At 71.1% G+C, this 57,202-nt stretch carries 53 protein-coding genes and 3 pseudogenes (1 of these 56 cut by a window edge); 21 read left to right on the top strand and 35 right to left on the bottom strand.

The genetic code is table 11. The features are described from left to right. Positions 1–564: the 3' portion of an adenylyltransferase/cytidyltransferase family protein gene (locus Pme01_RS22810; protein WP_168114012.1), read on the top strand. Its footprint begins 36 nt before the window's first position; only the last 564 of its 600 coding nucleotides appear in the window; the start codon falls outside the window, past its left edge; the stop codon is at positions 562–564. A 77-nt stretch (positions 565–641) separates the two neighbouring features. Next, complete coding sequence (locus tag Pme01_RS22805) at positions 642–1,424, top strand: deoxycytidylate deaminase (RefSeq protein WP_203935810.1); 783 nt, start codon at positions 642–644, stop codon at positions 1,422–1,424. Here the strand turns inward: Pme01_RS22805 and Pme01_RS22800 are convergent. The 6 genes from Pme01_RS22800 to Pme01_RS22775 all read right to left on the bottom strand — a co-directional run bounded on the left by Pme01_RS22800 (position 1,396) and on the right by Pme01_RS22775 (position 6,898). Continuing rightward, positions 1,396–1,845 carry an HIT family protein gene (locus Pme01_RS22800; protein WP_168114011.1) on the bottom strand — a complete coding sequence of 150 codons (450 nt, stop codon included), beginning with the start codon at positions 1,843–1,845 and terminating at the stop codon, positions 1,396–1,398. The two genes, Pme01_RS22805 and Pme01_RS22800, sit on opposite strands and share 29 nt — an antisense overlap. A gap of 7 nt (positions 1,846–1,852) precedes the next feature. After that, entirely contained in the window at positions 1,853–2,368 is a 516-nt protein-coding gene (locus Pme01_RS22795; protein WP_168114010.1) for a dihydrofolate reductase, read from the bottom strand. After that, positions 2,365–3,261, bottom strand: coding sequence for a thymidylate synthase (gene thyA / locus Pme01_RS22790; protein ID WP_168114009.1), 897 nt, complete (start codon positions 3,259–3,261; stop codon positions 2,365–2,367). The genes Pme01_RS22795 and thyA overlap by 4 nt, the downstream gene beginning before the upstream one ends. A gap of 122 nt (positions 3,262–3,383) precedes the next feature. Continuing rightward, positions 3,384–4,772, bottom strand: a complete 1,389-nt coding sequence (locus Pme01_RS22785) for a BNR-4 repeat-containing protein (RefSeq protein WP_168114008.1) — start codon at positions 4,770–4,772, stop codon at positions 3,384–3,386. A 55-nt stretch (positions 4,773–4,827) separates the two neighbouring features. Further along, positions 4,828–5,253 carry an alternative ribosome rescue aminoacyl-tRNA hydrolase ArfB gene (gene arfB, locus Pme01_RS22780; RefSeq protein WP_168114007.1) on the bottom strand — a complete coding sequence of 142 codons (426 nt, stop codon included), beginning with the start codon at positions 5,251–5,253 and terminating at the stop codon, positions 4,828–4,830. Positions 5,254–5,371: 118 nt separating this feature from the next. Beyond that, the gene (locus Pme01_RS22775) at positions 5,372–6,898 is read right to left on the bottom strand and encodes an aldehyde dehydrogenase (NADP(+)) (RefSeq protein WP_168114006.1); all 1,527 of its coding nucleotides are present in this window, start codon (positions 6,896–6,898) and stop codon (positions 5,372–5,374) included. Between the two features lie 145 nt (positions 6,899–7,043). On the opposite strand from Pme01_RS22775, the gene Pme01_RS22770 reads away from it, so the two are divergent. Continuing rightward, positions 7,044–7,352, top strand: coding sequence for an NPCBM/NEW2 domain-containing protein (locus Pme01_RS22770; RefSeq protein WP_168114113.1), 309 nt, complete (start codon positions 7,044–7,046; stop codon positions 7,350–7,352). A gap of 61 nt (positions 7,353–7,413) precedes the next feature. Here Pme01_RS22770 and Pme01_RS22765 read toward each other — a convergent pair whose 3' ends face one another. Continuing rightward, positions 7,414–8,214: a serine protease gene (locus tag Pme01_RS22765; protein WP_168114005.1), complete on the bottom strand. Its 801-nt coding sequence runs from the start codon at positions 8,212–8,214 to the stop codon at positions 7,414–7,416. Positions 8,215–8,585: 371 nt separating this feature from the next. Here Pme01_RS22765 and Pme01_RS22760 point away from each other — a divergent pair, with 371 nt between their 5' ends. After that, positions 8,586–10,136 (top strand): M4 family metallopeptidase, encoded by a 1,551-nt coding sequence (locus tag Pme01_RS22760; protein ID WP_168114004.1) that lies wholly within the window; start codon positions 8,586–8,588, stop codon positions 10,134–10,136. A 160-nt stretch (positions 10,137–10,296) separates the two neighbouring features. Further along, positions 10,297–13,914 carry an SCO7613 C-terminal domain-containing membrane protein gene (locus Pme01_RS22755; RefSeq protein WP_168114003.1) on the top strand — a complete coding sequence of 1,206 codons (3,618 nt, stop codon included), beginning with the start codon at positions 10,297–10,299 and terminating at the stop codon, positions 13,912–13,914. 48 nt (positions 13,915–13,962) lie between these two features. On the opposite strand, the gene Pme01_RS22750 is transcribed toward Pme01_RS22755, so the two are convergent. From Pme01_RS22750 to pdxH, 8 genes are all read right to left on the bottom strand, one after another. Further along, positions 13,963–15,279, bottom strand: a complete 1,317-nt coding sequence (locus tag Pme01_RS22750; protein WP_168114002.1) for an ABC transporter ATP-binding protein — start codon at positions 15,277–15,279, stop codon at positions 13,963–13,965. 213 nt (positions 15,280–15,492) lie between these two features. Beyond that, complete coding sequence (locus Pme01_RS22745; RefSeq protein ID WP_168114001.1) at positions 15,493–16,308, bottom strand: DUF4230 domain-containing protein; 816 nt, start codon at positions 16,306–16,308, stop codon at positions 15,493–15,495. 101 nt (positions 16,309–16,409) lie between these two features. Beyond that, positions 16,410–17,585 (bottom strand): acyl-CoA dehydrogenase family protein, encoded by a 1,176-nt coding sequence (locus tag Pme01_RS22740; RefSeq protein ID WP_168114000.1) that lies wholly within the window; start codon positions 17,583–17,585, stop codon positions 16,410–16,412. Positions 17,586–17,617: 32 nt separating this feature from the next. Further along, complete coding sequence (locus tag Pme01_RS22735) at positions 17,618–17,908, bottom strand: type II toxin-antitoxin system VapB family antitoxin (protein ID WP_168113999.1); 291 nt, start codon at positions 17,906–17,908, stop codon at positions 17,618–17,620. A 124-nt stretch (positions 17,909–18,032) separates the two neighbouring features. Beyond that, complete coding sequence (locus tag Pme01_RS22730) at positions 18,033–18,644, bottom strand: nitroreductase family protein (RefSeq protein WP_168113998.1); 612 nt, start codon at positions 18,642–18,644, stop codon at positions 18,033–18,035. A 20-nt stretch (positions 18,645–18,664) separates the two neighbouring features. Next, entirely contained in the window at positions 18,665–19,588 is a 924-nt protein-coding gene (locus tag Pme01_RS22725; protein ID WP_168113997.1) for an aldose 1-epimerase family protein, read from the bottom strand. A 49-nt stretch (positions 19,589–19,637) separates the two neighbouring features. Next, positions 19,638–20,855, bottom strand: a complete 1,218-nt coding sequence (locus tag Pme01_RS22720) for an MFS transporter (protein WP_239088401.1) — start codon at positions 20,853–20,855, stop codon at positions 19,638–19,640. 143 nt (positions 20,856–20,998) lie between these two features. Then, positions 20,999–21,667 carry a pyridoxamine 5'-phosphate oxidase gene (pdxH, locus tag Pme01_RS22715; RefSeq protein ID WP_275408554.1) on the bottom strand — a complete coding sequence of 223 codons (669 nt, stop codon included), beginning with the start codon at positions 21,665–21,667 and terminating at the stop codon, positions 20,999–21,001. Positions 21,668–21,822: 155 nt separating this feature from the next. On the opposite strand from pdxH, the gene Pme01_RS22710 reads away from it, so the two are divergent. The 6 genes from Pme01_RS22710 (at position 21,823) to Pme01_RS22685 (ending at position 27,913) form a co-directional block, all read left to right on the top strand. Then, positions 21,823–22,929 carry a citrate synthase 2 gene (locus Pme01_RS22710; protein ID WP_168113996.1) on the top strand — a complete coding sequence of 369 codons (1,107 nt, stop codon included), beginning with the start codon at positions 21,823–21,825 and terminating at the stop codon, positions 22,927–22,929. Positions 22,930–22,950: 21 nt separating this feature from the next. After that, positions 22,951–23,556 carry a hypothetical protein gene (locus Pme01_RS22705; protein ID WP_168113995.1) on the top strand — a complete coding sequence of 202 codons (606 nt, stop codon included), beginning with the start codon at positions 22,951–22,953 and terminating at the stop codon, positions 23,554–23,556. Then, entirely contained in the window at positions 23,549–24,667 is a 1,119-nt protein-coding gene (gene serC, locus Pme01_RS22700; RefSeq protein ID WP_168113994.1) for a phosphoserine transaminase, read from the top strand. The genes Pme01_RS22705 and serC overlap by 8 nt, the downstream gene beginning before the upstream one ends. After that, positions 24,637–25,665, top strand: coding sequence for a serine hydrolase domain-containing protein (locus Pme01_RS22695; protein ID WP_275408557.1), 1,029 nt, complete (start codon positions 24,637–24,639; stop codon positions 25,663–25,665). Before serC ends, Pme01_RS22695 begins: the two co-directional genes overlap by 31 nt. A gap of 117 nt (positions 25,666–25,782) precedes the next feature. Beyond that, the gene (sepH, locus tag Pme01_RS22690; RefSeq protein ID WP_168113992.1) at positions 25,783–26,856 is read left to right on the top strand and encodes a septation protein SepH; all 1,074 of its coding nucleotides are present in this window, start codon (positions 25,783–25,785) and stop codon (positions 26,854–26,856) included. 70 nt (positions 26,857–26,926) lie between these two features. Beyond that, positions 26,927–27,913, top strand: a complete 987-nt coding sequence (locus Pme01_RS22685; RefSeq protein ID WP_168113991.1) for an aldo/keto reductase — start codon at positions 26,927–26,929, stop codon at positions 27,911–27,913. Between the two features lie 48 nt (positions 27,914–27,961). Here Pme01_RS22685 and thpR read toward each other — a convergent pair whose 3' ends face one another. The 3 genes from thpR to Pme01_RS22670 form a co-directional block, all read right to left on the bottom strand. Further along, positions 27,962–28,546, bottom strand: coding sequence for an RNA 2',3'-cyclic phosphodiesterase (thpR, locus tag Pme01_RS22680; RefSeq protein WP_168113990.1), 585 nt, complete (start codon positions 28,544–28,546; stop codon positions 27,962–27,964). Positions 28,547–28,659: 113 nt separating this feature from the next. Further along, a complete protein-coding gene (locus tag Pme01_RS22675; protein ID WP_168113989.1) occupies positions 28,660–29,991 on the bottom strand; it encodes an MFS transporter in 1,332 nt (443 codons plus the stop codon). A gap of 54 nt (positions 29,992–30,045) precedes the next feature. Beyond that, positions 30,046–30,468: a MarR family winged helix-turn-helix transcriptional regulator gene (locus tag Pme01_RS22670; RefSeq protein WP_168114110.1), complete on the bottom strand. Its 423-nt coding sequence runs from the start codon at positions 30,466–30,468 to the stop codon at positions 30,046–30,048. Between the two features lie 103 nt (positions 30,469–30,571). Here Pme01_RS22670 and Pme01_RS22665 point away from each other — a divergent pair, with 103 nt between their 5' ends. Next, entirely contained in the window at positions 30,572–30,850 is a 279-nt protein-coding gene (locus Pme01_RS22665) for a DUF2530 domain-containing protein (RefSeq protein ID WP_275408553.1), read from the top strand. 24 nt (positions 30,851–30,874) lie between these two features. On the opposite strand, the gene Pme01_RS22660 is transcribed toward Pme01_RS22665, so the two are convergent. Next, positions 30,875–31,663 (bottom strand): DUF3027 domain-containing protein, encoded by a 789-nt coding sequence (locus tag Pme01_RS22660; RefSeq protein ID WP_203935813.1) that lies wholly within the window; start codon positions 31,661–31,663, stop codon positions 30,875–30,877. A 99-nt stretch (positions 31,664–31,762) separates the two neighbouring features. Between Pme01_RS22660 and Pme01_RS22655 the strand changes: the two genes are divergently transcribed. From Pme01_RS22655 to Pme01_RS22645, 3 genes are read left to right on the top strand one after another with little or no spacing between them, the layout of a single operon-like run. Next, the gene (locus Pme01_RS22655; protein ID WP_168113987.1) at positions 31,763–33,430 is read left to right on the top strand and encodes an MFS transporter; all 1,668 of its coding nucleotides are present in this window, start codon (positions 31,763–31,765) and stop codon (positions 33,428–33,430) included. Beyond that, on the top strand, positions 33,427–34,095 hold the full coding sequence (locus Pme01_RS22650) for a futalosine hydrolase (protein WP_239088399.1): 669 nt from the start codon (positions 33,427–33,429) through the stop codon (positions 34,093–34,095). Before Pme01_RS22655 ends, Pme01_RS22650 begins: the two co-directional genes overlap by 4 nt. Then, on the top strand, positions 34,092–34,913 hold the full coding sequence (locus tag Pme01_RS22645) for a 1,4-dihydroxy-6-naphtoate synthase (RefSeq protein WP_168113986.1): 822 nt from the start codon (positions 34,092–34,094) through the stop codon (positions 34,911–34,913). The genes Pme01_RS22650 and Pme01_RS22645 overlap by 4 nt, the downstream gene beginning before the upstream one ends. Before the next feature lie 68 nt (positions 34,914–34,981). Here the strand turns inward: Pme01_RS22645 and Pme01_RS22640 are convergent, their stop codons facing one another. From Pme01_RS22640 to Pme01_RS22630, 3 genes are all read right to left on the bottom strand, one after another. Beyond that, on the bottom strand, positions 34,982–35,368 hold the full coding sequence (locus Pme01_RS22640; RefSeq protein ID WP_168113985.1) for a cold-shock protein: 387 nt from the start codon (positions 35,366–35,368) through the stop codon (positions 34,982–34,984). Positions 35,369–35,478: 110 nt separating this feature from the next. Continuing rightward, entirely contained in the window at positions 35,479–36,108 is a 630-nt protein-coding gene (locus tag Pme01_RS22635; protein WP_275408556.1) for an HAD family hydrolase, read from the bottom strand. Next, a complete protein-coding gene (locus Pme01_RS22630) occupies positions 36,105–36,296 on the bottom strand; it encodes a hypothetical protein (RefSeq protein ID WP_168113983.1) in 192 nt (63 codons plus the stop codon). The genes Pme01_RS22635 and Pme01_RS22630 overlap by 4 nt, the downstream gene beginning before the upstream one ends. 145 nt (positions 36,297–36,441) lie before the next feature. Between Pme01_RS22630 and Pme01_RS22625 the strand changes: the two genes are divergently transcribed. Continuing rightward, positions 36,442–38,832 (top strand): helicase-associated domain-containing protein, encoded by a 2,391-nt coding sequence (locus tag Pme01_RS22625; RefSeq protein ID WP_168113982.1) that lies wholly within the window; start codon positions 36,442–36,444, stop codon positions 38,830–38,832. A gap of 18 nt (positions 38,833–38,850) precedes the next feature. Here the strand turns inward: Pme01_RS22625 and Pme01_RS22620 are convergent, their stop codons facing one another. After that, positions 38,851–39,735, bottom strand: coding sequence for a L,D-transpeptidase (locus Pme01_RS22620; protein ID WP_168113981.1), 885 nt, complete (start codon positions 39,733–39,735; stop codon positions 38,851–38,853). A gap of 205 nt (positions 39,736–39,940) precedes the next feature. Between Pme01_RS22620 and Pme01_RS22615 the strand changes: the two genes are divergently transcribed. Next, positions 39,941–41,584 carry a DNA repair helicase XPB gene (locus Pme01_RS22615; RefSeq protein WP_168113980.1) on the top strand — a complete coding sequence of 548 codons (1,644 nt, stop codon included), beginning with the start codon at positions 39,941–39,943 and terminating at the stop codon, positions 41,582–41,584. A gap of 64 nt (positions 41,585–41,648) precedes the next feature. On the opposite strand, the gene Pme01_RS22610 is transcribed toward Pme01_RS22615, so the two are convergent. Continuing rightward, entirely contained in the window at positions 41,649–42,707 is a 1,059-nt protein-coding gene (locus Pme01_RS22610; RefSeq protein WP_168113979.1) for an aspartate-semialdehyde dehydrogenase, read from the bottom strand. 5 nt (positions 42,708–42,712) lie between these two features. Then, positions 42,713–43,978 (bottom strand): aspartate kinase, encoded by a 1,266-nt coding sequence (locus tag Pme01_RS22605; RefSeq protein WP_168113978.1) that lies wholly within the window; start codon positions 43,976–43,978, stop codon positions 42,713–42,715. 162 nt (positions 43,979–44,140) lie between these two features. On the opposite strand from Pme01_RS22605, the gene Pme01_RS22600 reads away from it, so the two are divergent. The 4 genes and pseudogenes from Pme01_RS22600 to Pme01_RS22585 all read left to right on the top strand — a co-directional run. Further along, a complete protein-coding gene (locus tag Pme01_RS22600; protein ID WP_168113977.1) occupies positions 44,141–44,881 on the top strand; it encodes a hypothetical protein in 741 nt (246 codons plus the stop codon). A 287-nt stretch (positions 44,882–45,168) separates the two neighbouring features. After that, complete coding sequence (gene leuA / locus Pme01_RS22595; protein WP_203935809.1) at positions 45,169–46,899, top strand: 2-isopropylmalate synthase; 1,731 nt, start codon at positions 45,169–45,171, stop codon at positions 46,897–46,899. Positions 46,900–47,067: 168 nt separating this feature from the next. After that, positions 47,068–47,745, top strand: coding sequence for an HNH endonuclease family protein (locus Pme01_RS22590; RefSeq protein ID WP_168113975.1), 678 nt, complete (start codon positions 47,068–47,070; stop codon positions 47,743–47,745). Beyond that, a pseudogene (locus tag Pme01_RS22585) lies at positions 47,694–47,951 on the top strand (hypothetical protein); the annotation flags it as partial. The gene Pme01_RS22590 and the pseudogene Pme01_RS22585, both read left to right, overlap by 52 nt. A gap of 53 nt (positions 47,952–48,004) precedes the next feature. On the opposite strand, the pseudogene Pme01_RS22580 reads toward Pme01_RS22585, so the two are convergent. The 10 genes and pseudogenes from Pme01_RS22580 to Pme01_RS22535 form a co-directional block, all read right to left on the bottom strand. Then, positions 48,005–49,121, bottom strand: a pseudogene (locus Pme01_RS22580) (ABC transporter ATP-binding protein). Positions 49,122–49,147: 26 nt separating this feature from the next. Further along, positions 49,148–50,224 (bottom strand): ABC transporter ATP-binding protein, encoded by a 1,077-nt coding sequence (locus Pme01_RS22575; RefSeq protein ID WP_168113974.1) that lies wholly within the window; start codon positions 50,222–50,224, stop codon positions 49,148–49,150. 11 nt (positions 50,225–50,235) lie between these two features. Beyond that, on the bottom strand, positions 50,236–51,237 hold the full coding sequence (locus Pme01_RS22570) for an ABC transporter permease (RefSeq protein WP_168113973.1): 1,002 nt from the start codon (positions 51,235–51,237) through the stop codon (positions 50,236–50,238). 106 nt (positions 51,238–51,343) lie between these two features. Next, positions 51,344–53,101: an ABC transporter substrate-binding protein gene (locus tag Pme01_RS22565; RefSeq protein WP_239088397.1), complete on the bottom strand. Its 1,758-nt coding sequence runs from the start codon at positions 53,099–53,101 to the stop codon at positions 51,344–51,346. 98 nt (positions 53,102–53,199) lie between these two features. Next, positions 53,200–54,174 carry an ABC transporter permease gene (locus Pme01_RS22560; RefSeq protein WP_308441104.1) on the bottom strand — a complete coding sequence of 325 codons (975 nt, stop codon included), beginning with the start codon at positions 54,172–54,174 and terminating at the stop codon, positions 53,200–53,202. Positions 54,175–54,581: 407 nt separating this feature from the next. Further along, on the bottom strand, positions 54,582–55,175 hold the full coding sequence (gene recR, locus Pme01_RS22555) for a recombination mediator RecR (RefSeq protein WP_168113970.1): 594 nt from the start codon (positions 55,173–55,175) through the stop codon (positions 54,582–54,584). Positions 55,176–55,182: 7 nt separating this feature from the next. Beyond that, positions 55,183–55,506, bottom strand: a complete 324-nt coding sequence (locus Pme01_RS22550) for a YbaB/EbfC family nucleoid-associated protein (RefSeq protein ID WP_168113969.1) — start codon at positions 55,504–55,506, stop codon at positions 55,183–55,185. A 34-nt stretch (positions 55,507–55,540) separates the two neighbouring features. Next, complete coding sequence (locus Pme01_RS22545) at positions 55,541–55,957, bottom strand: GNAT family N-acetyltransferase (RefSeq protein ID WP_168113968.1); 417 nt, start codon at positions 55,955–55,957, stop codon at positions 55,541–55,543. 19 nt (positions 55,958–55,976) lie between these two features. Next, positions 55,977–57,077: a hypothetical protein gene (locus tag Pme01_RS22540; RefSeq protein WP_203935808.1), complete on the bottom strand. Its 1,101-nt coding sequence runs from the start codon at positions 57,075–57,077 to the stop codon at positions 55,977–55,979. Then, positions 56,992–57,202 (bottom strand): annotated as a pseudogene (locus Pme01_RS22535) (hypothetical protein); the annotation flags it as partial. The gene Pme01_RS22540 and the pseudogene Pme01_RS22535, both read right to left, overlap by 86 nt.

Genomic DNA, 57,202 nt, shown 5'->3' with positions numbered 1-57,202 from the left:
AACTTCGAGATGCGCTACGTCAAGAGCTACGACCAGATCACCGAGATCGTCCAGGCGCTCCGCGTCCTCGGGCTCAAAGTGGTCCTGACCAGCGGTTCCTTCGACATCCTGCACGAGGGCCACTCGATGTACCTGGAGGCCGCCCGAGGCTTCGGGGACTTCCTCATCGTGGGGCTGGACAGCGACGAGAAGCTCCGCCTGCGCAAGGGACCCGGCCGCCCGGCCGTGCCGGAGTTGGAGCGGCTGCGCATGGTGACCCACCAGCGCGGCGTGGGCCTGGTCACCCTCAAGCACGTCGACGAGCCGAAATGGGCGCTGATCAAAGCGGTACGCCCGGACGTGCTGGTCGCGACCGCCGAGACCTACACCGCCGAGCAGATCGCCGAACTGGAGGCCAAGTACTGCGGGCGGGTCGAGGTCCTGGAGCGGATGGCGACCGTCAGCACGTCGGCCCGGCTGCGCCGGCTGCAGATGGGGCTGGCCGAGGTGATGTCCAAGCGGCTGTCCGAGCGCCTGCCCGAGCTGATCCAGGACGTGATCGACGAGACCGGGAGCACGTCCTGAAACAGGTCCTGCTGTACCTGCCGGTCATCCACGCCGGGTACGAGGCGTTCCTGGACCGCCACCGGGACGCGGCCGGGGTGCTGCTGCTGGGTCGCGGCTTCGCCGAGGAGTTCCGCGCGCTGCGCAAGGACATCCGGGCGCTCGAACCCTCGCGCGCCGCCTTGTTCCTGGCTGCGGCCGGGATCACCGCGACCGTCGTCGAGCCTTCCGACCTGCCGGCTTCGATCACCGCCGACACCCTGGTCGTCCCCGACGAAGAGATCATGCGGGAACTGGTCGCCGGGCATTCGCTGGACCACGGTCGCGAGGTGATCTTCGAGCGGACGTTCCTGCGCTGGGACCGGGCCTGGAGCCAGGCCGCGAAGCCCGCCGACTACGACGGCTCGAGCGCGAACGACGAGGTGTCCCGGGAGCTGGCCCGGCTGGCGGTCGTCGAGGCGCAGCACAGTTCCGACTGGTGGCGTCAGGTGGGCGCGGTCGCCGTCCGCGACGGCAAGGTCATCGACACCGCGTACAACCGGCACCACCCGACCGAGTACGCGCCCTATCTCGACGGCGACCCGCGCAACGAGTTCCACCGGGGGCTGCGCCCCGATCTGTCCACCGCACAGCACGCCGAGGCGGCGATCGTGGCCCGGGCGGCCCGCGACGGGGTGAGCCTCGCCGGCGCCGACCTGTACGTGTCGACCTTCCCCTGCCCGGCCTGCGCCCGACTGGTCGCCGAGGCCGGCTTCGCCCGCTGCTACTTCGCCGGCCCGTACGCCATGCTCGACGGCGACGCGATCCTGCGCGCCGCCGGGGTGGAGCTGATCTGGGTCGATGTCAGCGACGTCAGTTCCGGGGCCGACCGCTCATCTTGAACCGCACCGGCTGGTGCTCGGGGTCGTCCACGTCACCGACGACGACGTGCACGTGGACGTGCGCGATCGAGCTGCCGGTGTAGCGGCCGTCGCCGTTGCGCGAGCCGATGCAGTAGAAGCTCAGCCCGTACGCGTCCTTGACCCATCTCAGGACGGTCCAGTACTCGTCGCGGGCCGCCGGGTCGAGGTCGAGCAGGTCCTCGACGTGTTTTCTCGGCACGAGCAGCAGGTGCAGCCGGGTGTTCGCGTACGGGTACTTGTTCGTGGTGACGACCCAGTGCTCGGTCTCGTGCAGCACCGGGTGCACGGGGTCCATGGTCAGGTGCTCCGGGCAGAAGATGCAGATCCCGTCCCGCTCCAGCGCCTGCATGTCGGCGAGCTGCTCCGGGTGGCGGAAGTTGTCGAGCTGGTAGAGCCCCATCGCGTGCCTATCCGCGCTCGTAGCGCTCGAAGGTGTACGGCAGTTCCTCACCGGCCGGTCCGTCCTCGCTGGCCACGAGCTTGAACCCGTCCAGCCAGCCGGCCGGCATCCGTACGTCGCCCTCGACCTGGGCGTTTACCCGGGTCAGGTAGATCGTGTCGGCCTCGGCCAACGCCTCGGTGTAGATCTGCGCGCCGCCGATGACGAAGACCTCGTCGCGACCGGCGAACTCCTCGATCGCCCGCGCCACCGACAGCGCGGCGCCGACCGACGGCTGGTAGATCACCGGCCCCCCGCCCGGGCGCCCGGCGTCCCGGCGGGTGGCGACGACGGTGATCCGGCCGGGCAGCGGCCGGCCCAGCCGGTTCACGATCGACTCGTGGTTCAGCCGGCCGGCGACGAGGACGTGCCCGGCGGTGAGCGACTTGAACCGGCGCAGGTCCGCGGGCAGGTACCAGGGCAGGTCGTTGTCGCGACCGATCACGTCGTTCTCGCTCGCGGCGAGGAGAAGGGAGGTTCTCATGGCGCGACCGGGATGCGGCCGACCGACGGGTGCGGGTCGTAGTCGGACAGTTCGAAGTGCTCGGCCCGGAAGTCGTGGATGTCGATGACCTTCCGGCCCTCCTCGGTGAGGTGGACGGTCGGCAGCCGGCGCGGCTCCCGGTCCAGCAGCGGGAGCACCTTGTCGACCTGGTCGGAGTACACGTGCGCGTCCGAGATCGTGTGGTAGTACACCCCGGCGGCGAACCCGGTGAGCTGTTCGAGCATCAGCGCCAGGGCCGCGTACTGGACCATGTTGGAGGGCACGCCGACCGGTACGTCGCCGGAGCGCTGGAACATGTGCAGGTGGATCCGGTCGTTGATCACCCGTACGTGCACCCAGCCGTGGCACGGCGAGATCGTGGTCTTGGGCTGCTTGCCCTCGCCCCGGACCTGGTACTGCGGGATCCACGGCGACACGAAGTGCGTACGGTCGCTCGGGAACTCGGTCATCTGCTCGACCAGGTGCTTGAACTGGTCGAACGGCTGCCCCTCGACGGTGGGGAAGTCGTGGAAGGCGCCGCCGTACGATCCCGGCCCGATGTCACCGGGCGGCAGGCCGCGCTTGGCGGTCTTCTCCGGCGTCGCCCAGGGCTCCCACCAGTCACAGCCGAACTCGGCGAACTCCTCCAGCGTCGTCGCGCCGTTGATGAAGGCGCACAGCTCACCGATGGGCTTGCGCCAGAACGATCTGATGCTGCGATCGGTGATCACCGGGAAGCCGTTGGCCAGGTCGAACCGCATGGTCTGCTGCATGAGGGTACGGGCGGCCGGCCCCTGCCGGGTCGGTGACGTCTCGCCCTGCTCGACGATCCGTGCCAGCAGATCTCGGTACTGACTGTCCGGCTTGCGCTGGTCGAACGGAACATATTGCACCCCGGCACTTTACAGCGCGGCCGGAGTCAGCCCGGCCCAGCCAGCATGATCGTCACACCTTCCGCGCCGGAGGTCGTGGTGTCAGGGGCCCCGAGATCACGACCTCGGCGACGTTGTCGCGATCATGGGCGGCCGGCGACGTAGATGTCGCCGTCGGCGACCGACACGTCGCGGGCGCTGCTGGCGCCGGTGGCGAGGATCCGGGCCGGGTCGCGGTACCCGCCGACGACCTCGATGCGCTGGACGGCCTTCGGCGTCGGGATCACCGACTCCGGCCGCCACCCGACGCCCGGGCTCAGCAGGTACGTCGAGATCCCGCTGGTGGCGGCCTCGTCGGTGGCGTACACCCGCCAGGTCAGCGGGTCGACGCGCTCCATGTCCTTTACCCGCACGCCGGTTGCCAGCTCCGCCGACCGCCAGCCCCACGGGGTGTACACCGCGGTGTGGTCGTGCACGGCCCCGGCCGCGTCGAGCTGCGTCCACACCACGAACGGCGCCCGACCGGCGACGGAGCCGACCAGCGAGATGTAGTCGGGCGAGCGCGGGTTGACCGTCTGGAGCGCGGTGTCGGCGATCTTCAGGTACCGCTCCTGCTCCGGGTCGTCGATCCGGGTACCCAGATCCTGGCCGTCCGCGGCGTGGAACCGCAGGTCGGCCGGGGTGAAGTAGGTGTAGTAGACGTTCTTGTGGTACCGGTCGTGCAGATGCCCCTCGGGGCCTCCCCCGGCCAGCGTGTACACGATTCCGACCCGCTCCGGGCGCCCCGGCGCGGCCGGTTCGTACCGGAGTTGCCCGACGTAGATCTCGTTCATGTTGTCGGGGCGCTCCTGCGGTGCGATGTTCCACCTGTCGCCGGTGAGCTGCTCCGAGCTCTGCCAGGTGAGCCCGTTGTCGGCGGAGCGGACGTACTTCATCGGGCGGAAGTCGGTGGGGTACCGCTCGTCGAAGTCGCGGGCGGTCTCCCGGATGAACACGAAGATCGCGCCGTCGGCCGCCTTGAACGGCATCGGGTACGTGGCGCCCAACCCTTGCGGGATGACGGTGTCGGTCCATCCGCCGTCGATGGAGTGCGCCCGGTTCGAGCGGGCGACCCGCAGCTCGGTGTTGTGCAGGCCGCGGAAGACCAGCAGGTGCCCATCGTCGGCCTGCACGATCGTCGGGTAGTTGTGGGAGTCGTTGCCGCCGTCGCCCACCCGTACCGGCGCGGACCAGGTCGCGCCGCGGTGGTCGTACGCCTGGATGTAGTTGTCCTCGAACTGGCCGCCCCACGTGATGAACGTCGTGCCCACCTTCGGGTCGTAAACTCCGCCGGCCACCGGTCGCCGGTCGGTACGCGCCGCGATCCCGGCGGCCGGCGTCATCACACTCATCGACGACGGTGCACGCTCGGCCAGCGCCGGTGCCGCGGGAAGCGTCACCGTGGCGACCGCAGCGACGGCCGCGGCCGCGGCCGCGAGCTTGAACCACGTGGCGACCGGGCGGGGCTGGCGACCGGTGGGACGCTGAGACATCGGACCTCCTACGCATACGTAGTGCCGATGTTAGATCTATCGATGTCTCACGTCGCTAGTCGTCGGACCTTCGGCGTAGCTGCTTCGTCTGCGACCGCCGCCGCTTGGCGTCCAGCCGGGCCTGTACCGCCCCTCGCGACGGACGGGTCGCGCGGCGCGCCCGCGCGGGCGGCGCCACCCCCTCTGCCAGCAACACGACCAGCCGCTCCTCCGCCGCCCGGCGGTTGGCAAGCTGCGACCGGTGCTCGGAGGCGGTGACGACGAGAACCCCGTCCAGCAGCCTGGATCCGAGCCGGTCGAGCGCCCGCTCCTTCAGGTTCGCCGGAAGCGCCTGCGTGGCGGCCAGGTCGAAGCGCAGTTCGGCGCGCGAGTCGGCGGTGTTGACCGACTGACCGCCGGGGCCGCTCGATCGGCTGAACCGCCACGCAAGCTCCGATCGCGGTACCGCGACCGAGCCGGTCACCTGCAGATATCCGTCCATCACCGCTCCCCCCACCTCCATGATCCGCGATGGGCGCTCGGGATGACCAGCGAATATCGCCGCTCTTGGACACTTGGCGGCCCGTAGCACCGCCAAGTGTCCAAGATTGGAAACGGCGTCAGCGCACCAGCGCGCCGTTCACCCGGCGCGGGATGCCCAGCGGGTTGCCGTCGCGCAGCACCTCGGGCAGGAACTCGTCGGGCACGCTCTGGTAGCTGACCGGGCGCAGCCAGCGTCGGATGCCGGTCGCGCCGACGGAGGTGTGCAGCGCGTTCGTGGTGGCCGGCCAGGGGCCGCCGTGCTGCATCGCCCAGGTGACCGCCACCCCGGTGGGCCAGCCACCGAAGATCACCCGCCCGGCCCGGGCGGCGAACCGGTCCAGCAGGCCCCGGATCAGGTCGCCCTCGGTCGCCGGGTCGGCGTGCAGGGTACCGGTCAGCGAGCCGGGCAGCACCTCGAGCGCCCTGGTCAGCTCCTCGTCGGACCCGTACTCGATGATCAACGCCGCCGGGCCGAAGCACTCCTCCAGCAGCTCGTCCGCGCGGGCCACCAGATCGGTCGCGGAGACCGCGAGCAGGACGGGCGCCACCCGGAACCCGGCGTCGTCCACCTCGGCGGGCGGCACGATCGCCCGTACCCCGTCGACCGCGGCCAGCGACGCGGCGACGTCGGCGTACCCGGCGCGGATCCGGGCGTTCAGCAGCGGCCCGACCGGCGCCTCGGCGACGGCGGCGGCCAGCGCGTCGTCCAGGCCGTGGCCCTTGGGCAGGAACAGCAGGCCCGGCTTGGTACACAGCTGGCCGGAGCCCATCGTGAACGAGCCGACGAAGCCCTTCAACACCTCGGTACCGCGCGCGGCGATGGCGCCGGGCGTGATGACGGACGGGTTGAGCGAGCCGAGTTCGCCGTAGAACGGGATCGGGTCGGGGCGGGAGTTGGCCAGGTCGTACAGGGCCCGACCGCCGCCGAGCGACCCGGTGAAGCCGGCCGCCTGGATGGCCGGGTGCGACACGAGCGCCTTGCCTGCCTCGGTACCGAAGACGACGGCGAACGTCCCCTCCGGGGCGCCACCCTCGCGCAGCGCGGCCGCCACGACCTCGCCGGTGCGTACCGACAGTCCGGGGTGGCCGGAGTGCGCCTTGACCACGACCGGGCAGCCGGCCGCCAGGGCGCTCGCCGTGTCGCCGCCCGCGACCGAGAACGCGAACGGGAAGTTGCTTGCCGAGAAGACCGCGACCGCCCCGAGCGGGACCAGCATGCGGCGCAGGTCGGGGCGGGGCGCGGGCAGCGCGTCCGGATCGGGCAGGTCGATGGTCGCCTCGTGGAAGGAGCCCTCGCGGATCACCTCGGCGAACATCTCCAACTGCACCCTGGTACGGGTCAGTTCGCCGTTCAGGCGCGCCGCGCCGATCCCCGTCTCGGAGTCGGCCAGCGCCACCAACTCCTCGCGGGCCGCCTCCAGCGCGGCGGCCACGGCGCGGAGCAGATCGGCGCGCTGGTCCAGCGGCAGCGCGGCGAACGCCGGCGCGGCAGTGGCGGCGGCGAGGGCGATCCGATCCACGTCGGCGTCGGCCGTGTGCGGTACGGGCGGCCCGACCGGCTCACCGGTGTGCGGATTCATGCCCTGGTCAGCACCGGTACTCATGCGCGTCGGCTCCCTTCGATGACTGCTGCTGCGACCCAGCCTAGTTTCGCCGGGGCCTCGCGCCGACCGGCTTCACCCGGTCCATTCCGCCCAGCGGAGTTCGGCGGTGCGATCCGGTGTCCGCCGATGGGAGCATCGATTGACAATGGTAGATATCTTCGAAGGGGTTGATCACCCGTGCGACGGCTGCCTGTGGCGCACGACCGGCGACATCAGCGACAACTACGCCAGCATGCTGAGCATCGCCAAGGCGAACATGGCGCTAAACCGGTACGCCGGGCCGGGGCACTGGAACGACCCGGACAGCGGCCTGCTCACCACCGCCGACCCGGCCGCTGCGTTGAGCGCCGACGTGGCCGGCGCCGGCGTGGTGCGGTTGATCGTCACCGACGGCGGCGACGGGAACAACAGCGACCACGCCGACTGGGCCGACGCGAAGCTCACCTGCGCCTGACCGGAACCGGCCGGCACGTTGTGCCGATCGAGGGCCGGCACGTTGTGCCGGCCCTTGCGGACTACGGCAACTGGGAGGCGGCGCTGGAGATCGCCGAGGCGAACGTGGAGACCTCGGTGTACACGCCCGGATACCCCGGCCGGGCACAGCCGTTGCCCCAGCTCACGATGCCTACCTGGATCCAGTTGCCGGCACCGTCGCGCTGCACCATCGGACCACCGGAGTCGCCCTGGCAGGTGTCGACGCCGCCGGTGCTCATGTACCCGGCGCACAGCATCTTCGGACCCTCGAAGTCGGCGCCGTACGCCGATCCGCAGGTCGCGTCGGTGACGAACGGCGCCTGGGCCTTCTGCAGGTACCGCTGCTGTGGGCCGCCTTCGTAGGTCGCGCCCCAGCCCATGATGGTGAAGGTGCCCTTGTTGTACGCGGACGTGGTCGCCGCCGGCAGCGTGGGCAGGTTGACCGGGGACGCGAGCTTGATGAGCGCCCAGTCGTCGTTGTTGTTCGGGTAACCGGGGGCGCGGTAGACGTACGTCGAGCGCACCTTGGTGGCGGAGCTGCTCTGGAGGTCGACGACTCCGGCGGTGACCGTGATGCTGGAGTTGGAGCCGGTGCCGTTGACGCAGTGCGCGGCGGTGAGCACCACCTGCTTGGTGTAGAGCGCGCCGTCGCAGCCCATGGACAGCCGTACGATCCACGGGAACTCGCCCTGTGCCGCCCTGGTACCCCCGACGACCGTCGGGTTGACGTCCCCGGCGTGCGCCGCGGCGGGCGCCGTGAGTGCCCCGATCGCCGCGACGGTGACGGCGGCCAGCGGTAGGGCGAGCCTGCGGTGGAGCGGACGCCCCTTGATTGACGCCATTGCGTCCCCTTTCGACACCGGCCGGACGCCATACCGACCCGGGGTCACCGGGACGACCGTGCCCGACCGGACAGCGGTAGCGATGGCGTGAATGTAGGGGGACAGAAAGTCACATACAAGAAAATCAATACCCGTGCACCGACCCTCACACCATGCGGCGCAACCCGCGCCGGAGGACATGGGACAGCGCCGCCAGCAGCGCCACCGCGCACGGACGGGCCAGGGAACGACGCCGCACGAGCCGGGATAACCCGCTGCCTTCCCATCGGACATGTAGGGGAAACCCTATCGACATATGTCTTTTTCAAGAGATCCTTTCGATGCATGCTGACATCCATTCCGGCCGATGAGCCGGGCCGAAGGGATGAAGCATGAAGCGGATCGTCACAGCGGGCACAGTCGCGCTCGCCGCAGGATTTGCGGCCGTAGCCGTGGCCACCCCGTCGCAAGCGGCCACCAGCCGCGCCGGCACCGAGGCGTTCGCGGTCTCACACGCCACCGCGGCGCTCGGCGCGCACCCGGCGGAGTTCGCGACCAGCGACGCCGACCAGTTCCAGGTCCGGAACACCATTCTCGAGCCGGATGGCACCTCGCACGTCAGGTACGACCGCACGTTCCGGGGACTTCCCGTCCTCGGTGGTGACGTGATCGTGCACCTGGACAAGGCCGGCGCCATGCGGGCCATGTCGCAGGCGCTGGCGGCGCCGTTGTCGCTGTCGACCAACCCCACCGTGACGGCCCAACGGGCGGCCCAGGCCGCGATGGCGCGGTTCCACGGTACGGGCCCCGCGTCCACCCCGACCCTCGCCATCGACGCCGCGGGCACCCCGCGGCTGGTCTGGACGACCGCGGTACCCGGCGTGACCGACGACGAGGGTACGACCACCACGATGACGGTCCTCGTCGACGCCGTCACCGGTACCCTCACCGACGCCTGGCCGGACGCGAAGACCGGCAGCGGGAACGGCTTCAACGTCGGCACCGTGGTCCTGGACACCACCCAGTCGGGCAGCACGTACCAGCTCAAGGACCCCGGACGCGGCGGCAACTACACCGTCGACTCGGGCAACGGCAACGCCATCTTCACCGACACCGACAACGTGTGGGGCAACGGTTCGCTGAGCAACCGGCAGACCATCGCCGTCGACGCGCAGTACGGCGTGGCGAAGACCTGGGACTACTACAAGAACGTGCACGGCCGCAACGGCATCGCCAACGACGGCCGGGGCAGCTACAACGCGGTGCACTACGGCAGCGGGTACAACAACGCGTTCTGGTCCGACTCCTGCTTCTGCATGACCTACGGCGACGGCGATGGTGTCACCTACAACCCGTTCGTCGCCATCGACGTCGCCGGGCACGAGATGAGCCACGGCGTCACCTCGCGTACCGCCAACCTGCGCTACTCCGGCGAGTCCGGCGGCCTCAACGAGGCCACCAGCGACATCTTCGGTACGGCGGTCGAGTTCTACGCCAACAACCCCAAGGACGTCCCGGACTACCTGATCGGCGAGAAGATCCGCAAGAACGGCCAGCCGCTGCGGTACATGGACGACCCGGCCAAGGACGGCCGCGGCTCGGCCACCTGCTACACCTCGACGGTGGGCAACCTGGACGTGCACCTGTCGTCCGGGGTGGCGAACCACTACTTCTACCTGCTGGCCGTGGGCAGCGGTGCCCGCACCATCAACGGCGTCGCGTACAACAGCCCGACCTGCAACGGCGCTCCCGCCGTCACCGGCATCGGCAACGCCGCCGCGGAGAAGATCTGGTACCGGGCGCTCACCCGGTACATGACGTCGACGACCAACTACAAGGGCGCGCGTACCGCGACCCTCAACGCGGCGAGCGACCTGTACGGCGCGAGCAGCACCCAGTACAAGGCCGTCGCCGCGGCGTGGACCGCCGCCGGCGTGAACTGACCGTCCCTTCCACCCCGGTTCAAGATCGGCACAACCTCCGGAAACCACAACTCTCCGGAAGTTGTGCCGATCTTGGTGGTATGGCCTGTGCTGTTACTCATGCCGATCTGAGTAGCCGAACGGATGTCGACGAGCCGCTCGCTCCACGAGAGTGTGCGGTATGAACGACCCCCACCCGGCGACGTACCCGTGCCCGGCCTGCCAGACGCCGGCCGACCTGGCCACCGGCTGCCCCGGCTGCGGGCGGCGACCCGATCCCGAGGCCGCCGAGGTGATCCGGCTGGGCGAGGAGATCCAGCGGCTCACCCTCGAGGTCGAGCAGGCCCGCCGGGGGTACGCCGACGCGGTCGAGCGACTGCGGACGACCCAACAGCAGCGCGACGAACTCGCCGCCCGGGTGCGTACCCGCACCACGGCCGAGCAGGCCGCCCCGGTACCCGTCGGCGCGCCCGCGCCGGTACCCGCGCCCGGGATTCCGCCCGCCCCCGCGGCCCCGGCGCGTCCGGAGGCCTCCTCGCGCACGGTCCAGAGTGTCCTGTTCATTCTCGGCAGCCTCCTGCTCGGCAGCGCCGCGATCGTCTTCACCGCCGTGGCCTGGGCGACGTTCGGCGTGGTCGGCCGGGCCGCCGTCCTGGCCGCGGTGACCGTGCTGTTCCTTGCGGTCCCACCGGTCGCGCTGCTGCGGCGGCTGACCGGTACCGCCGAGACGTTCGCCGCGCTCGGCCTGCTGCTGGTGCTGCTCGACGGGTACGCGGCCTGGTACGTGGACCTCGCCGGGGTGCAGTCGCTCGCCCCCGCGTCGTACGCCGGGATCGCCTGCGCCGTGACCGCGGCGGTGGCCCTCGGCTACGGCGCCGCGACTCAGCTTGCAGGCCCCCGCTTCGCCGCCCTCGTCGTGGCCCAACCGGTCCTGCCGCTGCTCGTCGTCGACGCCGGCCTGGGCATGGCCGGGTGGGCCGGCGTGCTCACCGCGCTCGCCGCGGCCAACCTCGCCGTGGCGTGGTGGACCGGCCGACGCGGGCACGCCAAGGCGGCGCCGTCCCTGCCACGCGTCGACGCGCTGTCGATCCTGGCCTGGGTGGTCACCGGCGGGGCCCTGCTGGCCGCCGCGGGACCGATGATCGGCGCGCTGGTGACCGCGGACGCGTACGGGTCCGCGATCCGGACCGGACTCGTGCTCATCCTCGCCGCGGCCGTGGTCGTGGCCGCGGCGATGGTCGGGCCGGTCGCCGAACTGCGGCACGTCGCGGCCGGCGGCGCGACGCTCGCGGTCCTCACGGCCGTTGCGCGGGTCACCGTGGTCGGCCGGCCATCCTGGGCTCTGGCGGCGGTCGCCGCCGAGATCGCCGCACTCGCCGCCGTGGTCCGGGCCCTTCCAGGTCGGGTACGGCCCGGGCCCCGCGTCGCTGCCCTGCTGACGGCCGGTGTACCCGGGCTCGGCGCGGCGATCTGGGCGCTGCTCGTCGGGCTGATGACCGCCGCCGTGGCGGTACCCGCCTGGCGGACGGGGATCCAGCCGGTGAGCGGGTCGAACTGGTGGCCGCCGGTCGCGATCGCCCTGCTGGGCTTCGCGCTCGCGGTACTGCTGCCCCGCCGGGCCGCCGTGGAGGCGGCGGTCGGCACGGCGGCGGTACTGGCGCTGGCCGTTCCCCGGACGGTCAGCCTGCCCTGGTGGACTCCGTCCATCCTGGACGGTCTGGTGGTGGTGCCGCTCGCGCTGGCGTCGGTGACCGCCCGGTCGGTACGTGGGAGCGCGGTTTACGGGGGCGTGGCGGGCCTGCTCGCCGCGCACGCGATCCTGGCCGGCCTGGCCCGTCCGGCCGGCGTGACGGTGGTACTGGCGGCTCTGGTCGTCGTCGCCACGACGGTCGCCGTGCTCGGCCGGGCCACGGCTGCGCCGGCCGAGCCTGGTCAGCCCGCCGAGCCTGGCAAGCCCGCCGAGCCTGGTCAGCCCGCCGAGCCGGCCCGGCGAGTCGTCGGCGCCGCCGCCGCCGGGGTCGCGCTGCTCGCGCTGCCCGGCCTGGTCGCCGCGGTAGGGACGACCGCGGGGGCGGAGCCGGCGACGGTACGCGGCCTCGCGCTCGCCGGCCTGGTCGTGGCGGTCACCGCCGTGCTGGTGTTGCGCCGCGTGCAGCCGGCGTACGCGGTGGCCGGCGCGGGCGCGGTCCTGCTGGGCGGTGCGGGCGTCGCGATCGCCGCCGTCGCCGCGACGCCCGAGCCGTACGGTGTCCACTGTGCACTCGCGGTGCTCTGCGACGCGGTGGCGGTCCTCGCGGTGCTGCCGGCAGTCCGCAGGCGGCCCTGGGCCGGACCGTTCGCCGCCGTACTCGCGACGGTGCCGGCCGGCCCGGTCCTGGCCGCGGTCGCGCCGGCCGCCTGGGCGGTACTGGTCGGCCCGTACAACCACCTCGACGCGATCTGGTCCGGCGCGCCGGCCGGGGTCGGTCTCGGCGCACCCGTGCCGACCGGCCCGTACGCTCTCGGCCCGGCGGCCGCGGCCCTCACGCTGCTCACACTCGCACTGCTGGTCGCGTTCCGCGCCGTCCTGTCCCCGGCCGCGCCCTGGGCCGCACTGCCCGCGACGCCTGCGATCCTGGCCGCCGCCGCGGCCTGGAACGCGCCGTGGCCGATCGTCCCGGCGCTCAGCCTGGCGATCGGCCTGGCCGCCGCCCTGGCCGGTGCGCTGCGCCGGCCGTCACCTGCCACCGGGGAATCAGGTCGACCATCGCCGACCGACGTTGAGCCGGGGCTGCCGTCGCTTGCCCTGGCGGCCGTCGCGGCGGTCGCCACCGGTGCCGGCCTGGCCGGCGCGTTCGCCACCCGGGCCGCCACCCTGACGGCGCTGGCGGTGATCCTGGTCGTGGCGACGCTGTGCGGCCTGGCCGGCCGCGTACTGGTCGCCCGCGCCGCCGGTTGGCTGGTCGCCGCGGCGAGCGCCGCCGGGCTCGCGCTGGCGTCCGCGCTCGCCGCCGACGCGTCGGCGCAGCGGGCCGCGTTCTGGGTGCTCGGCGCCGCCGCCTTGACACTGGCGGCGAGCGCCGCCGCCAGCGCCCGGCAGACCGACGCCCTGCGCGTAGAAGCGTGGCAGGCCGACGCCCGGCCACTGAACGACCGGCGCGTAGAAGCGTGGCTGCTGGAGGGTGCGGCCCACGCGACCGCGCTCGTCGCGCTGCTGCTGACGGTCGGCTCGGTCCGGTACACGGCGGGGGTCTGCACGCTGTGGGGGCTCGCGCTGGGGCTGCGCGCGCTGCGACCCGGCGAGCCGGCGGGCGCCCGGCGACTCCGGGTCGCCGCCGCGGCAGGCTGCGAGCTGGTGGCGTACTGGCTGCTGCTGGTCGCCGGCCACGTGGCGGTACTGGAGGCGTACACGCTGCCGGCCGCCGCCGTGGCGCTGCTCGCGGGCTGGCTCGCCGCGCGTACCCGGCCGGTCCTGCGCAGCTGGTCGGCGTACGGGCCGGCGCTGCTGGCCGTGTTCGGGCCGAGCCTGGCGGTGCTGTTGACCGGGGTCGGCGAGCCGGCCCGCCGCCTCGCCGTCGGCGGCGCCGCCGTCATCGTGGTGGTCGCCGGCTCGGTGCGCCGCCGGCAGGCGCCCGTCGTGGTCGGCGGCGCGACCCTGGCCCTGGTCGCGGTGCACGAGGCGGTGCTGGTGTGGGACCTCGTACCGCGCTGGATCCCGCTCGCGATCGGCGGCCTGCTCCTGGTCGGGCTCGCCGTGACGTACGAGCGCCGCCGCCGCGACGTGGCCCGCCTGCGCGAAGCGGTCGGCCGGATGCGGTGAGGGCCGCCCGCCCTCGGCACCCGGCTCGTCGGGAGCCTGGAGCAGGAGTCAGCGCCAGCCGACGTCGATCCGGCGCCCCCGGTCGTCGAAGAAGTGCAGCGCCTCCATGCGCACCCGTACCGTGAGCGGCGCGCCGTTGTTGAGCGCCGGGTAGGGCGCCAGCCGCACGGCCAGTTCGGCGGGGCGCCGGTGGTGGCGACCGGAGTCGCCGAACACCCGGAACTCCGGGCCCTCGACGCCGCGCGGATCGGTCATCGTCGTCGTGCCGCCGCCGCTGTGCGCGCCGCCCCGGCCGGTGAGGCGGCTGACCAGGCGGCGCAGTCCGTTCGGTACGGCCGAGCCGGACGGGACCTGACCGGCCATCTCGTCGACGACCACGGCCGTGGCCCCGATGTCGAGGAACGCGAGCGACTCGTGCCCGTGGTGCTCCAGGTAGCGCACCCGGCCCCGGATCACGTCGCCGGCCGTTCCTCCGGGGACCGGGACCAGGGCCTCGGCCCGGATGCCGACGACGATGCGCTCGCCGTGGAAGTGCGCCACATGGCGAGCTCGGACGTCGTTCCACGGCAGGTAGAGCACCTGGTCTCCGAGGTGGAGCGCGACGTGGCGGTCGAGGTTGACGTAGACCTCGGCCTCGAGCAGGTTCATCCGGGGGCTGCCGAGGAACGCCGCGACGTACAGGGTGGCCGGCCGCCCGTACACCTGGGTGGGGGTACCCACGTCCTGGAGCACGCCCTGCCGCATGATCGCCACCCGGTCGGCCATGGTCAGCGCCTCGGCCTGGTCGTGCGTGACGTAGACGCACGTGACACCCAGCTCGCGGACCAGACCGGAGATCTCGGCCCGTAGCTCGGCACGCAGCCCGCTGTCGAGGTTGGACAGCGGTTCGTCCATAAGGAACAGTCCGGGGCGCCGCACGATGGCGCGCCCCATCGCGACGCGCTGCCGCTGTCCGCCGGACAGCTGCGACGGCTTGCGATCGAGCACGTCGCCGATGCCGAGCGCGGCCGCCACCTGCCTGACCTGCTCCGAGCGGCTGGTGGGTTCCACGTGGGACAGACGCAGCGGAAAACCGATGTTGTCGCTGACGTTCATGTGCGGGTACAGCGCGAAGTCCTGGAAGACCATGGCCACGCCGCGCTCGCGCGGCGGCAGGTCGTTGGCGGACTCGCCGTTGAGCAGGATGGCGCCGCTGGTGACGTCCTCCAGCCCGGCGATCATCCGCAGCACGGTCGACTTGCCACAGCCCGAGGGCCCGAGCAGCACCATGAACTCACCGGAGGCGACGTCGAGGCTGACGTTGTCAACCGCGACGGTGCCGTCCGGGAAGACCTTCGTTACATCCTTGAGCGCGACGGTAGTCACCGCCACCTCCGCCCTACCGGCTACTTGAGCGGGATTTCTCCCACACCCCGGGTGACCACTGTGACCAATATCATCGTCCGCGCCAATCGGGTGAACGTCCCATGTGCGACTTGTGATCGGAAAGCTACGGCCGGGTAGACATTTGGTTACCCAGAACCCGCTGATCGAACGATATGCATGGCTATCGATGACCTCAGCGGGGTGGTGGTGCGGTCAGGGTGCCGCGTACTTGATGGTCACCGAGGTGTACCCGAGCGACCGCAGCATCCCCTCGAGCATCTTGCGGGTGTTGTCCTCGGCCCGCTGCTGGAGTTCGCTGCTCTTCGCGGCGTCGGCGATCTTCTGCTCGCCGAGCTGGTACAGCCGCTGCAGCTTGTTGGGGTCACCGGCGAACACGTCGCCGAGCTGGTTGAGGATCCCCTTCTGCTGCGCGAAGACATAGCTCTTGTCGTGGTTCATGCTCGGCTTGTTGAGCTGGGGCGCCGGCAACCTGATCTCGACGGTCTTGTGGTCGGCCGACTCGGTGATGGCGCCCTGGCTGATCGCGCTGAAGTCGACGTACGCCTCGACGGTGCCGGTGGCCACGAACAGCGTGCGGTCGTTGACCAGGAAATCGGGCACGTACTTGGTGTCGTTCTGCACGTCGACGATCACCTGGAAGTTGCCCTCCGCGGCGACGAACCGGCTCATGTCCTGAATCGACTTGAGCAGGGGCGGCTGGCTGCGGTCGGTGGTGCGCGCGCCGAACGGGTTCTTGATCTGCGGCAGGACACCCGTGGCGACCAGACCGAGGACGGTCGCGACGACCACGGCCACGGTGGCGGTCAGGAAGAACAGGCCGCGCAGGAGGCCGCCGCCGGTGCGTACGACCACGGGGCCCCGGCTGTCGGAATCGGGAGCGTCCGGCCAGCCCGTACCCGTGTCGTGGTCGCGGGTAGGCAGCTCGGCGGTCGGGTGGAGGTCACCCGCCGAGCCGCTCGGGGCCGCCTGGCCCCGCTCGAAGCGCGTGGTCTCGTTGTCCTGGGCCATGGGTGCGCTCCCTCATCCGTGACACTGCCCATTCCGGGTACCCAGAGTGCATGATCGATACAACAAGGGATCCGGCGGGGGCGCCGGCAACAAGGACGGCGTCAGGACGCGAACGCGGCCAGCCCGGTGAGCTGCTGACCGACGACCAACTGGTGGATCTCCGAGGTGCCCTCGTAGGTCAGCACGGTCTCCAGGTTCGCGGCGTGGCGCATCACCGGGTACTCGGCGCTGATGCCGTTGGCGCCCAGGATCGTGCGGCACTGCCGGGCGATCGCCAGCGCCTCCCGGACGTTGTTGAGCTTGCCGACGCTGACCTGCTCCGGCCGGAGCAGACCCAGCTCGGCACGGCGGCCGAGGTGCAGCGCCAGCAGGTACCCCTTCTGGAGCTCCAGCGCGGCGTCGGCGAGCTTGGCCTGGGTGAGCTGGAACCCGGCGATCGGGCGGCCGAACTGGACCCGGCTGGTGGCATAGTCGATCGCCGTGTGCAGGCAGTCGCGGGCCGCGCCGAGCGCGCCCCAGACGATGCCGTACCGCGCCTCGGTCAGGCAGGACAGCGGCGCCTTGAGGCCGCGGGCCGCCGGCAGCAGCGCGTCGGCGGGCAGCCGCACCCCGTCGAGGACCAGCTCACCGGTCATCGAGGCGCGCAGCGAGAGCTTGTGCTTGATCGTGTTCGCGGTCACGCCGGGCGTGTCCATCGGTACGACGAACCCGTTGATCCCGTCGTCGGTCCGCGCCCAGACGACGGCGACGTCGGCCACCGGCGCGTTCGTGATCCACATCTTCACGCCGGTGAGGATCCAGTCGTCGCCGTCGCGGCGGGCCCGGGTCGTCATCGAGGCCGGGTCGGAGCCGTGGTCGGGCTCGGTCAGCCCGAAGCAGCCGATCGCGTCGCCGGCCGCCATGGCCGGCAGCCACTGCTGCTTCTGCTCCTCCGAGCCGTACCGCCAGATCGCGTACATCGCCAGCGAACCCTGCACGCTGACCAGGCTGCGCAGCCCGGAGTCGGCCGCCTCCAACTCCAGGCAGGCCAGCCCGTACGCGACCGCACTCGCCCCGGCACAGCCGTACCCGGTCAGGTGCATGCCGAGCAGGCCGGTCTTCCCGAGATCCTTGGCCAGTTCCCGGACCGGGACCTCGCCGCGCTCGTACCAGTCGGCCACGTACGGCCGGACCTTGTCCGCTACCAGGCGGCGCACCACATCGCGGACCTGCAACTCCTCCTCGGAGTGCAGCGCGTCGACGTCGATCAGGTCCAGGGGGGCTACGCGATCGGCCATGGCATCACGCTAGCCGACTACAGACCGTGTCATTACAGGACGAGCACCCGCACATGGATGGAGGTGCGCTGCTGGAGCGCCGCGCGCAGCGCCCGGTGCAGGCCGTCCTCCAGGTAGAGCCCACCCTGCCACTCCACCACGTGCGGGAACAGGTCGCCGTAGAAGGTCGAGTCATCGGCGAGCAGGAGATCGAGCGCCAGTTCCCGCTTGGTCGTGATGAGTTGGTCGAGTCGGACCGGCCGTGGTGGGATCTCGGACCACTCTTTCATGGTCTTACCGTGGTCCGGGTACGGTCGCCCGTCCCGCACCGCTTTGAAGATCACGGCCGCCTACACCCCTTCCCCGCCCCGTTCCCGTCCCGAGGACGATGTAAGCCTACCGACCAACTGCGACAGTTGAGTTCCGCGCATATACGCAGGAAAATGTCGGCTTCGTCTTTTGGCCGATTCAGTATCCCGCGCCCCACCTGCCCCGATGCGTCACCTCGGGGGTCTCGCGCCGGCCCCGGCGCAGTGACGGTGAAAGCCGATCTTCGGCCCGGTACCCGATGGTCATGGCCCCGATCGGCGTGAAGTCCTCCGGTACGTCGAACGCCTCTCGATAGGCCGGGATCCGCTCCGGCGGAATACCGAAGAAACACGCGCCCAGCCCTTCGTCGACCGCGCCCAGCAACATCAACAGGCTCGCGAATCCGGCGTCGATGTGCCAGTACGGGACCGGCCAGCGCGATTCCCGACGGTCGCTCCAGCCCTTGTCCGGTTCGGCGTACCGGTCCAGGTACACCTCGCGGTTGGAGTGCGGCACCACGATCAGCGGCGCCCGGCGCATGCCGCGCGACCAGTTGCTCTCCCCCATGCCGTCGGGCGTCGTGGCGGCCCAGAACGCCTCCCGGTCTCCGGGCGCGTCCAGCACCAGGAAGCCCCAGCCCTGCGAGAAGCCGGCCGAGGGCGCGTGCACCGCGTACCCGAGCAGGCGCCGCACCACCTCGGCCGGCACCGGCCGGTCGGGGTCGTAGTTGCGCACCATCCGCCGCCGGCGGACCACCTCGCCGTACTCCACGGTCGAAAGCCCTTCTCGATCTACTGAACCGCGCGGATTCCCCAGCTCCCCCGCCAGGTCTCACCCGGCTGGATCACGATGACGTCCCGGCCGGACCGGAACGCGTCGGGTGGGCAGGTCATCGGCTCGACCGCGACAGAGGCGCGGTGCCGGGGCGCGGACAGGGTGTCACCGGTGAAGACCTGCCACCAGTTGAAACCCTCGTCCGCCCAGATCTCCACGCTGCGACCGCCGGCCGCGGTCAGCGTCACGGCCGAGCAGCCGTCGGAGTCCCGCTCCAGATCACCGAACGCGGTGTCCAGCTCGAGCTGGCCGATGGCCTTGGCCTCGGTGAAGTCGTACTCGCTGCCGACGACCTTGGCCGCACCGATCGGCAGCATCCGGCCGTCCACCAGCAGCCGGGAGCGCGCGGGTACCCGCAGCAGCAGGTCATCGATCTTGACGCCGGGTATCCGCACGTACGGGTGGGTGGCCATCCCGAACGGGCACGGCTCGGCGCCGGTATTGGTCGCGGCGTGCTCGGCGACCAGCCCGTCCGGCCCCAGCGACCAGGTGGTACGCAGGGTCAGCGGCCACTGGTACCCCGGCTGCGGCACGACGTCGTGCTCCAGGGTGACCGAGGACTCATCACCCGACACCCGTCGCCACCGAACCCAGTTGACCAGGCCGTGGATGGCGTTGTGCCGGCTCGGCTCGGTCAGCGCGAGCTGATGGACGTCGCCACCGAAGGAGTACCGCCCGTCCCGGATCCGGTTGGGCCAGGGTGCCAGCACCTTCCCGGCGCTCGCCGGGCAGATCTCGTCCGCGCCGTACCCGAACAGCACGTCAGCGCCGCTCACCTGATACTCCCGTAAGCCGCCGCCCACCTCGACCACCACCGCGCGCTGGCCCTCCGCCTGGAGAGTCCACTGTGTACCGGAGGGCGCCTGCGTCAGCGTGTCCATGACGAGACGATATCGCCCGCCTTATGGAGTGTGTAGCGCCTCATCGCGATCACTTCATGGCGTAACGGCGCAGGGCGGGGAAGGCCACGGCCAGGGCGACCGCGACCACGGCCGCGGCCAGGCCGCCACCGGCCCAGGTGACGGTGAGACCGAACCCCTGCGCCATCAGCCCGGAGCGGAGGTCACCCAGCCGGGGGCCACCGACCACCACGGCGGTGAACACCCCCTGCATCCGGCCGCGCAGCTCGTCGGGGGCGTACACCTGCAGGATGGACTGCCGGTACACCGAGCTGACCAGGTCTGCCGCGCCGCCCACGGCGAGCAGCAGCACCGCGAGCCACAGCGAGTGCGCGAGGCCGGCGGCCGCCACGGACAGCCCCCACACCACCACGGCGGCGATGAGGGCGGTCCCCTGGCGGCGTACCCGCCCGATCCAGCCGGAGGTCAGCCCCGCGATCACGGCCCCGATGGCGATCGCGCTGAACAGCCAGCCGACCGCGCTCATCCCGCCGAACCGCTCGACCGCGGCCTGCGGGAACAGCGCCCGGGGCATCGCGAACACCATGGCCGCGATGTCGATGGCGAACGACAGCAGCAGCACCGGCGTCGTGGCCAGGTAGCGCAGCCCGAACAGCACGTCGGCGAGCGCGCCGGTGGTCCGCTCGGTCCGCTCGGGCGGTACCGGGGGCAGCCGCAGCGCGGCCCACAGCGTGACCGTGAACAGCGCCGCGTCGACGGCGTACGCGGTGACCAGCGGGAAGTGGGCGATCAAGAGGCCGGCGCCGAGCGGGCCGCCGACCATGGCGAGGCCGGACAACGTGGTGTTCAGGGTGTTGGCGGCGGCGATCTCGGCGGTCGGGATGATCCGCGGCACGATCGACCAGCGCGCCGGCGAGCTCACGGCGAACGCCACCGACTGCACCGCGACCAGCACCAGCAGCAGCACCGGACTGCCCACGTCGAGCAGGCCCTGCGCGAGCAGCCCCAGCGTGCTGACCCACATCAGCAGCGAGCTGCACAGCAGCACGAGCCGGCGGTCGAAGGCGTCGGCTACCGCGCCGCCCCACAGGGCGAAGATCAACAACGGTACGAGGCCCGCGATGCCCAGGTACCCCACCCACGCCGACGACTTGGTGAGGGCGAACATCTGGACGGGTACGGCCACGGCGGTGAACTGGACACCGAAGAAGGAGACGGCCTGGCCGATGAACATCCGGCGGAACGCGGCGTGCCGCAGCGGCCGGACGTCGATCGTGTGCCGGCTCAGCCAGCTCCGCCGGTCGGGCTCGGGCGCGGGCGCGGGCTCCGGCGCCGTGATCGTCGCGGCCTCCGGGAAGTTGTGGTCATTGAGGGCCTCGGAGACCACGACTTCCGGCAACGTGTGTGAATCTCGACTTTGTGGATCTCCGGTCACGGGGCGAGCCTCTCGACCACCCAGTTCCCGTTCGTGCACCGGTACCGCAGCCGGTCGTGCAGCCGGCTCTCCCTGCCCTGCCAGAACTCGACGGTCTCGGGCACCACCCGCAGGCCGCCCCAGTTCTCCGGCGCGGGGATGTCCGTACCGTCCGGCCAGCGCCGGTCCAGTTCGGCCCAGCCCTCGTCCAGCGCCTCGCGCGACGGGATGACCGACGACTGCGGGCTCGCCCAGGCGCCGAGCCGCGCGCCCCGGGGCCGCAGCGCGAAGTACGCCTCGGTGTCGGCGCGCTCGACCGGCTCGACGCTGCCGCAAACCACCACCTGCCGGTGGATCGGGAACCAGGGGAAGACCAGGCTCGCGTACGGGTTGGCCAGCGCCTCCCGGCCCTTGCGTGAGTCGTAGTTGGTGTACAGCGTGAAGCCCCGCGCGTCGTACGCCTTGAGCAGCACCGTCCGCGCGCTCGGCCGGCCTCGAGGATCGGCCGTGGCCAGCACCATGGCGTTGGGCTCGGGTAGCCGGGCCGTGATCGCGTCGGCCATCCAGCGACCGAACTGGGTCAGCCAGTCCGGCGCGAGCCCCGACTCGTCCAGTCCGGTGCCCGCGAGGTACTCGCGCCGCATCCGGGCCAGGTCGGCGTCGTCGGTAGGTGTGCTAGGGGTCACGCAAACAACCTTCCGCCATTGCGTCGAGATGCGTGAAGATATGTCACGCGAAACACAATTACGCACGCGTTTCACCGGACTCACACCCGGCCCCGACCCGACGAAGGGCTACCCACCCGGTAGTAGCAGCGTCAGCGACGACGTAGGAGAGAAATATGTCCGATTTTAAGCCCGGTCTCGAAGGGGTCATCGCCTTCGAGTCCGAGATCGCCGAGCCGGACAAGGCGGGCGGCGCGCTGCGTTACCGCGGGGTCGACATCGAGGACCTCATCGGCCAGGTCTCCTTCGGCAACGTCTGGGCGCTGCTGGTGGACGGCAAGTTCGGCCCCGGACTTCCGCCGGCCGAGCCGTTCCCGCTGCCGGTGCACTCCGGCGACATCCGCGTCGACGTCCAGTCGGCCGTCGCGATGCTGGCGCCGTACTGGGGCCTCGGTCAGCTGCTCGACATCAGCGACGAGCGGGCCCGTGAGGACCTGGCCCGGGTCAGCGTGACGGCGCTGTCGTTCGTGGCGCAGGCCGCCCGCGGCCTCGGCCTGCCGGCCGTACCCCAGAAGGAGATCGACAAGGCGCAGACCATCGTCGAGCGCTTCATGAAGCGCTGGCGCGGTGAGCCCGACCCCCGGCACGTCAAGGCGGTCGACGCGTACTTCATCTCCGCGGCCGAGCACGGCATGAACGCCTCCACGTTCACCACCCGCGTGGTGGCCTCGACCGGTGCCGACGTCGCCGCCTGCATCTCGTCGGGCATCGGCGCGCTCTCCGGTCCGCTGCACGGCGGCGCACCGTCGCGCGTCCTCGGCATGATCGAGGAGGTCGAGCGCACCGGTGACGCCGCCGGCTACGTCAAGGGAGCGCTCGACCGCGGCGAGCGGCTGATGGGCTTCGGCCACCGGGTCTACCGGGCCGAGGACCCCCGCGCCCGGGTCCTGCGCCGGACCGCCCGGGAGCTGGGCGCCCCCCGCTTCGAGATCGCCGAGGCGCTGGAGAAGGCCGCGCTGGAGGAGCTGCACAACCGCCGGCCCGACCGGGTACTGGCCACCAACGTGGAGTTCTGGTCGGCCGTCGTCCTCGACTTCGCCGAGGTACCGGCGCACATGTTCACCTCGATGTTCACCTGTGCCCGGGTCGCCGGGTGGAGTGCGCACACGCTGGAGCAGAAGAAGCTGGGCCGCCTGGTCCGCCCGTCGGCGGACTACGTCGGCCCGGGCCCCCGCAAGCCCAGCGACGTCGAGGGGTGGGACGCGATCCCGCACGGCGCCTGACCGGCCCCGTACCCTCCACTCGTGGCGGACGACGATCACGGCAGCTGGCACCTGCGCGGTACGGGCGCCTGGATCTTCGCGGCCGCACTCTGGTTGGCCGGTCTCGGCGGCACCGTCCTGTACTCGCAGGATGCCGCCGAGATCGGCTGGGCCCGGCTACGCGGCGTGCCGGGTGTCGTGACGATCGAGAACTGCGCCCATAGCGGCAGCTACGCGCTCTGCTATGGGCCGTTCGACGCCACCGACGGCTCGGTGCGCGTCAAGCGGGTCGAGCTGCGTACGCTGCGCAACGACGGGCCCGGCCGGCACGAACGGACCTGGCTGCCCTCCCGTACCGCCCGGCATGCCTGGGCCGGCGACATCGGCCCGTGGCGCGAGCTTCTCCCGGCCGTGCCGTTCGCGCTGCTGGCCTCCGTACAGACGGTGTGGCTCGCGACGAGCTGGCGAGCCTGGCGGCGATCGGCTGTCACTCTCGGTAGCCAAGATCCTCCACAGGACGCGGTGGTCGGCGGGGATAGACAGCCGCCCGGATGGCAGGATCTGCGGGGTACGGCAGCGCCGCCGAGTCCGTCCACCCCGCCCTCGTGGGCTGGCAGCCAACCATGGGAGACATCAGGACATGGCTGACATTCGCATCCCCGACGAGCTCAGACCGACCGACGGCCGGTTCGGGTGCGGCCCGAGCAAGGTCCGTCCGGAGGCCATCGAGGCGCTCGGCGCCGTCGCCGGCTCGTTCCTGGGCACCTCCCACCGGCAGAAGACGGTCCGGGACCAGGTCGCCCGGCTCCGCCGCGGGTTCGCCGAACTGTTCAGCCTGCCCGAGGGGTACGAGGTGGTACTGGGCAACGGCGGTACCACCGCGTTCTGGGAGGTAGCGACGTTCTCCCTGATCCGGGAGAAGGCCCAGTTCGCCACCTTCGGGGAATTCGGTGCAAAGTTCGCCAAAGCGGTCAAGGATGCCCCGTTCCTGGCCGAGCCCACGGTGATCGCGTCGGACCCGGGTTCGGCGCCGGCGCTGCGGGCTCAAGCCGGGGTCGACGCGTACGGCACCCCGCAGAACGAGACCTCGACCGGCGTGGCGGTACCGGTCCGGCGGCTCAGCGGTGCCGACGAGGGCGCGCTGATGCTGCACGACGCGACGTCGGCCGCCGGCGGCCTCGAGGTCGACCCGAGCGAGACCGACGTGTACTACTTCGCGCCGCAGAAGAACTTCGGCTCCGACGGCGGGCTGTGGATCGCGCTGATGTCGCCGGCCGCCATCGCGCGGGCGACCGAGATCAAGGAGTCGGGGCGCTACATCCCGGCCTTCCTCGACCTCGTCACCGCGATCGAGAACTCCCGGCTGGAGCAGACGCTCAACACCCCGGCGCTCGCCACCGTCTTCCTCGCCGCCGAGCAGGTCGACTGGATGCTGTCCAACGGCGGGCTGGCCTGGGCGACCAAGCGCACCGCCGAGAGCGCGTCGATCCTGTACGGGTGGGCCGACCGTTCCGAGGTCGCGCACCCCTTCGTGCTCGATCCGGGCCTGCGCTCCAACGTGGTCGCGACGATCGACTTCGACGACTCCGTCGACGCCGCCGCGATCGCGAAGGTGCTGCGCGCCAACGGCATCGTCGACACCGAGCCGTACCGCAAGCTGGGCCGCAACCAGTTGCGGGTGGCAATGTTCCCGACCATCGACCCGACCGACGTGGAGGCGCTGACCCACTGCGTCGACTACGTGGTCGAGCGGCTCTGACCGGGTTCCAGCGCGCGCTGGAGCACATGCTGGAGGCCGGGCACGGGCCCGGCCTCTTCGCGCGCGTCACGCACCACGGCGAGGAGGAGTTCGCCGGCGCGGCCGGGGTCGCCGACCTCGTCGAGCGGCGACCGATCACGGCCGCCGACCGATTACGGATCGGCGGCATCACCAAGACCTTCGTCGCGACCGTCGTGCTCCAACTGGTCGACGAGCGGCGCATCGCGGTCGAGGACCCGGTCGGCGGCTGGCTGCCGGAGTACCCGCTGCACCCCGACCTGACCCTGGCCCACCTGCTCGGGATGCGCTCCGGAATCCCCTGCTACACCCGCGCCCTGGTGGGCGACCCGCCCGACGTGCGGACCTTCCTGCGTTACCACGCGCCTGAAGATCTGGTACGCCTCGCGCTGGCCCTCGACGGCCACACCGCGCCGGGCAGCGACCACCGCCGCTCCAACACCGACTACCTGCTGCTCGGCCTCGTGATCGAGTGGATCACCGGCCAGCGCCTCGACGCCCAGGTCTGGCAGCGCGTCATCGCCCCGCTGGGACTGCGCGACACGTACTTCCCCACCGTCGACCCGGCCCTGCGCGGCCGGCACGCCACCGGGTACTTCCGGTGCGGGGACGACTACCTGCCATGCCCCGAGGTCACCCCGTCGCAGTCGTGGGCCGGCGGCGCGATGGTCTCCACCCCGGCCGACCTCGCCCGGTTCTTCGACTCGCTCCTCGGCGGCGAGCTGCTGTCCCCCGCGTCCGTGGCGGCGATGTGCGACGCCACCCGGCTGGACCCCGAGCGCGGCTACGGCTACGGCCTGTACCGGATCCGGTTCGACACGGGCGCGACGGGCTACGGTCACCACGGCGCCGTACCGGGATACACCTCGCTGGTCGTGCGTATCGACAATGGAAGAACTGTTGTGTTGTACCGCAACAGTTTCGACAAGACCCGGCCAATGTGGTGGAACAACCCGGTCTTCGCCGCGGCCCTGTCCTGACCATTGCATCTTTTTCTTTTACTCGGCGCGGCTGACTCCCTACGGTTAGGGTGACGCGTACTGTTTTTCTGAACGAGCACCGCTGATGTGCTGCTCATGGGTGGACGGAGGCAGGGGATGCGGCCGGTTCGGTTCGTCGCCCTCTCCGAGGACGGCCACGCGCTTGTGCTCACCGACGAGGTCGGGCGCCTGCTCGCCCTGCCCGTCGACGAGCGCATCACCTCGGCGCTGCGAGTGGAACGCCCATCGGCGTCGCAGCTTTCCATGGGCGTGACGCACGACCTCGGCGCCGCCTCGTCACTGTCCCCGCGCGACATTCAAGCCCGCATCCGCGCCGGCGAGACCGCCGACGACGTCGCCCGGGTGGCCGGCGTGCCGGTCGACCGGGTGCTGCGCTACGCCGGCCCGGTGCTGCAGGAGCGGGCCATGCTCGCCCAGCACGCGCGCCGTACGAAGCTCAAGACCTCCGAGAAGGGCTCGTCGCTCGCCCAGGTCGTCGACGCCCGGCTGGCACAGCACGGAATCGACAGCGAGAAGATCTCCTGGGACGCGTACCGCCGCGACGACGGCACCTGGCGGGTCCTCGCCACCTGGCCCAGCGGCAAAGCCACCGCGCAGGCGATGTGGGAGCTGGACAAGTCGCGGCAGGTCGTCACGCCGCACGACGACATGGCGCAGTACCTGTGCGCCGAGCGCCCCACCCAGATCCTCGGCCAGGATCCGCCGGCTCCGCAGCACACCCCCGGCGGGACGGCCCGGAGCGGGCACGAGCCGATGCGCCCGGTCGCCGACACCGCGCGGCGGGAGTCGCGCCCCGGCCCCGGCCGCGGCCTCGGCGACCCGATCCGCTCCGGCCGGGACGCCCTGCTCTCCTCGCTCGAGCGGCCGCTGGAGGGCCAGAGCGGCGGCACCCGGCTCAACCCGGGGACGCCCACGCCGGCCGCGGACGCCGGCCGCCAGCCCGCCCGTGGCGGCGCCGCGGCCCTGCTCGGCTCTCCGGGTTCGGCGTTCGAGGACGAGACCGAGAGCGCCCAGGCGATCCCCGAGGTGCCGTCGCTGGCGGTCCTGCGCCCCCGGCGTACCGCCACACCGGCCGCCGGCACCGAGCCGACCGGCGACAAGCCGCGCAAGCGCCTGCCGAGCTGGGACGACGTGCTCTTCGGCGGGAGCCCCGCGCGCGAGTCGTCCTGACGCCCGTCGGCTGATCCGCCGGGGCAGTGCGACCGACCCGGCGACCGGCCCATCAATCTAGGGTGGGCTCATGGAGTACACGAATCTGGGACGCACCGGGCTGCTGGTGAGCCGGCTCTGCCTGGGCACCATGAACTTCGGCCCGAAGACCTCCGAGGAAGACAGCTACGCGATCATGGATCGCGCGCTCGAGCACGGGATCAACTTCTTCGACACCGCCAACGTGTACGGCTGGAAGACCGGTGAGGGCGTCACCGAGCAGATCATCGGCCGCTGGCTGGCCCAGGGCGGCGGGCGGCGCGACAAGGTCGTCCTCGCCACGAAGGTGTACGGCAAGATGGGCGAGTGGCCCAACGAGCAGGGCCTGTCGGCGCGCCACATCATCCGGGCCTGCGACGACTCGCTCCGGCGGCTGCAGACCGACTGGATCGACCTGTACCAGATGCACCACGTCTCGCGGTCCACGCCGTGGGAGGAGATCTGGCAGGCGATGGAGATCCTCGTGGCGCAGGGCAAGGTGCGCTACGTCGGCTCCTCCAACTTCGCCGGCTGGCACCTCGTCGCCGCGCAGGAGTCGGCGGCCCGCCGGCACTTCCTCGGCCTGGTGAGCGAGCAGTGCATCTACAACCTGCTCACCCGGCACGTCGAGCTCGAGGTGGTACCCGCCGCGATCGAGTACGGCATCGGGATCATCCCCTGGTCGCCGCTGCACGGGGGGCTGCTGTCCGGCGCGCTGCGCAAGCAGCGTGAGGGTACCGGCGCGCGGTCGGCCGAGGGTCGGTCGAACGACGCGCTCGAGGCCAACCGCGAGGCCATCGAGGCGTACGAGAAGCTCGCCGCCGAACTGGGCCACGACCCGGCCGACGTGGCGCTGGCGTGGCTGCTGTCCCGGCCCGGCGTGACGGCGCCGATCATCGGGCCGCGTACGGTCGAGCAGTTGGACAACTCGCTGCGGGCGCTGGAGATCAAGCTGGACGACAGCGTCCTGGCCCGCTTGGACGAGCTGTTCCCGCCGGTCGGCAACGGCGGCCCCGGCCCCGAGGCCTGGGCCTGGTAACGCCCTTGCTCGCCCTTGATCGTCACAACGTCCTGGACGTTGTGACGATCAAGGGGCGAGCGGGACCGAGTGCATCACCTCGTAGGTGGGGCGCGGGCCGAGGTGGCTGCGTATCAGCCGGATGTCGCCGACCGGCCAGCCCGGCCCCTCGTACCCGTCCAGCGTGGACAGGTCGGCGGCCAACTCCTCGGGGCTGACCCGGTCACCGGGCCGGGCGATCGTCACGTGGGGACGGAACGGCTTGGTGTCGTACGGCAGCCGGGCCGACCTCAGCTCGCCGCGCACCGCGTCGGCCACCGCGCCGAGCGCGTCGACGTCACCGCGCAGGCCGGCCCAGAGCGTGGTGAAGCGGCGCCGTCCGAACGTACCGCCGCCGGCGATCCGCAGTTCCGGAACGCCCGGGGTACCGGCGCGCCAGTACTCGACCGCCCGGTCCAGCGCGGACCGGACCTCGTCCAGCTGCGGTTCGGCCACCTCACCCAGGAACGCGAGCGTGATGTGCCAGTTCTCGGCCGCCGCGAGCCGCACCGACCGTCCCGGCCCGCGCGGCTGGCCCACGCCGAGGTTGCCCACGAGCCCGGCGAGGTCGTCGCGTACGTCCGGCGGAGGGTACGCCGCCACGAACAGTCTCACGACGGGTCCACGACGGGTCCGGGGAAGCACAGCAGCGCCACAACCCCGAGGCTATGCGTGGGCGGGGGCGGCTGCCACCACTGTGGACGCCGCACCCCCTCAGGAACGCTCGGTCAGCGGGCCGCGGGCCGGATCGCGGGCAGCCGGAAGTCGAGCACCCGCCCGTCCGGTGCCGGCTCGCGGACGTGTACGTGCGGGCGCGGGTGCAGGTGCAGGCCGATCTCGGCGTCGGCCCGGCGAAGGTGCACGACGCTCATCACGAGGCCGGCCGCCAGCGACGCGAGCCCACCGATCCACATGCCCGAGCGCGGGCCGTACTGCTCGGCCGCCCAGCCGATGATCATCGCCCCGAACGGCGTCGTGCCGAGGAAGACGAGCATGTACAGCGCCACCACGCGGCCCCGGTACTCCGGGTCGGTACCGAGCTGGATGCGCTGGTTGGCGGCCTGGGCAAAGTAGATCATGAAGAACCCGGTGGGGATCAGCAGCACGACCGCCGACAGGTAGGTGGGCGCGAACCCGACCAGGGTCTCCAGCGAGCCGAACATCAGGGCCGCGACCAGCACGATGTAGATCGACGGCCGGGCCCGGCGGCCGCTGCCGGCCAGGGCTCCGCCGAGCGCCCCGACGGCGAGGGCCGTGGAGAGCAGCCCGAACGACTGCGGCCCGGCGTGGAAGACCGTGGTGGCGGTCACCGCGAGGGTCACCGGGAAGTTGAAGCCGAACAGCCCGACGATCATGACGAGCAGCAACGGGATGACGAGGTCCGGGCGCTGCCGGGTGTAACGCAGCCCGTCGACGATGCGGGCGTCGCGCGACGCCACCTGACCGGGCTCGCGGCGGTACAGCTCGGCGGGGCGCATCCGGATCGAGGAGATCAGCGGCCCGACGCACATCACCGCATTGGCCAGGAAGACCGGTCCCATGCCGATCCAGCCGATCGCCACGCCGGCCACGGCGGGACCGATGATCCGGGCCGAGTTGAACGTGGCCGCGGAGAGGGCGAGCGCGTTGGGCAGCAGTTCCCGGTTGACCAGCTCGGAGACGAACGACTGGCGTACCGGTCCCTCGATCGCGTTGATCACGCCGCTGACGGCCGCCACCACGAAGACGTGCCACAGCTCGACCGCACCGGTCGCGACGAGAATGCCGAGTACGCCCGCGACCACGGCGAACAGGGCGTTCACCGCGATGAGCAACTTGCGCTTGTCGAACCGGTCGGCCAGCTTCCCGCCGTACAGCGTCAGCAGCAGTACGGGCAGGAACTGCAGCGCGGTGACCGTACCCAGCGCCGTCGCGCGCTGGTGGGACAGCTGCAGGACCAGCCAGTCCTGTGCGGTGAACTGCATCCAGACCCCGGTCAGCTTTACCAGCTGGCCGGTGGCGAAGAGCCGGTAGTTCCGGACCCGTAATGACCCAAAGGTGTTGCTCAGCCGTGAACGCACTCTGGTGTGCGCCTCCTCCGCGTTGTCTCGCGGCCCAGCCGGCTGGCTCTCCGGTCAGGCCCTACTTATCCGGTCGACGATGTGCGCCGCCCGCCGGAGCGTCTCCCGCTCCTCGTCGCTGAGCGCCGCGATCTGACTGCCCAGCCAGGCGTCGCGGGCCCGCCTGTTGGCGGCGAGCACCGAACGGCCCGACTCGGTCGCGGACAGGATCACCTGCCGCCCGTCGGTGGGATGCGGGATGCGCTGAAGCAGCCCCCGCTCCTCCAACCGGCTGACGATCCTCGTCATGGTCGGCGGCCGTACCCGTTCGGCGTCTGCCAGCTCACGGGGCGTGAGCGCGCCCGCAAGATCCAGGCTGGTGAGCGCGGAGAGCTGACTCTGTGTCAGGTCCCCGAGCGGCCTGGTCTGGCGCAGCCGACGGTTGAGCCGCGCGATCGCGTCGCGCAGCAAGGCGGCGACCTTCTCGCTCGACGCCATGCGTACCGTCACAATCGTTAGCTTAACTAATGAGCTTAGCTAAAGATATGTTTTTGTGAGGGCACTCACGGATCATGCGGTGCTCACGGCGTACCCTGACGCCGTGCCGACCAGCGAAGAGCCGCAGCCGCCCGACGGCGCCCAGGCCCCGCCCGCGCCGCGGCTCGCCGCGCTCGATCCGCCGATGGTGCCGTTCGCCATCGGCGGCATAGTGCTCTGGGCCGTGGTCGGCCTCGCGTTGCTGCCGTTCCGCGACACGCTGGAGGCCAACGGCCACGGCGACTGGCTTGCGATCTGCCTGGCCGGGTTCCTCTGGGGCTTCCCCGGTCTGGCAGTGATGATCAAGCATGACGCCAACCGGCGCCACCGGCTCGGCCGGTAGACGCGGTAGGCCCCGACCGACAGGTCAGTCGACTTCCTCGACCTCGCTGTCGTCGTACACGGTGGGCAACTCGTCCACCGAGCTGTTGCCGGACCCGCCGAGCACCTCGGAGTGCGCGCCGCAGCCGTGGTCGACGGTGACGACCCGGCCGTCGTCGGCCGCGTACATGTTGGCGCAGACGCCGAACGTCTGCCGCATCGAACCGGCGAGGGGCAGGAAGAAGCCGCAGCCGCCGCAGCGGGCGGTGCGCGGCGCGGCCACCGAGATCGGCGCGTCCGGCCCGCGGTCGCCTTCGTACCACCGCTGGGCGGTGTCGGCGCGACCCTCACGGGACATCACCCGCGAACGGCCGAGCCCGAGTTCCCAGGACGTCTCCTCGACCGCCGGGTCGTCGGACTGCTGGTAGCCAGGGACCAGGCGATCGTCGTCGGCGCCGGTCACCAGCAGGTCACCCACGCCCAGGTCACCGGGGCGCAGCCGCTCCTGCCACGGCACCCACCTGGGGGCCAGCAGCGCGTCGGGGCCCGGGAGCAGCGCCGCTTCGGAGATGGTCACGTGCCGGCTGCGGGGGACCCGGGTGACGGTCACGGCCCAGCGCCAGCCGCGGTAACCGGGCAGGCGGCAGTCGAAGAGGTGCGTCACCACGCGTTCGCCCTCGGCGAACGCCTCCAGATGCTCGCCGACGTGGTCCGGATCCACTTCCGACAACGCGGAGCGCGCCTCGCCGATTGCGTCCGCACATGTGGCGTCCAACTTCGCCGCGCGCGCGGTCGCCTTGCTAACTGCCCTTGTCACCCGACTATTCTGCCTCAACATCCTCGACTTCACGCCATCGACAGGGCATCGGATCACCCCACCGCATCACCCTTTCGACGGCGCGCCGGGTCGTCCCGATGGTTCAGGATGGTGGGCATGTCGGTAGTGCGTACCCTCGGCCGGTCCGCGATCCTGGCCCTGTTCGCCACCAGGCGGCTGGCCGGCACGGGCGTACGGACGGGGCGGTTCGTCGTTCGGAACGTCCTGGTGGCCCGGCAGCGCGGCGCCGCCGGCGAGGCCGGGATGATGCGCCTGCTCGACCTGCACGCCGCCTCCTGCGCCGGCGACACCCTGATCGCGATCGGGCTGGCCGGCACCATCTTCTTCAACGTCCCGGTGGGCGAGGCACGCGGTCGGGTGGCGCTCTACCTGCTGGTCACGATGCTGCCTTTCGCGCTGCTGGCGCCGGTCGTGGGTCCGGTGCTCGACCGGTTCCGCCACGGCCGACGGTACGCGTTGGCCCTGACCATGCTGGGCCGCTTCTTCCTGGCGTACATGATCTCGGAGCACATCGGCGGCTACACGCTCTACCCGGCCGCCTTCGGCATGCTCGTGCTGTCGCGGGCGTACGGGGTGGCCCGCAGCGCGGCGGTCCCCCGCGTCCTGCCGGCAGGGCTCGGCCTGTCCGAGGCGGGCGCCCGGGCGTCGGTCTTCGGTACGGTCGCGGGCGCCGTCATCGCGCCGATCGGACTCGCCGCCGCCTGGTTCGGTCCGGCCTGGCCGCTGCGCGTGTCGATGATCGTGTTCGGGTACGGCATGGTCGTCGCGCTCCGCCTGCCGCCCCGGGCGGACTCCCAGCCGCCCGAGATGGTCCCGCGCCTGCTGCAGCCGGCCGGACACAAGGGCGCCAAGGTGCTCTCCGGCCGCCTGGTCCTGGCGAGCCTCGCCGGGAGCGCCACCCTCCGCGCCACGTACGGCTTCCTGACCCTGTACCTCGCCTTCGCGATCCGCGCCGGCGACCTGCCGACCGGGCTGCTCGGGTGGACTCCGACCGCCACCACGGCGATCGCGGTGGTCGCCGGAGCGCTGGGGCTGGGCTCCTTCGTCGCCACCGCGGTCGGTACCACGCTGCGCCTGCGACGCCCGGCGCTGCTCCAGGCCGGCGCGATCCTCGCCGTAGCGCTCGCCGGAGCGGTCGCGGTCGTCGGGTACAACCTGCTCGTCGTCGCCGCGCTCTGTCTGGTCACCGCGGTCGGCAGCGGCCTGGCCAAGCTCGCCGTCGACGCGGTGATCTCCGAGCGGATCCCGGAACGGGTACGCGGGAGCGCCTTCGCCCACTCGGAAACGCTGCTCATGATGGCCTGGGTCGCCGGCGGTGCGCTGGGGCTGATCCCGGTCGGCGGCAGGGTCGGCCTCGGCGCGCTCGCCGCGTTCCTCGCGCTCGGCCTGGTACGGGCCGTGCTGGCGGCCGGACGGCTGCGCCGGGAGCTGCTGCGCGGCCAGCCCGCGTCCGAGGAACCGGCCACCGCCGATCCCGACCGCGCCGCCGACCCCGGCCGCACCGCCGATCTCAGCCGCACCGCCGACCCCGGCCGCACCGCCGATCTCAGCCGCACCGCCGATCCCGACCGCGCCGCCGACCCCGGCCGCACCGCCGACGAGTCCATCACGCTCGCCACCCCGCCCGAGCCGGCACCGGGGGCGGTACCCGACCCGGCCACGACGCGGACCCTCGTACAGTCGGAGCCGGACCCGCCGGCCGGTTACCACCTGTACCGGCCGTCCGGCACCGACCCGACCCTCGATCTCAAGGACGATTCGTGAGCTTTCTCGGCCACCGCCGGATCCTCGTCGTGACCGCCGTGGAGCCGGAGCGACAGGCGGTCCTGCGCGGGCTCGACCTAGCGGGCGTCACCGCCGAGAACGGCGCCGACAGCACCATCGTGGTCGAGGTCGGCGGCGTCGGTACCGCCGCCGCGGCGGCGACCACAGCGCGGGTACTGGCCCTGGGGCGCTTCGACGCGGTGCTGTCGGCCGGCGTGGGCGGCGGCATCGGCGTACCGGTCGGCGGCGCGGCGATCGCCACCGCCAGCGTCGCCGCCGACCTGGGCGCCGACTCGCCGGAGGGCTTCCTCGGCCTCGACGAGCTCGGCTTCGGCAGCGCGACCGTGGCCGCCGACCCGGGCCTGCTCGCCGCCCTGACCGCCGCCCTGCCGGACGCGGCCGTCGGGCCGGTGCTCACCGTCTCGACGGTGACCGGCACCCTCGCCGGTACCCGCGACTTGTTGGCCCGCCACCCCGACGCGGTGGCCGAGGCGATGGAGGGATTCGGGGTCGCCACGGCGGCGGCGCAGGTCGGCGTCGCGTTCGGGGAGCTACGGACGATATCGAACGCCGTCGGTCCCCGGGACCGTGCCGCGTGGCGGATCGGGGACGCGTTGGAGGGGTTGAGCAAAGCGATTGCGTGCCTGGCAGAGTTGACGCCGTGACGCTTTCTCTCGCGATCTCGCCCTGCCCTAACGACACGTTCGTCTTCCACGCGCTCGTCCACGGCCTGGTGCCGGGCGCGCCCCCGGTGGACGTGACGTACGCGGACGTCGACGTCACCAACATGGCGGCGGCGAAGGGCACGTACGACCTGGTGAAGGTGAGCTACGCGGCGCTGCCCTGGCTGCTGGACAAGTACGCCCTGCTGCCCTGTGGCGGGGCGCTGGGGCGCGGCTGCGGGCCACTGGTCCTGGTACGCGACCCCGAGGCCACCCCCGACCTCGCCGGCCGCACCGTGGCCGTGCCGGGCGACCGCACCACGGCGTACCTGCTGATGCGGCTCTGGTCCGCCGGCGCCGAGCCGGCGAACGTCAAGGTCGTGCCGTTCCACGAGATCATGCCGGGAGTGGCGGCCGGGAAGTACGACGCCGGGCTGGTGATCCACGAGGCGCGGTTCACGTACCACCGGCACGGGCTGCACGCCCTCGTCGATCTCGGTGACTGGTGGGAGCGCGACACCGGGCTGCCGATCCCGCTCGGTGCGATCCTGGCCCGCCGTGGCGTCGTGGACCCGGCCGAGGCCGCGACGTGGGTACGCGAGTCGGTGCACGCGGCCTGGGCGGACCCCGAGGCGACCCAGGAGTACGTGCTGGCGCACGCCCAGGAGCTGGAGCCGGCCGTGGCGAGCCAGCACATCGCGCTCTACGTCAACGACTTCACCGCGAACCTGGGTGAGGACGGGTACGCCGCGGTCGAGGCGCTGCTCGGCCGCGCCGCCGAGGCCGGTCTCACGCCAGCCCTCGCCAACTCACTGCGCTGAACCACGCCGGTTTTGCCGTGATCACGGAAGTCTGGGGCGGCCATGACGACACCAGACTTCCGTGATCATTAGATCTCCAGCTCGCGGGCGACCGCGTGGACGGCCTCCGCGATCACGCGGGAGTTCTTCTTGTCGGGGAAGCGGCCGCGCCGCAGCTCGGGCTGCACCTTCACCTCGAGGACCTTGATCATGTCCTCGATGAGGCCGTGCAGCTCCTCGGCCGGCCGACGCCGCAGCTCCGTCACGGACGGCGGGGCGTCCAGCACCTTCACCTGGAGCGCCTGGTTGCCCTTGCGGCTCTCCACGACGCCGAATTCGACCCGCTGCCCGGCCTTGAGGTCGGTCACACCGGTCGGCAGGGCGGCCTTGTGCACGAACACGTCGCCGCCGTCGTCACGGGTAAGGAAACCGAAGCCCTTATCCGTGTCGTACCACTTCACACGCCCCGTCGGCACCGCTCGCCCTCAGCTTCTGTTCGAAGAGACAGTCTTCTGTTTCGAAGAGACAACCGCCCCGCCCGTCACCAGACCGGGCACACGAGACAAGGCTAACCAGTCGGGGCCAGTCAACCAACCGAGATCCGAGCGGTCTCCAACCACTGCGGAAAGGCACGCAGGTCGGGCAGTACCGCGGCTGCTCCGGCCGCCGTGAGCGCGGCGGCGTCGCACGGGCCGGTGGTCACGCCGACGCCGACCACGCCCGCGGTCCGGGCGGCGCCCATGTCCGCGACGTGATCGCCCACGTAGATCGACGCGCCGTGCTCGCGGAGCGCGACCGCCTTGCCGTCGGCCCAGGCATCCCCGACGAGCACGTCCACCGGCAGTCCGAGATGGTCGACGTGCAGCCGGGCCAGGCCGGCCCGCTTGGCGGTGACGACGACGACCCGGCCGCCGGCCGCCCGTACCGCCGCGAGCGCCTCGGCGGCACCCGGCAGCGGCAGGGTCGGCGTGATCGCGTCACCCGGGTAGAACTCCCGGTAGAGCGCGATCGCATCGTCGAGCCGGTCCGGCGGGAACCAGTTGGCCAGCTCGTGCGCGAGCGGCGGCCCGAGGCGGCTCACCACGGCGTCGACGTCGATGTACACGCCGGTACGCGCCGACACCGACCGGTACGTCGCCGCGATCCCCGGCCGGCTGTCGATCAGCGTCATGTCAAGATCGAAGCCGACCGTCAAGGGCGTCGGTGTGGCCGTCAGTGCTCCCTGGCCCACGGGTTCTCCGTGGGGTGCAGGTAGACCAGGGAGCTGACCGGCAGCGGGAACGTCTGATCGTCGCCGAACGGGGAGTTGGAGGCGGCCCGGTCGGACAGGAGCTCGGTCACCGGGAGGTGCCCGTCCGGTACGGACTGGCCACCGAGGGAGGAGTCGGATGCCGCAGAAGCCATCGGGAGATCCTTTCATCGCAGGCCGGAGTAGTGTGACCGACCCCGCGAACGATCCTGAAGACTTTGCGTGGCCGGGAGCCAAGAAAGTCTTCAGGATCACAGGGGTTCGTCGCGGGCCGGCCCCGGCCGGATAGCGTAAATCACGATGCCCGTCTCACTCGCCGATCATCTGCGCGCCCTGCCCGACCCGGAGCTGGCCGCGCTCATCGCGCTGCGCCCGGATCTCGTCATGCCCGTACCCGGGGACATCTCCGCGCTGGCGCTGCGCGCCCAGTCGCGGCTGTCCGTCGCGCGTACCCTCGACTCGCTCGACCGGTTCACCCTCGAAGTGCTCGACGTCGTGCGGCTGACCCGCACTCCGGAGACGGCCACCACGTCGGTCGAGGCCGTACTGATGCTCACCGCCGAGAGCCGGGTGGCGGCCGGCCCGGTACGCGAGGCGCTCGACCGGCTGCGCGCGCTCGCCCTCGTGTACGGCTCCGACCCGGCACTGCACCTGGTGGCCGGGGTGGACGAGGTCTGCTCGCCGTACCCGGCCGGGCTCGGCCGCCCCGCCGCCGATCTCAACACCGACGCGGCGGTCCTGGTCTCGGACCCCACCCGGCTGCGCCGGACGGTGCTCGCCGCGCCCCCGGCGGCCCGCGCGGTTCTCGACCGGCTCGCCGACGGGCCGCCGGTCGGCACGGTCGCCGCGTCGGCGCTGACCGACCCCGAGTCCGACTCACCGGTGCGCTGGCTGGTCGATCACCACCTGCTCGTACCGATCGGGGTCGACACCGTCGAACTGCCCCGCGAGGTCTCGCTGCTGCTGCGCCGGGAGACCGGGCCGCTCGGTCCGCTGCACCCGGCGCCACCGGAGATCGAGGCGCCGGAGCGCCAGGTCTCGATGGTCGACCGGGCCGGCGCCGGGCAGGCGATGGAGGTGGCCCGGCACGCCGAGGCCCTCGCCGACGTGCTCGCCGCCGAGCCGGCGCCGGTCCTGCGCTCCGGCGGGGTGGGCGTCCGCGAACTGCGACGGCTGGCCCGCGCCACCGGCCTGGACGAGCCGGTCGCGGCGCTGCTGCTGGAGGTGGCGTACGCCGCCGGCCTGCTCGGCGAGTCGGGCGGCGAGACCGGTGACGCGGTGGTCCTGCCGGCCGCCGGTTTCGACGCGTGGCGGGTCACCTCGCTGGCCCAGCGGTGGGCCCGGCTGGCGAGCGGCTGGCTGCTGATGCGCCGGATGCCGAGCCTGGTGGGCCAGCGCGACGACCGGGACCGGCTGCTGCCCGTACTATCGGCCGACATCGAGCGGGTCGGCGCGCCCGCGCAGCGCCGGGAGGCCCTGGGCGTACTGGCAAGCCTGCCGCCGGGTGCCGCGCCCTCCGCCGACGACGTCAGGGCGGTGCTCTCCTGGCAGGCGCCGCGCCGGGTCGTGCGGGCCGCGGCGTCCGCCGGCCACGAGGCGGCGCTGGCCGAGGCGGCCACGCTCGGGCTGACCGGGCTCGGCGCGCTCACCTCGTACGGACGGTCGCTGCTGGCCGAGGTCGAGGCCGCCGAACGGCTCGACCCGGACGCCGACCCCCTGGGCATCTCGGCGGGAGCCCCGCCGTCCAAGGCGGTCGAGGCGCTCGACGCGCTGCTGCCGGCGCCCGTCGACCACGTACTGGTCCAGGCCGACCTGACGGTCGTGGTACCCGGGCCGCCGGAGCCCGGGCTCGCCGCCGAGCTGGCGCTGGTCGCCGACGCCGAGTCGGCCAGCGTCTACCGGGTCACGGCCGACTCGGTACGCCGGGCGCTGGACACCGGGTATGCCGCGGCCGATCTGCACTCGCTGTTCGGACGGCGGTCACGTACCCCCGTGCCGCAGGCGCTGACCTACCTCGTGGACGACGTGTCCCGCCGCCACGGTGGCCTGCGCGCCGGGTCCGCCGGCGGGTACCTGCGCGGCGACGACGAGGCGCTGCTGGCGGAGGTGCTCGCCGACCGGCGGCTGGCCGCGCTCGGCCTGCGCCGGCTGGCGCCGACGGTACTGATCAGCCCGTACGCGCCGAACCGGCTGCTGGCCGCGCTACGGGAGGCCGGGTACTCGCCGGTACCCGAGGACGCGACGGGCGCGGCCGTGCTCACCCGGCCTCGACCGCCCCGCGCGGCCGCCCGACCCTCGGTACCGTCCCGCCGGGTCGACGACCCGCTGGCCGGGGCCCGGCTCACGCCGGCCCGGCTGGCCGGCATCGTGGAGCAGCTACGCCGTTCCGACGCGGCGGTACGGGCCGCCAGTCGGGCTCCGGCGGGCGTACGGTCACCCGGCGGTACGGCGGGGCTGACCGGTGCGCAGGCGCACACCCAGGCGATGGCCGTACTCCAGCAGGCGCTGCGGGAGAAGTCGCGGGTCTGGGTCGGCTACGTCGACGCGCACGGCGCCACCAACTCGCGGCTGGTGCGGCCGGTCTCGATGGGCGCCGGGTACCTGCGGGCCGAGGACGAGCGCACCGAAATGCTGCACACGTTCGCGTTGCACCGCATCACGGCCGCGGTCCCGGAGGAAGCGTCCCCGTGATCACGGGGAACAGGGGACTCAGGTGCCGGGGCGGCGGCCGAAGACCTTCACGGTCGTGCCGACCGTCGACAGGTTCCACAGCGACACCGCGTCGGAGTGCAGCAGGTTGACGCAGCCGTGCGAGCCGAACGAGTCGTGCAGGTACGTGGTCGTCTCGTGGAACCCGATGCCACCGTTGAACGCCTGCCAGTACGGCAGCCAGACCTTGTAGGGCACCGACCATTCCCGCTTGTTCCGCCCGAAGATCCGGTACGTGCCGTTCGGGGTCTGGTAGCCGCCGGCCATGCCGGTACGGACCACCGTCGGGCCCCACACCACGGCCCCGTCCCGCACGGCCCACGCCGTCTGCTGCGTGAGGTCGACGCAGATCGTCAGCGCCGGCCCGCTGACCGAACACTTCGCCTGCTCCTCGGCGCTCATGCTGGTGGCGATGCGCCGGGCCACGTTGGCGGTGGTGGGGCCGGCCATCCCCTTGGCCGGGCTGATCCCGTACCTGCTCTGGAACTTCTTGATGAGGGCGCAGTCGGCGGCCGTCTGGACGCCGTCGACCGTCACCGCCTCGTACTCGTCGATCTTGGCCAGCGCGCTCTCCACCTCACGCTGGCGTTCGCCGCCCTGGCAGTCGGCGGGGGCCGGCGGCGCGGTGGTCGGATCCGGCACCGTGCTCTGCTGTGGGGTGGTGGTCCGCCGCGACGGTGGAGACACGGCCGTCGACCGGGTGGGACTGGCCGCGGGGCCGGGCGCGGCGCTCTCCCCCGTTGTGCCGGCCCCGGTAACCGCCCGATCCCGCTGTGCGGCGGCGGTCCCGACCGACCCGAACGCGTACGCCCCGGCCCCCACGACGATGGCCACAGCGGACGCGCTGAACACGATCGCGAGCGAACGTACCCGCTTGTTCCTCATCCAGTTCCTCCCCGCGGCCATTCATCATTGAAGACGCCGAATACCCCATCCGAGGTTGCAGTGAAGACGCAACCTTTTCTCGCTTCTTCGGCGGCCACGGAGGTGGTCTGTACGTTTTTGCGCAAAGATCTCGGTCACTGTGACGCAAATGTGACACTCGCTGACCCGTGCCACACTGGAACGTCTGTCTTCCACGGAGGTCCCCTTGACCGACGGCCCACTGATCGTCCAGTCCGACAAGACGCTGCTGCTCGAGATCGACCACCCGGACGCGACCGCGTGCCGGATGGCGATCGCGCCCTTCGCCGAGCTGGAGCGCTCTCCGGAGCACGTGCACACCTACCGGCTGACCCCGCTCGGGCTGTGGAACGCCCGCGCCGCCGGCCACGACGCCGAGAGCGTGGTGGACTCGCTGCTGCGGTTCTCCCGGTACCCGGTGCCGCACTCGCTGCTGGTCGACGTCGCCGAGACCATGGACCGGTACGGGCGGCTCCAACTGCTCAACCACCCGACCCACGGCCTCGTCCTGCAGGGGTCCGACCGGGCGGTGCTGGTCGAGGTCGCCAAGTCCAAGAAGCTCGCCGGCATGCTGGGCGGCAAGCTCGGCGACGACACCATCGCGGTGCACCCCTCCGAGCGCGGCCGCCTCAAGCAGGCCCTGCTCAAGCTGGGCTGGCCGGCCGAGGACCTGGCCGGGTACGTCGACGGCGAGGCCCACCCGATCGATCTGGCCGAGAACGGCTGGAAGCTGCGGTCGTACCAGCGTGAGGCGGTGGACTCGTTCTGGGCCGGCGGCTCGGGCGTGGTCGTCCTGCCCTGCGGCGCCGGCAAGACCATGGTCGGCGCGGGCGCGATGGCCGAGGCCAAGGCGACCACGCTGATCCTGGTCACCAACACGGTCGCCGGCCACCAGTGGCGGCGCGAACTGCTCGCGCGGACGTCCTTGACCGAGGAAGAGATCGGCGAGTACTCCGGGGAGCGCAAGGAGATCCGGCCGGTCACGATCGCGACGTACCAGGTGCTCACCTCCCGCCGTGGCGGCGCCTTCACCCACCTGGACCTGTTCAGCGCCCGCGACTGGGGCCTGGTCATCTACGACGAGGTGCACCTGCTGCCGGCGCCGATCTTCCGCTTCACCGCCGACCTGCAGGCCCGCCGCCGCCTCGGCCTCACCGCGACGCTGGTACGCGAGGACGGCCGGGAGGGCGACGTGTTCAGCCTGATCGGGCCGAAGCGGTACGACGCGCCGTGGAAGGACATCGAGGCGCAGGGCTGGATCGCGCCCGCCTCGTGCACGGAGGTCCGGGTGACGCTGACCGACGAGGAGCGGATGGCGTACGCGACCGCCGAGTCCGAGGAGCGGTACCGGATGGCGGCGACCGCCCGTACCAAGCTGCCGGTGGTCAAGGCTCTCGTGGACAAGCACGCCGGCGAGCAGGTGCTCGTCATCGGCGCCTACATCGACCAGCTACGCCAGATCAGCGAGTACCTCGACGCCCCGGTCGTACAGGGTTCGACGACGACCAAGGAGCGCGAGCGGCTGTTCGACGAGTTCCGGTCGGGCGTGCTGAAGACGCTGGTGATCTCCCGGGTCGGCAACTTCTCCATCGACCTGCCGGAGGCGGCGGTGGCGATTCAGGTGTCGGGCACGTTCGGCTCACGCCAGGAGGAGGCGCAGCGACTGGGCCGGGTCCTGCGGCCGAAGGCCGACGGGCGGCAGGCGCACTTCTACACGGTGGTCTCGCGCGACACGATCGACACCGAGTACGCGGCGCACCGGCAGCGGTTCCTGGCCGAGCAGGGGTACGCGTACAGCATCGTCGACGCCGACGACGTCCCGTCGGCCTGACGGGCCCGCTTACCCAAGATCCGCGCCCACGTCCCCCGATGGCGGCGCGGATCTTGGGTAGCGCCTAGCGGGTGAGCTCGGCCGCCAGTAGTTCGGCGATCTGCGCGGTGTTCAGCGCCGCACCCTTGCGCAGGTTGTCGCCGGTCACGAACAGGTCCAGCGCACGGGGGTCGTCCAGCGAGCGCCGGATCCGCCCGACCCAGGACGGGTCGGTGCCGACCGCGTCGATCGGCATCGGGAACTCGCCGGCCGCCGGGTCGTCCACGAGGATCACCCCGGGCGCGTTCTGCAGCACCTCGCGTGCGCCCTCCGCGTCCACCTCCGAGCCGAACACGGCGTGCACCGCGACCGAGTGCCCGGTCACCACGGGTACGCGTACGCACGTCGCCGAGACCTTCAGGTCCGGCAGACCCAGGATCTTGCGCGACTCGTTGCGCATCTTCAGCTCTTCGCTGGACCAGCCGGCGTCCCGCAGCGACCCGGCCCACGGCACCACGTTGAGCGCGAGCGGTGCCGGGAACGGGCCCAGGTCGTCACCGACGGCCTGGCGCACGTTGCCGGAGCGGGAGCCGAGCGTACGGTCGCCGCTGATCTTGTCGATCTGGCCCAGCAGCGTGTCGACGCCGACCTTGCCCGCGCCCGAGACCGCCTGGTAGCTGGCGAGCACCAGCTCCTTGAGCCCGTACTCGCGGTGCAGGGGTGCGATCGCGATGATCATGGCGAGCGTCGTGCAGTTGGCGTTGGCGATGATGCCCTTCGGCCGGTTGCGCACCTGCTGCGGGTTGATCTCCGGCACCACCAGCGGCACGTCCGGGTCCATCCGGAACGCGCCGGAGTTGTCGACGGCGACCGCGCCGTACTTGGCCGCCATCGGCGCCCACTCCGCTGACACCTCGTCGGGCACGTCGAACATGGCGACGTCGACGCCCTCGAAGGCCTCCGGCCCCAGCCCCCGGACGGTCAGCTCCTCACCCCGGACCACCATGGTCCGGCCGGCCGAGCGCTCGGAGGCGACGAGCCGGATCTCACCCCACACGTTCTTGCGCGAGGACAGCAGGTCGCACATGACGGTGCCGACCGCGCCGGTCGCGCCGACCACGGCCAGGGTGGGCAGTGGGCGCACGAAGGTCACCTCCCGGTCCCGGCGTAAACGACCGCCTCCTCGTCACCACCGAGTTCGAACGCGTCGTGGACGGCGCGGACGGCGACATCGAGGTCGGTGTCGCGGCACACCACCGAGACCCGGATCTCCGACGTCGAGATCATTTCGATGTTCACCCCGGCGTCGGCCAGGCAGGCGAAGAAGGTGGCCGCCACGCCCGGGTGGGAGCGCATCCCTGCGCCGATGAGCGAGACCTTGCCGATGTGGTCGTCGTACAGCAGGCCCTTGAAGCCGATCTTCTCCTGCACCTTGCCCAGCGCCGCCATCGCGGTCGGGCCGTCGGTCTTGGGCAGCGTGAACGAGATGTCGGTACGTCCGGTGGCCTCGGTCGAGACGTTCTGCACGATCATGTCGATGTTGCTCTCGGCGCTCGCGACGGTCTCGAAGACCCGCGCGGCGACGCCCGGCTCGTCAGGCACCCCGACGATCGTGATCTTCGCCTCGCTCCGGTCGTGGGCAACACCGGTGATCATTGCCTGTTCCACGGGAAGGTCCTCCATTGAGCCGGTCACCATCGTGCCAGGGTTGTTCGAGTACGAGGAGCGCACGTGGATCGGGATCCCGAACCGCCGCGCGTACTCCACACAGCGAAGCATGAGCACCTTGGCGCCGCACGCCGCCAGCTCGAGCATCTCCTCGTAAGTGATCTCTTTGATGTGCCGGGCGTTGGGCACGATCCGCGGGTCGGCGGTGAAGACGCCGTCGACGTCGGTGTAGATCTCGCAGACGTCGGCGTGCAGCGCCGCGGCGAGCGCGACGGCGGTCGTGTCGCTGCCGCCCCGGCCGAGCGTCGTGATGTCCTTGGTGTCCTGCGAGACGCCCTGGAAGCCGGCGACGATGGCGATCGCGCCCTCGTCCAGCGCGACGCGCAGCCGGCCGGGGGTGACGTCGATGATCCGGGCTCGGCCGTGGGTCGACGTGGTGAGCACGCCGGCCTGCGAACCCGTGTACGAACGGGCCTCGTACCCGAGGTTGTGGATCGCCATCGCCAGCAGCGCCATGGAGATCCGCTCCCCGGAGGTGAGCAGCATGTCCAGCTCGCGGCCCGGAGGCAGCGGGCTGACCTGGTGGGCGAGGTCGAGCAGTTCGTCGGTCGTGTCTCCCATCGCGGAGACGACGACCACGACCTCGTTGCCGGCCTTGCGGGTGGCGACGATCCGCTCGGCGACCCGCTTGATCCGCTCCGCGGTCGCCACTGACGAGCCACCGTACTTCTGGACGACCAGCGCCACGTCGGTCAGCTCCCTTCAAACGTGCCGACGCCGCCGGTGATCTCCCTCGGCGATGAGGACAGGCCGGCGGCGCACATGGGACTGTCCGAGCGTACCGGCGCCCGTGACCTGCCGGGAGTGGCGTTCCCACCATCCGACCCAGGATCACGCGAGAATGGCCCGATGCGCCGCCTCAAGGCTTCGATCCCCGTACTCGCGCTGGCGGCATTCGTCATCTCCGGATGCTCCGGCTCCTCGCCCCAGCCCGCGTCCGCCGCGGGCGACCCGGCTTCGTCATCCATCCCACCTCTCGACGCGCGTACCCAGCTGGCCGGCCTCGTGGCCACCGCCAAGGATCGCCATTTCACCGCCGGATACACCTTCACGCAGACCGGCCACCCGGCCCGGACCGTCACGGTCACGCTGGCGGCGGACGGCTCCTGGCGGGTCGACGTACCGGGCGGCGCCCTGGGCGGCCAGGCCAATCTCGCCGTCGCCGGCAACCGCGACGGTCTCTACCAGTGCCGACTGTCCGGCGCGAGCCCGACCTGTGTCAAGGCCACCGCCGGTACGCTGCCCGCCTGGGCCGATCCCCAGGTGCACCACCCGTTCGTCGACTGGCTGGACCCGCTCACCGACGGGCAGGCCGCGATCTCGGTGGCGGCCGCGCCGCTGCTGAACGGGGCCCGCGGCTCCTGTTTCTCGGTCGAGGCCAACACGGCGTCGCTCGCGGCGCCGGTCGAACCCGGTGTCTACTGCTACGACGTCGACGGCACCCTCACCGGGTTGAAGGTCGGCTTCGGCACGCTCGTCCTGGCCACCCCGGCGGCGCCGGCGCCCCCGACCGCCGCCCTACCGGGGCCGGTCACCGGCGGTTCCCCGCTCCCGGTCGGCGCCGCCGCCACGACCACCCCGACCCCCTGATTTCCCACGAGCTGAGATCCACTCCCACTTTTGCCCACGCTGAACACCCTGACCAGCGCTGATGTGACCAACGGGTCACCCCGAAAGCTCTGACAGCGGTGCCGGACGTCAGGTACGGTGTCAGCGTCATGTGGCAGGCGCTCCTTCTTCCGTGCCGCGGCGAGGCCCCATCCGGCCGGCACCTCGTCGCGGAGTGCACGCGCGCCACCGCCTGAGAGCCGGGCGCAGCCGGTCGATCCCCTCTCGTTCGGATCGTCCCCCGACCCATGACACCCGGGAGCACTTTCATGCCTGATGACGTATCGACCACCGCTGACCCCTTTGCGCACCAGCGGCCGAGCCGCATGCCCGCCCATCGCTACCAGCCGTACCACCAGCAGTTCTCCGTCGACCTGTCGGACCGGCAGTGGCCGGCCCGCCACATCGAGTCCGCGCCCCGCTGGTGCGCGGTCGACCTGCGCGACGGCAACCAGGCGCTGATCGACCCGATGTCCGTCGAACGCAAGCGGCGGATGTTCAACCTGCTGGTCTCGATGGGGTACAAGGAGATCGAGGTCGGCTTCCCGTCGGCCAGCCAGACCGACTACGACTTCGTCCGCCTGCTCATCGAGCAGGACATGATCCCGGACGACGTCACGATCCAGGTGCTGGTCCAGTGCCGGGACCACCTGATCGAACGGACCTTCGAGTCGCTGCGGGGCGCGAAGCGCGCGATCGTGCACTTCTACAACTCGACCTCGACGCTGCAGCGCCGCGTGGTGTTCGGCCTGGACAAGGCCGGTATCACCGACATCGCGACCAGCGGCGCCCGGCTGTGCCAGAAGTACGCCGAGGCGATCACGCCGGACACCGAGATCTTCTACGAGTACTCGCCGGAGTCCTACACCGGCACCGAACTGGACTACGCCCTCGAGGTGTGCAGCGCGGTCATCGACGTGCTGCAGCCCACTCCGGACCGGCCGCTGATCATCAACCTGCCGGCCACCGTCGAGATGGCCACCCCCAACGTGTACGCCGACTCCATCGAGTGGATGTCGCGCAACCTCCCGCACCGCGAGTCCGTGATCCTGTCGCTGCACCCGCACAACGACCGGGGTACCGCGGTGGCCGCCACCGAGCTGGGACTGCTGGCCGGCGCCGACCGGGTCGAGGGTTGCCTTTTCGGCAACGGCGAGCGCACCGGCAACGTGGACCTGGTCACGCTGGGCCTGAACCTGTTCAGCCAGGGCGTCGACCCGCAGATCGACTTCTCCGACATCGACGAGATCAAGCGCACCGTCGAGTACTGCAACCAGCTGCCCGTACACGAGCGGCACCCGTACGCCGGTGACCTGGTCTACACCGCGTTCTCCGGCTCCCACCAGGACGCCATCAAGAAGGGCCTCGAAGCGCTGCAGCGTTCCGCGGACGACGCGGGGATTTCGATCGGTGACTGCGAATGGGGGGTTCCGTACTTGCCCATCGACCCCAAGGACGTCGGCCGCTCGTACGAGGCCGTCATCCGGGTCAACTCGCAGTCGGGCAAGGGCGGCGTGGCGTACATCATGAAGGCCGAGCACCAGCTCGACCTGCCGCGCCGGCTGCAGGTCGAATTCTCCGGCGTGGTGCAGCGCCACGCCGACGGCGAGGGCGGCGAGGTCGACCCGCAGCAGATGTGGGACATCTTCGCCGGTGAGTTCCTGAAGCCGGGCCGGCTCGCGCTGTGCGACTACAGCAGCGCGACGGTCGACGACAAGGTCGAGGTCTCCGTCGTCATCGAGCTCAACGGCGCACGGCACTCACTGGACGGCCGCGGCAACGGCCCGATCGACGCGTTCGTCAACGCGCTGTCCGGCGTGGACCTCGACGTCCGGGTGCTCGACTACGCCGAGCACGCGCTCACGGCCGGCGAGAACGCCCAGGCCGCCGCGTACGTGGAGTGCTCGGTCGGCGGCCAGGCGTACTGGGGCGTCGGGGTGGACGCGAACATCCTCACCGCCTCGCTGCGGGCCGTGATCAGCGCGGTCAACCGCGCCTGACGGTCACAACTCCAGGAAGTCGTGGTCTCGGGGCACCCCTGAGGCCACGACTTTCGCGGACGTTGTCAAGATCATCAATAACAGGCAATCAATAGTGTCGAAGTTGTGACGAATACGGCGCCGTGTCGTGCTGGTCGTAACGAGTACCCCTCGTCCACATTGGCGGTTATGCACGCCCCTCGTCTCCTCCCCGCCGTCCTGACCCTCGCCGCCGCCCTGGCAACCGCCGGCTGCGTCCAGACCGGCTCCACGACAGCCCCGACCACCGACCCCTCCCGGGCCCAGCGCGAACTCGCCGGGCTGACCGTGGCCGCCCCGCACTCGATGGCCGGCTACAGCCGGGACCGTTTCCCCCACTGGAGCCAGCAGGGCAACGGTTGCGACACCCGCGAGTACGTCCTCAAGCGCGACGGCAGGTCGGTACAGACCAGCCAGGCGTGCAAGGCCACCAGCGGACAGTGGCTCAGCCGGTACGACAACAAGACCGTCAGCGACGCGAACGCGCTCGACATCGACCACATGGTCCCGCTCGCGAACGCCTGGCGTTCGGGCGCCGACACCTGGGACGACGACAAACGGTCCCAGTTCGCCAACGACATCACCCGCCCGCAACTCTTCGCCGTTTCGGCGAGCGTCAACCGGGCAAAAGGTGACCAGGACCCGTCGCAGTGGAAGCCGCCGTACCGCGGGTACTGGTGCGAGTACGCCCAGAACTGGGTAACCGTGAAGCGGTCCTGGCAATTGACCGTGACCGAAGCGGAGAAGTCGGCACTCATCGATATGTTGGGAACGTGTCAGTGGCAGAGCAGCGGACAACCGACATCAAGCCCGGCCCCGGCGGCGTGATGACCGACGAGGTCGGCGTCGTCACCGGCGACCTGACCCTGCGCACGGAGCTGGACGACTCCGGCAACGCGGTGCTGCGGGTGCAGTACAAGGACTCGGCGGAGTGGTACACGGTCACCGGCGGCAAGGCCAAGCTGGCCGACCCGACGGACCTCGACGCGGTACACAGCGTGGCGGTCGGCCTGCTCAACCGCCCCGAGGGCTGAAGGGAGCCGGCCCGGGCACCCGCACGCGGCGCCCGGGCCGGCTCCCTTCAGGGCTACAGCGCCGGCTCTGCCGTGGTGTCCGGCGGGATCTCGGCCGCCGCCTGCTGGGCCTGCATCCGGCCCTGCGGCGTGCGCTCCACCTCGGTCACCGGGAAGTGGCACGCCACCTGGTGCCCGGACGCCAGTTCCCGCAGCGGCGGCACCTCCTGGGCGCACTTGTCCTGCGCCTTCCAGCACCGGGTACGGAACCGGCAACCCGACGGCGGGTCGATCGGGCTGGGCACGTCCCCGGTGAGCAGGACCCGTTCGCGCTGGGCGCGGTCCCGGCGGGCCGGGTCGGGTACCGGCACCGCGGACATCAACGCCAGCGTGTACGGGTGGAACGGGCTGAGGTACAGCGAGTCCCGGTCGGCCACCTCGACGATCTTGCCCAGGTACATCACCGCCACCCGGTCGGAGATGTGCCGGACCACCGACAGGTCGTGGGCGATGAACATGTACGTCAGGTTCAGTTCGCGCTGGAGGTCGTCGAGCAGGTTGACCACCTGGGCCTGGATCGACACGTCCAGCGCGGAGACCGGCTCGTCGGCCACGATCAGCTTCGGCTTGAGCGCGAGCGCGCGGGCGATGCCGATGCGCTGGCGCTGGCCGCCGGAGAACTCGTGCGGGTACCGGTTGTAGTGCTCCGGGTTGAGCCCGACGAGCTCCAGCAGCTCCTGTACCGCACGCTTGAGCCCCTGCGGGGTCGGCATGTTCTGTACCCGCAGCGGCGCGCCGACGATGGTGCCGACGGTGTGCCGCGGGTTCAGCGACGAGTACGGGTCCTGGAAGATCATCTGAACGTCGCGCCGCAGCTCGCGCATCTGGCCCGCCGACAGGTGGGTGATGTCACGGCCGTCGAACACGACCTTCCCCCCCGGTCGGCTCCAGCAGCCGGGTGACCAGCCGCCCGGTCGTCGACTTGCCGCAGCCGGACTCACCGACCACGCCGAGCGTCTCGCCGGCCCGTACCGAGAAGTCGATGCCGTCGACCGCGCGTACGGCGCCGACCGTGCGCCGGACGAAGGCACCACGGGTGATGGGGAAGTGTTTCTCCAGCCCGCTCACCTCGAGCAGGTTGTCGGTTGCCGGGCGGGTCGCGGCGCGCTCGGTCTGGGTACTGCTTGCCACAGGGTGCTCCTTCGAACGATCCGCGGTCACAGCGCCGGGGCGATGTCTTCGGAGAAGATCCGCTGACGTTTCGCCGGTGGGATGTGGCACGCGACGCCGTGGTCACTGCCCTCGGCCAGGGTCGGGATCTCGGTACGGCAGGGGATGCCGTCCAGGCCCACGTAGGGGCAGCGCGGATGGAACGAGCACCCGCTCGGCAGGTTGATCAGGCTTGGCGGGGTGCCCTTGACCGGGATGAGCCGGTCGCGTACCTCCCGGTCGACGCGCGGCATCGAGCCGAGCAGCCCCCACGCGTACGGGTGCTCCGGCCGGCGGAAGATCGTCTCGGCGGTGCCGTACTCGACGGACTTGCCGCCGTACATCACGAGGATGTCGTCGGCCAGCTCGGCAACGACGCCCAGGTCGTGAGTGATCATGATGACCGCGGACTGGAACTCCTCCTGCAGATCCCGGATCAGGTCGAGGATCTGCGCCTGCACGGTCACGTCGAGCGCGGTGGTGGGCTCGTCGGCGATGAGCAGTTCGGGGTTGTTGACCAGGGCCATGGCGATCATGGCGCGCTGGCGCATACCGCCCGAGAACTGGTGCGGGTAGTCGTCCACCCGCCGCGCCGGCTGCGGGATGCCGACCCGGCCGAGCATGTCGATCGCGTGCTGGCGGGCGGCCTTCTTGGACACCTTGTTGTGTACCCGGTACGCCTCGACGATCTGCGCCCCGACCGTGAAGTACGGGTGCATGGCGGTCAACGGATCCTGGAAGATCATCGCCATCCGCTGGCCGCGCAGGCTCCGCACCCGCTCGGCCGACGCGCCGATCAGTTCCTCGCCGTCGAGCCAGACCTCACCGGACACCCGCGTCCCGCCCAGCCGGTGCAGGCCGAGGATGCCCAGGCTGGTCACGCTCTTACCGGAGCCGGACTCGCCGACGATGCCGAGGGTCTTACCCCGGTCCAGGCTGAACGACAGGCCGTCCACCGCCTTGACCAGACCGTCGTCGGTCGGGAAGTGGATGCGCAGGTCGCGGACGTCGAGGAAGGCCCGCGGCGGGGTCGCCCCGGAGCCACCGGAGCCCGGCTGTCCACTGACAAGTACATCGGTCGCCATGTCCACCCCTTTCATGAAATCCGAACGCGTGGGTCGATCACGGCGTAGAAGATGTCGACGAGGAAGTTCGCGATGACAATGAATAGCGCGCCGAAGAGGGTGACGCCCAGTACGACCGGCAGGTCCTTGGTGCTGACCGCGTCGATCGAGAGGCGACCGATACCCGGCAGGCCGAAGACCGACTCGGTAAGGATCGCGCCGCCGAGCAGCTGGCCGAGGTCGAGGCCGAAGACGGTGACGATCGGGGTCAGGACGGACCGCATGGCGTGCTTGCCGATGACCGACCGCTCGCGCAGGCCCTTGGCCCGGGCGGTACGGATGTAGTCCTCGCTGGCCGTCTCGAGCATCTGCGCGCGGGTCAGCCGGGCGTACGTGGCGGCGTAGAGCAGCGCGAGGGTGACCCAGCCGAGGAACAGCTTGTTGGCCCAGCCGAACGGGTCGTCGGCGAAGTTGATGTACTCGCCGCCCTTGAACCAGTGCAGGTCGTGCACGAACCAGAGTTGGGCGAGCAGGCCGGTGAAGTAGATCGGTAACGAGACACCGGCCAACGCAATGATCATCATTGTCCGGTCGAGGATCGATCCTCGGCGCAGCGCGGAGATCACTCCGGCGAGCACGCCGCCGAGGAGCCAGATGACCGCGGCACCGACCGCCAGGGAGATGGTCACCGGCAACCGGTCGATCAGCGTGGGCCAGACCGGCCGGTCGTTGCGGAAGGAGTAGCCGAAGCAGGGCGCCGGGCAGTGGTTGACGTTCGTGCCGCTGGCGAACTCGCGGCCGACGAAGATGCCCTTCACGAAACGCCCGTACTGCACGTAGATCGGCTGGTCGAGGCCGAGCTTGCGCGCGGTGGCCGCCACGTCGGCCGGGGTTGCCGACTTGCCGACGTACAGCTCGGCCGGGTTGGTGCCGGCGAGCTTCGGGACCATGAAGAACACGCCGAACGTGACCACCGAGATGATGATCAGCAGGACGACCGAGGTCACCACCCGGCGAAGGATGAAATTGATCACGTTATCGGCCTCGCGCCGGCCGACACCGCGGGATTGCCGCGGCGCCGGCCGGCGCGGTGGCCTTCACCTGCCTTCTACTACTCGCAGCGAGGGGTAGGGGTCCGGCTTACTTGCCGTCGCTGAGGCCCAGCGAACCGAAGCTCCACATGCCGTAGTACTGCCATACGAAGACGTTGGTCAGCCTGGGGTTGCGGTAGTTCAGCGCCTTGTCGTAGACGAACGGGAGCTGGGTGGCGGTGTCCATCACCTTGGCGTTGATCTGGCCCCAGATCTCGGCGGCCTTCTTCGGGTCCGACTCGGCCATGGCCTTGTCGATCAGAGAGTTGATCTCCGGGTCGTTGATCTCGCCGTAGTTGTTGTTACCGCTCGGCTGGATCTTGCGACCGTCGACGAGTACCTGCAGGAAGCCGGTACCGGTCGGGAAGTCCGCGCCCCAGCCGGCGGTCATGATGCCGTAGCCCTTGGCGTGCACGTTGTCGGGCGAGCCGATGGTCGACCGGAAGTACAGCGACGCGTCACCCATGTCGATGCTGGCCTTGATGCCGACGGCGGCGAGGGCCTGCTGCAGCGCCTCGGCGCTCTTGGGCTCCTTGCCCTTGTTGCGGACCGCGATCTTGGTCTCGAAGCCGTCCGGCTTACCGCAGAGCTTCAGCTCTTCCTTGGCCTTCTCGACCTGCGGCTTGCCGCTCTTGGTGTTGAACGGGTCGAGCTTCGGGTCGTGACCGCCGATGTTCGGGGGCAGCATGTTGGTGGCGATGTCACCACCGGCGTCCGCACCACCGCGCGCGGTCTGCAGGGCCACCTTGTCGGCGGCGTACTGCACGGCCTTGCGGCAGTGGATGTTGTCGAACGGCGGGACCTTGCTGCTGATCGTGAAGTACCGGATGAAGCCGGTGTTCGGCTCGTCGGCGTTCTTCTTCAGGTTCGAGTCGAGCAGGATCTTCGCCTGCGCCGCCGACTGCACACCGACCTGGGCGAAGTCGAGGTCGAGCGTGCCGTCGAGCAGCTGCTTGTCGATCTCGTCCGGGTTCATCTGAAGCGTCATCTCGATCCGGTCCGGCAGCGCCTTGCGGATCGGGTCGGTCGACTGGTCCCAGTTGGGGTTGCGGACCATGACGACCTTCTTGCCCGGGTCGAAGGTCTCGAACTTGTACGGGCCGGTGGAGATCACGTGCTCGGTGTACTTCTCACCGGTGTCCTTGGCCTGCGGCACCGCACCCGGGAGCATCGGAAGGAGGAACGGGAAGTCCGCGAACGGCTTCGCCAGCTTGAAGATGATCGTGCTGTCGTCCGGCGTCTGGACCGACTTCAGCCCCAGCTTCTGCGGATCGGTGTCCTTGTACGGGCCGGGGTAGTTCTGGCCCTGGTCCAGCTGGTCGACGATGTAGGTCGGACCGCCCGAGAGCACGTCCTGCGCGAAGCTGCGCTCGACGGCGTACTTGACGTCCTTGGACGTGATCGGCGTGCCGTCCTCGAACTTCACGCCCTTGCGGAGCTTGAAGGTGTAGGTCAGCTTGTCCGCGCTGATCTCCGGCAGGGCCTCCGCCAGGTCGGGCTTGAGGACCAGGCCGTCCTTGCCCGGCTTCGGGTCGGGGGTGAGCAGCGTCCGGTTGTACACCGACATGAAGTTCTGGCCGGCCGCGTAGTAGATCCGGGTCGGGTCGAACGAGTCGACGTCCGAGTAGTACCCGAGCCGCAGCGTGCCGCCCTTCTTGTCGGAGGCGTTCACGATACCCGTCGAACCGGCGTTGAAGCCGGAGGTGCTCTTCGCACCGCTATCGCTGGACGAGCCGCCGCCGCAGGCGGCCAGCCCGAGAGCGACGGCGACCGTACCGGCCACCACCGCCCCTCTCTTGATCCTCACTAGGTGTTTCCTCCTTGTGTGCCACGGCCCCGACGAGGGTCGGACCGTCCGGGTGGTACTGGAGCGGGGTGGTGGTCGGCGACCCCACATGAGGGTGGTCAGCGGTTGGACTTCGGGTCGAGGGCGTCGCGCAGACCGTCACCGAACAGGTTGAACGCGAGCACGGTGATGAAGATGGCCATACCGGGGATGACCATGTACATCGGGTCGTACTCGTAGAAGTTGACCGCGTCCGAGAGCAGCCGACCCCAGGACGGGGTGGGCGGTGGCACACCGACGCCGAGGAACGACAGCGCCGCCTCGAACAGGATGTTCGTGGGAATGATCAGCGTGCTGTAGACGAGGATCGGTGCCGCGAGGTTCGGCAGCAGCTCGCGGAAGATGATGCGGAAGTTACCGGCGCCGATGCTCCTGGCCGCCTCGATGAACTCCCGCTCGCGCAGGGACAGGGCCTGTCCACGGACGATGCGGCCGATGTAGGGCCAGCTGAAGCCGCCGATGATGAAGACCATGACCGCGATCCGGACGCCCGTGGTCGGCGGCAGCACGGAGATCAGCGCGATCGCGAACAGGATGAGCGGGAAGGCCAGGATCAGATCCATGAACCGGCTGAACAGCGAGTCGACCCAGCCGCCGTAGAAGCCGGCGGTGATGCCGACCACGACCCCGATCACCACCGCCAGCAGCGTGGCGAGCAGCGCGATGAGCAGGGAGGTCTGTGAGCCGTAGATGATCTGGCTGAACAGGTCACGGCCGGTGACCGGCTGCACGCCGAACAGGAACTCCGAGCTGATCCCGCCCCAGGTGCCGACCGGCGGGATGCCGCCGAGGTTCGGGTCGATCTTGTCCTGGTGGTACTCGTTCACCGGGTGACCGAGGAACTTGTTGATGATCGGCGCGAAGATCGCGACCAGGATCAGGAAGATGATGACGCCGCCGCCGGTCAGCGCGACCCGGTCGCGCTTGAGTCGGGTCCAGGCGATGCGGCCGAGCGAACGGCCCTCGATCGCCTTACCGCTCCCGACCGGCGCCTCTTCCCCCGCTGGCGGCGTCACGTCGGTGCTCGATGTCACCGGTCCGAGTGTCATGAACGCCGTGCCCCTCCTCCGACCGCCGCACGGTGCCACAGCGACGACCGGCGTGCGGACAACCCACGCCGGCGAGACCGGGGCCCGTGCAGGCGGCAACCGATCTGGTCGCCCCTTGCGTGGACTCCTGCGGCACTCACCCTAGGACACGCGTACGGCGACCTTGCGGAGAGTGCGCAGACGAAGATAACTCGGTTAGTTCTCTTCGTTGGAGGAACCCTGTCCCCCAGTGTTCCAACCGTCAAGTACGAGCCAGGTTGATGTAACCAACTAAACGCCACACCGTGATGGTGGCGTAATAGGGACTCGGCCGTTCGGTTGCCTCGCACCAACCGAACGGCGACCGTCACCGTGTCCCGTGTCCGGGTAGCGGGCGGGCGGCGGCCCGCACGTCACACCGCTCGCCGGCCCTCGAACGCACGTCCCAGCGTGATCTCGTCGGCGTACTCCAGGTCACCGCCGACCGGCAACCCGCTGGCCAGCCGGGTCACGTGCAGCCCCATCGGCTTCACCAGCAGCGCCAGGTAGGTCGCCGTCGCCTCGCCCTCCGTGTTGGGGTCGGTGGCGAGGATCAACTCCTTCACCTCACCCGAGGACAGGCGGGTCATCAGCTCGCGGACCTTGAGGTTGTCGGGTCCGACGCCCTCCAGCGGGTTGATCGCACCGCCGAGTACGTGGTACCGGCCACGGAACTCGCCCGTACGCTCGATCGCCACCACGTCCTTGGGCTCCTCGACCACGCACAGCACCTCGTTGGTGCGGCGCGGGTCACGGCAGATCCGGCACTGCTCGGACTCGGCGACGTTGTAGCAGGACGTACAGAACTTGACCAGGTCCTTGACCCGCTGCAGCGCGCTGGCGAGCCGCTTCACGTCGACGGCGTCCGCCGACAGGACGTGGAAGGCGATGCGCTGTGCGCTCTTCGGGCCGACCCCTGGTAACCGGCCGAGTTCGTCGATCAGATCCTGGATTGCGCCTTCGTACACGACCTGCCTACATTCCGGGCAGGCCGAGGCCGCCCGCGAGTGGACCCATCTTCTGCTCGGTGAGCGCTCGAGCCTGCTCCGCGGCGTTGTGCAGCGCCGCGACCACCAGGTCCTCGAGCGTCTCGACGTCGTCGGGGTCGACCGCCTTCGGGTCGATCTTGATGCTGGTGACCTCGCCCGTACCGGTCACCGTGACCGTGACGAGGCCACCCCCGGCCGTGCCGGTCAGCTCGGTCTCGGCCAACTGGGCCTGAGCCTCGGCCATCTGCTGCTGCATCTTCTGAGCCTGCTTCATCAGCTGCTGCAGGTTCGGCTGTCCACCGGGGCGCACGGGTTACTCCTTCGCGTCGACTGCGACCGCCAGCCTAGTTGGTCGTGCCGCCGAGGTTACGCGGCGTACGCACCCCCATGCCGGGAATCGCCTGGAGGCCGAACCGCTGGTAGTACTTCACCAGCGGCGGATCGCACAACAGATCGACCGAGTACAGGTGGCCGAGGCGGTCGAGCATCCGGCGCATCAGCTTGGCCCCGACGCCGCGACCGCGGTAGTCGGGCACGACCTCCAGCCAGGGGATGAACGCGGCCACCACACCGTCGGAGAGGGCGTTGACGAAGCCGACGACCCGCTCCCCCACGATCGCGAACTCGACGGCATAGCTGCCGCGCAACGCGTCCTGGAAGGTCGCCTGAGTGGGCGGGGAGGGCCAGCCCTCGAAGAAGTCCTCCACCCGCGGCACGGGCTCGTACCCGTACCCGCTGCGGTAGACGACCTTCTCGCTCATCGTCTCCCGTCCTTCACGCTCATCGTCGTCCGTCGTCGATCTTCTCTGCGCCCAGCGCCTCGGCCAGCAGCCGCAATGCCTGCTCCTCGGTGGACTCGCGGACCACCCGCTCGTCGATGACCTCGTCGGTCGGCTCGTCGCCGGGGTCGAACCCGGGAAACTGCGGGTCGTGTACCGGAGGGTCGTAGTCCGGGTCGTACGGCGGTTCGTCGACGGGGGAAGCGTCTCGCCAGCCGTTCGTCGCCGGTACCGCGCCGGCGCCCGGCTGCCCGGGTGCGGCGGCGGCCGCTGGGGCCGGCCTGGTCGGGCTACCCGCCGCAGACGGCCGCCCCTGGCCCGTGGCGGCCGCCCGCGCGGCAGCGACGGCTGCGGACCGGCCGCTGGTAGACGGGGCGTCGACGGCGGTCCGGGCGGGCGCGGGCGCGCTCACCTGGGCGGATGGCGCCGCAGAGCCGGCTGCGCCGTTCGGCTCCGGCGCGGGGCCGGCAGCCGGGGCAGGGCCTCCGGGACGGGCGGGCGTGGGCCAGTGGTCAGCGGCGGACGCCGAGGCGGACGCACCGCCCGGACGGGCCGGGGTAGGCCAGTCGTCGGCGTCGGCGGTCGCACCTCCCGGACGGGCCGGCGTCGGCCAGCCGTCGTCGCCGTCGTGCCCGGCCGCGCCGGCCTGGGGCCCCGACGGCGTACGGGTGGAGCGGGGCGCCGCGTTCGGGTGCGTCGGCGCGACCGCGCTCACCTGGGCGGGTGGCTTCGCGGAGGCGGGCGCACCGCGAAGGGACCCCGTGCTCCGGGACGCCTGGCCACCCACCTCGCAGCGGATCTGCCAGGTGCCGCCGAACACCTCGCTGATCGCCTGGGTCAGCATGTCGGCCGACCTGGACAGCATCTCGGCGAGGGGACGGCTCTGGAGCAGCAGCACGACGGTGTTGCCCTCGACGTCGCGCACGGTCGCGTCACGCGCGAGCGCCGCGGTGGCCTTCTTCTTGCGCCCGGTGGCGTTGACGATCTCGTTCCACGCGTTTCGGATGGCGACGGCGTCAAGCGCCCCCGGCGCCGGACGCTCCGCCGCCCCCGGCGACGGACGCTCCGCCGCAGCAGGGGCCGCAGCGGCCGCCGGGGCCATGGGGGTAGTCGCCGGTGGCGCTGTTACCGCAGGCGGCGCGGTCGCGGGCGACGGAGGCGGCGCGGTCGCGGGCGACGGAGGCGGCGCGGTCGCGGGCGACGGAGGCGGCGCGGTCGCGGGCGACG

It is taken from the genome of Planosporangium mesophilum (assembly GCF_016863255.1).
In the GTDB taxonomy this organism is placed as follows: Bacteria; Actinomycetota; Actinomycetes; order Mycobacteriales; family Micromonosporaceae; genus Planosporangium; species Planosporangium mesophilum.
Note: the sequence above shows the minus strand (reverse complement) of the source record. Positions and strands in the feature narration are given on the sequence as shown.

Bases quoted from the DNA above. Each gene is read 5' to 3' on its own strand.
- serC (WP_168113994.1), top strand. From the start codon at position 23,549: ATGGCTGACATTCGCATCCCCGACGAGCTCAGACCGACCGACGGCCGG.
- Pme01_RS22745 (WP_168114001.1), bottom strand. From the start codon at position 16,308: ATGGCCCAGGACAACGAGACCACGCGCTTCGAGCGGGGCCAGGCGGCC.
- Pme01_RS22655 (WP_168113987.1), top strand. From the start codon at position 31,763: ATGTCGGTAGTGCGTACCCTCGGCCGGTCCGCGATCCTGGCCCTGTTC.
- Pme01_RS22755 (WP_168114003.1), top strand. From the start codon at position 10,297: ATGAACGACCCCCACCCGGCGACGTACCCGTGCCCGGCCTGCCAGACG.
- Pme01_RS22575 (WP_168113974.1), bottom strand. From the start codon at position 50,224: ATGGCGACCGATGTACTTGTCAGTGGACAGCCGGGCTCCGGTGGCTCC.
- Pme01_RS22670 (WP_168114110.1), bottom strand. From the start codon at position 30,468: ATGGCGTCGAGCGAGAAGGTCGCCGCCTTGCTGCGCGACGCGATCGCG.
- Pme01_RS22770 (WP_168114113.1), top strand. From the start codon at position 7,044: ATGGTAGATATCTTCGAAGGGGTTGATCACCCGTGCGACGGCTGCCTG.
- Pme01_RS22590 (WP_168113975.1), top strand. From the start codon at position 47,068: ATGCACGCCCCTCGTCTCCTCCCCGCCGTCCTGACCCTCGCCGCCGCC.
- Pme01_RS22785 (WP_168114008.1), bottom strand. From the start codon at position 4,772: ATGTCTCAGCGTCCCACCGGTCGCCAGCCCCGCCCGGTCGCCACGTGG.
- Pme01_RS22725 (WP_168113997.1), bottom strand. From the start codon at position 19,588: ATGGACACGCTGACGCAGGCGCCCTCCGGTACACAGTGGACTCTCCAG.
- Pme01_RS22740 (WP_168114000.1), bottom strand. From the start codon at position 17,585: ATGGCCGATCGCGTAGCCCCCCTGGACCTGATCGACGTCGACGCGCTG.
- Pme01_RS22760 (WP_168114004.1), top strand. From the start codon at position 8,586: ATGAAGCGGATCGTCACAGCGGGCACAGTCGCGCTCGCCGCAGGATTT.
- Pme01_RS22625 (WP_168113982.1), top strand. From the start codon at position 36,442: ATGCCCGTCTCACTCGCCGATCATCTGCGCGCCCTGCCCGACCCGGAG.
- Pme01_RS22800 (WP_168114011.1), bottom strand. From the start codon at position 1,845: ATGGGGCTCTACCAGCTCGACAACTTCCGCCACCCGGAGCAGCTCGCC.
- Pme01_RS22620 (WP_168113981.1), bottom strand. From the start codon at position 39,735: ATGAGGAACAAGCGGGTACGTTCGCTCGCGATCGTGTTCAGCGCGTCC.
- Pme01_RS22795 (WP_168114010.1), bottom strand. From the start codon at position 2,368: ATGAGAACCTCCCTTCTCCTCGCCGCGAGCGAGAACGACGTGATCGGT.
- Pme01_RS22765 (WP_168114005.1), bottom strand. From the start codon at position 8,214: ATGGCGTCAATCAAGGGGCGTCCGCTCCACCGCAGGCTCGCCCTACCG.
- Pme01_RS22685 (WP_168113991.1), top strand. From the start codon at position 26,927: ATGGAGTACACGAATCTGGGACGCACCGGGCTGCTGGTGAGCCGGCTC.
- leuA (WP_203935809.1), top strand. From the start codon at position 45,169: ATGCCTGATGACGTATCGACCACCGCTGACCCCTTTGCGCACCAGCGG.
- Pme01_RS22540 (WP_203935808.1), bottom strand. From the start codon at position 57,077: ATGGCCCCGGCGGCCGCTGCGGCCCCTGCTGCGGCGGAGCGTCCGTCG.
- arfB (WP_168114007.1), bottom strand. From the start codon at position 5,253: ATGGACGGATATCTGCAGGTGACCGGCTCGGTCGCGGTACCGCGATCG.
- Pme01_RS22545 (WP_168113968.1), bottom strand. From the start codon at position 55,957: ATGAGCGAGAAGGTCGTCTACCGCAGCGGGTACGGGTACGAGCCCGTG.
- Pme01_RS22710 (WP_168113996.1), top strand. From the start codon at position 21,823: ATGTCCGATTTTAAGCCCGGTCTCGAAGGGGTCATCGCCTTCGAGTCC.
- Pme01_RS22630 (WP_168113983.1), bottom strand. From the start codon at position 36,296: ATGGCTTCTGCGGCATCCGACTCCTCCCTCGGTGGCCAGTCCGTACCG.
- sepH (WP_168113992.1), top strand. From the start codon at position 25,783: ATGCGGCCGGTTCGGTTCGTCGCCCTCTCCGAGGACGGCCACGCGCTT.
- Pme01_RS22775 (WP_168114006.1), bottom strand. From the start codon at position 6,898: ATGAGTACCGGTGCTGACCAGGGCATGAATCCGCACACCGGTGAGCCG.
- Pme01_RS22600 (WP_168113977.1), top strand. From the start codon at position 44,141: ATGCGCCGCCTCAAGGCTTCGATCCCCGTACTCGCGCTGGCGGCATTC.